The 57,671-nt window shown below is 44.0% G+C and carries 48 protein-coding genes, 1 tRNA gene and 1 riboswitch; of the genes, 24 read left to right on the forward strand and 25 right to left on the reverse strand.

What is annotated here, in order from left to right:
• Position 1 precedes the first annotated feature (1 nt).
• The 3 genes from ACRRSY_RS15765 to ACRRSY_RS15775 all read right to left on the reverse strand — a co-directional run bounded on the left by ACRRSY_RS15765 (position 2) and on the right by ACRRSY_RS15775 (position 4,919).
• The gene (locus ACRRSY_RS15765; RefSeq protein ID WP_432452290.1) at positions 2–307 is read right to left on the reverse strand and encodes a YkgJ family cysteine cluster protein; all 306 of its coding nucleotides are present in this window, start codon (positions 305–307) and stop codon (positions 2–4) included.
• A gap of 130 nt (positions 308–437) precedes the next feature.
• Positions 438–1,394: an MBL fold metallo-hydrolase gene (locus ACRRSY_RS15770; RefSeq protein ID WP_432452289.1), complete on the reverse strand. Its 957-nt coding sequence runs from the start codon at positions 1,392–1,394 to the stop codon at positions 438–440.
• 348 nt (positions 1,395–1,742) lie between these two features.
• Positions 1,743–4,919, reverse strand: a complete 3,177-nt coding sequence (locus ACRRSY_RS15775; RefSeq protein ID WP_432463625.1) for a diguanylate cyclase — start codon at positions 4,917–4,919, stop codon at positions 1,743–1,745.
• A 535-nt stretch (positions 4,920–5,454) separates the two neighbouring features.
• Between ACRRSY_RS15775 and ACRRSY_RS15780 the strand changes: the two genes are divergently transcribed.
• Both ACRRSY_RS15780 and ACRRSY_RS15785 read left to right on the forward strand, forming a co-directional pair.
• The gene (locus tag ACRRSY_RS15780) at positions 5,455–7,395 is read left to right on the forward strand and encodes a TonB-dependent receptor domain-containing protein (RefSeq protein ID WP_432463626.1); all 1,941 of its coding nucleotides are present in this window, start codon (positions 5,455–5,457) and stop codon (positions 7,393–7,395) included.
• Positions 7,396–7,484: 89 nt separating this feature from the next.
• Positions 7,485–9,104 carry an alpha/beta hydrolase gene (locus ACRRSY_RS15785; RefSeq protein ID WP_432452286.1) on the forward strand — a complete coding sequence of 540 codons (1,620 nt, stop codon included), beginning with the start codon at positions 7,485–7,487 and terminating at the stop codon, positions 9,102–9,104.
• 119 nt (positions 9,105–9,223) lie between these two features.
• On the opposite strand, the gene ACRRSY_RS15790 is transcribed toward ACRRSY_RS15785, so the two are convergent.
• The 6 genes from ACRRSY_RS15790 to ACRRSY_RS15815 all read right to left on the reverse strand — a co-directional run bounded on the left by ACRRSY_RS15790 (position 9,224) and on the right by ACRRSY_RS15815 (position 16,404).
• On the reverse strand, positions 9,224–10,552 hold the full coding sequence (locus tag ACRRSY_RS15790) for an anaerobic C4-dicarboxylate transporter (RefSeq protein ID WP_432452285.1): 1,329 nt from the start codon (positions 10,550–10,552) through the stop codon (positions 9,224–9,226).
• Positions 10,553–10,859: 307 nt separating this feature from the next.
• A complete protein-coding gene (gene oppF / locus ACRRSY_RS15795; protein WP_432452284.1) occupies positions 10,860–11,849 on the reverse strand; it encodes a murein tripeptide/oligopeptide ABC transporter ATP binding protein OppF in 990 nt (329 codons plus the stop codon).
• Positions 11,842–12,825, reverse strand: coding sequence for an oligopeptide ABC transporter ATP-binding protein OppD (gene oppD / locus ACRRSY_RS15800; RefSeq protein ID WP_432452283.1), 984 nt, complete (start codon positions 12,823–12,825; stop codon positions 11,842–11,844). The genes oppF and oppD overlap by 8 nt, the downstream gene beginning before the upstream one ends.
• A gap of 15 nt (positions 12,826–12,840) precedes the next feature.
• Positions 12,841–13,749, reverse strand: a complete 909-nt coding sequence (gene oppC / locus ACRRSY_RS15805) for an oligopeptide ABC transporter permease OppC (RefSeq protein WP_432452282.1) — start codon at positions 13,747–13,749, stop codon at positions 12,841–12,843.
• Between the two features lie 9 nt (positions 13,750–13,758).
• A complete protein-coding gene (gene oppB, locus ACRRSY_RS15810) occupies positions 13,759–14,679 on the reverse strand; it encodes an oligopeptide ABC transporter permease OppB (RefSeq protein WP_432452281.1) in 921 nt (306 codons plus the stop codon).
• Between the two features lie 96 nt (positions 14,680–14,775).
• Positions 14,776–16,404, reverse strand: coding sequence for an ABC transporter substrate-binding protein (locus ACRRSY_RS15815; RefSeq protein WP_432452280.1), 1,629 nt, complete (start codon positions 16,402–16,404; stop codon positions 14,776–14,778).
• A 551-nt stretch (positions 16,405–16,955) separates the two neighbouring features.
• Here ACRRSY_RS15815 and adhE point away from each other — a divergent pair.
• Positions 16,956–19,616, forward strand: a complete 2,661-nt coding sequence (adhE, locus tag ACRRSY_RS15820) for a bifunctional acetaldehyde-CoA/alcohol dehydrogenase (RefSeq protein ID WP_432452279.1) — start codon at positions 16,956–16,958, stop codon at positions 19,614–19,616.
• A gap of 293 nt (positions 19,617–19,909) precedes the next feature.
• A complete protein-coding gene (locus ACRRSY_RS15825) occupies positions 19,910–20,641 on the forward strand; it encodes a DUF3108 domain-containing protein (protein ID WP_432452278.1) in 732 nt (243 codons plus the stop codon).
• 24 nt (positions 20,642–20,665) lie between these two features.
• Here ACRRSY_RS15825 and ACRRSY_RS15830 read toward each other — a convergent pair whose 3' ends face one another.
• On the reverse strand, positions 20,666–21,613 hold the full coding sequence (locus ACRRSY_RS15830) for a LysR substrate-binding domain-containing protein (RefSeq protein ID WP_432452277.1): 948 nt from the start codon (positions 21,611–21,613) through the stop codon (positions 20,666–20,668).
• A gap of 96 nt (positions 21,614–21,709) precedes the next feature.
• On the opposite strand from ACRRSY_RS15830, the gene ACRRSY_RS15835 reads away from it, so the two are divergent.
• The 6 genes from ACRRSY_RS15835 to ACRRSY_RS15860 all read left to right on the forward strand — a co-directional run bounded on the left by ACRRSY_RS15835 (position 21,710) and on the right by ACRRSY_RS15860 (position 26,538).
• Positions 21,710–21,949 (forward strand): DUF1127 domain-containing protein, encoded by a 240-nt coding sequence (locus ACRRSY_RS15835; protein ID WP_432452276.1) that lies wholly within the window; start codon positions 21,710–21,712, stop codon positions 21,947–21,949.
• 463 nt (positions 21,950–22,412) lie between these two features.
• The gene (locus ACRRSY_RS15840) at positions 22,413–23,246 is read left to right on the forward strand and encodes an SDR family oxidoreductase (RefSeq protein ID WP_432452275.1); all 834 of its coding nucleotides are present in this window, start codon (positions 22,413–22,415) and stop codon (positions 23,244–23,246) included.
• A 44-nt stretch (positions 23,247–23,290) separates the two neighbouring features.
• On the forward strand, positions 23,291–24,166 hold the full coding sequence (locus tag ACRRSY_RS15845; RefSeq protein ID WP_432463627.1) for a TraB/GumN family protein: 876 nt from the start codon (positions 23,291–23,293) through the stop codon (positions 24,164–24,166).
• A gap of 68 nt (positions 24,167–24,234) precedes the next feature.
• Positions 24,235–24,378: a DUF3149 domain-containing protein gene (locus ACRRSY_RS15850; protein ID WP_432452273.1), complete on the forward strand. Its 144-nt coding sequence runs from the start codon at positions 24,235–24,237 to the stop codon at positions 24,376–24,378.
• 72 nt (positions 24,379–24,450) lie between these two features.
• Positions 24,451–25,026, forward strand: coding sequence for a DNA endonuclease SmrA (smrA, locus tag ACRRSY_RS15855; RefSeq protein ID WP_432452272.1), 576 nt, complete (start codon positions 24,451–24,453; stop codon positions 25,024–25,026).
• A 24-nt stretch (positions 25,027–25,050) separates the two neighbouring features.
• On the forward strand, positions 25,051–26,538 hold the full coding sequence (locus ACRRSY_RS15860; protein WP_432452271.1) for a carboxypeptidase M32: 1,488 nt from the start codon (positions 25,051–25,053) through the stop codon (positions 26,536–26,538).
• Positions 26,539–26,726: 188 nt separating this feature from the next.
• Here the strand turns inward: ACRRSY_RS15860 and ACRRSY_RS15865 are convergent, their stop codons facing one another.
• Positions 26,727–27,056: a hypothetical protein gene (locus ACRRSY_RS15865; protein ID WP_432452270.1), complete on the reverse strand. Its 330-nt coding sequence runs from the start codon at positions 27,054–27,056 to the stop codon at positions 26,727–26,729.
• Between the two features lie 223 nt (positions 27,057–27,279).
• Here ACRRSY_RS15865 and ACRRSY_RS15870 point away from each other — a divergent pair, with 223 nt between their 5' ends.
• On the forward strand, positions 27,280–28,377 hold the full coding sequence (locus ACRRSY_RS15870; RefSeq protein WP_432459832.1) for a ketoacyl-ACP synthase III: 1,098 nt from the start codon (positions 27,280–27,282) through the stop codon (positions 28,375–28,377).
• 157 nt (positions 28,378–28,534) lie between these two features.
• Here the strand turns inward: ACRRSY_RS15870 and cobT are convergent, their stop codons facing one another.
• Positions 28,535–29,575: a nicotinate-nucleotide--dimethylbenzimidazole phosphoribosyltransferase gene (gene cobT, locus ACRRSY_RS15875; RefSeq protein ID WP_432452268.1), complete on the reverse strand. Its 1,041-nt coding sequence runs from the start codon at positions 29,573–29,575 to the stop codon at positions 28,535–28,537.
• Between the two features lie 297 nt (positions 29,576–29,872).
• Here cobT and ACRRSY_RS15880 point away from each other — a divergent pair, with 297 nt between their 5' ends.
• Together ACRRSY_RS15880 and purU are read left to right on the forward strand one after the other, a co-directional pair.
• Entirely contained in the window at positions 29,873–30,334 is a 462-nt protein-coding gene (locus ACRRSY_RS15880; protein ID WP_432452267.1) for a YchJ family protein, read from the forward strand.
• Between the two features lie 28 nt (positions 30,335–30,362).
• Positions 30,363–31,199 (forward strand): formyltetrahydrofolate deformylase, encoded by an 837-nt coding sequence (gene purU, locus ACRRSY_RS15885; RefSeq protein ID WP_432452266.1) that lies wholly within the window; start codon positions 30,363–30,365, stop codon positions 31,197–31,199.
• Here purU and ACRRSY_RS15890 read toward each other — a convergent pair.
• The gene (locus tag ACRRSY_RS15890; protein ID WP_432452265.1) at positions 31,196–31,726 is read right to left on the reverse strand and encodes a VC2046/SO_2500 family protein; all 531 of its coding nucleotides are present in this window, start codon (positions 31,724–31,726) and stop codon (positions 31,196–31,198) included. The genes purU and ACRRSY_RS15890 overlap by 4 nt on opposite strands.
• A 164-nt stretch (positions 31,727–31,890) precedes the next feature.
• Here ACRRSY_RS15890 and ACRRSY_RS15895 point away from each other — a divergent pair.
• The 4 genes from ACRRSY_RS15895 (at position 31,891) to ACRRSY_RS15910 (ending at position 36,042) form a co-directional block, all read left to right on the forward strand.
• Positions 31,891–31,974: transfer RNA gene (locus ACRRSY_RS15895), tRNA-Tyr, on the forward strand.
• A gap of 402 nt (positions 31,975–32,376) precedes the next feature.
• Positions 32,377–32,463: riboswitch (cyclic di-GMP riboswitch) on the reverse strand.
• A 168-nt stretch (positions 32,464–32,631) separates the two neighbouring features.
• Positions 32,632–34,287: a response regulator gene (locus ACRRSY_RS15900; protein ID WP_432452264.1), complete on the forward strand. Its 1,656-nt coding sequence runs from the start codon at positions 32,632–32,634 to the stop codon at positions 34,285–34,287.
• A 141-nt stretch (positions 34,288–34,428) separates the two neighbouring features.
• Positions 34,429–35,409 carry an ion channel gene (locus tag ACRRSY_RS15905; RefSeq protein WP_432452263.1) on the forward strand — a complete coding sequence of 327 codons (981 nt, stop codon included), beginning with the start codon at positions 34,429–34,431 and terminating at the stop codon, positions 35,407–35,409.
• A 156-nt stretch (positions 35,410–35,565) separates the two neighbouring features.
• Positions 35,566–36,042: an FKBP-type peptidyl-prolyl cis-trans isomerase gene (locus tag ACRRSY_RS15910; protein WP_432463628.1), complete on the forward strand. Its 477-nt coding sequence runs from the start codon at positions 35,566–35,568 to the stop codon at positions 36,040–36,042.
• 95 nt (positions 36,043–36,137) lie between these two features.
• Here ACRRSY_RS15910 and ACRRSY_RS15915 read toward each other — a convergent pair whose 3' ends face one another.
• The 5 genes from ACRRSY_RS15915 to ACRRSY_RS15935 form a co-directional block, all read right to left on the reverse strand.
• Positions 36,138–37,373: a cystathionine gamma-synthase family protein gene (locus ACRRSY_RS15915; protein WP_432452261.1), complete on the reverse strand. Its 1,236-nt coding sequence runs from the start codon at positions 37,371–37,373 to the stop codon at positions 36,138–36,140.
• Positions 37,374–38,306: 933 nt separating this feature from the next.
• A complete protein-coding gene (locus tag ACRRSY_RS15920) occupies positions 38,307–39,026 on the reverse strand; it encodes an ABC transporter permease (RefSeq protein WP_432463629.1) in 720 nt (239 codons plus the stop codon).
• A gap of 10 nt (positions 39,027–39,036) precedes the next feature.
• Complete coding sequence (locus ACRRSY_RS15925; protein ID WP_432452259.1) at positions 39,037–39,735, reverse strand: ABC transporter permease; 699 nt, start codon at positions 39,733–39,735, stop codon at positions 39,037–39,039.
• A 55-nt stretch (positions 39,736–39,790) separates the two neighbouring features.
• Entirely contained in the window at positions 39,791–40,555 is a 765-nt protein-coding gene (locus ACRRSY_RS15930) for a transporter substrate-binding domain-containing protein (protein ID WP_432452258.1), read from the reverse strand.
• Positions 40,556–40,610: 55 nt separating this feature from the next.
• Positions 40,611–41,381, reverse strand: a complete 771-nt coding sequence (locus ACRRSY_RS15935) for an ABC transporter ATP-binding protein (protein ID WP_432456158.1) — start codon at positions 41,379–41,381, stop codon at positions 40,611–40,613.
• 851 nt (positions 41,382–42,232) lie between these two features.
• On the opposite strand from ACRRSY_RS15935, the gene ACRRSY_RS15940 reads away from it, so the two are divergent.
• The 4 genes from ACRRSY_RS15940 (at position 42,233) to rlmA (ending at position 47,842) form a co-directional block, all read left to right on the forward strand.
• Complete coding sequence (locus ACRRSY_RS15940) at positions 42,233–43,774, forward strand: DUF3360 family protein (RefSeq protein WP_432452257.1); 1,542 nt, start codon at positions 42,233–42,235, stop codon at positions 43,772–43,774.
• A 127-nt stretch (positions 43,775–43,901) separates the two neighbouring features.
• Positions 43,902–46,184: a formate C-acetyltransferase gene (pflB, locus tag ACRRSY_RS15945; RefSeq protein ID WP_432452256.1), complete on the forward strand. Its 2,283-nt coding sequence runs from the start codon at positions 43,902–43,904 to the stop codon at positions 46,182–46,184.
• A 92-nt stretch (positions 46,185–46,276) separates the two neighbouring features.
• Complete coding sequence (pflA, locus tag ACRRSY_RS15950; protein ID WP_432452255.1) at positions 46,277–47,017, forward strand: pyruvate formate lyase 1-activating protein; 741 nt, start codon at positions 46,277–46,279, stop codon at positions 47,015–47,017.
• Between the two features lie 27 nt (positions 47,018–47,044).
• The gene (rlmA, locus tag ACRRSY_RS15955; protein ID WP_432452254.1) at positions 47,045–47,842 is read left to right on the forward strand and encodes a 23S rRNA (guanine(745)-N(1))-methyltransferase; all 798 of its coding nucleotides are present in this window, start codon (positions 47,045–47,047) and stop codon (positions 47,840–47,842) included.
• On the opposite strand, the gene yfbV is transcribed toward rlmA, so the two are convergent.
• Positions 47,830–48,291 (reverse strand): terminus macrodomain insulation protein YfbV, encoded by a 462-nt coding sequence (yfbV, locus tag ACRRSY_RS15960; RefSeq protein WP_432452253.1) that lies wholly within the window; start codon positions 48,289–48,291, stop codon positions 47,830–47,832. The genes rlmA and yfbV overlap by 13 nt on opposite strands.
• A 304-nt stretch (positions 48,292–48,595) precedes the next feature.
• On the opposite strand from yfbV, the gene ACRRSY_RS15965 reads away from it, so the two are divergent.
• Together ACRRSY_RS15965 and pta are read left to right on the forward strand one after the other, a co-directional pair.
• On the forward strand, positions 48,596–49,795 hold the full coding sequence (locus ACRRSY_RS15965; protein WP_432452252.1) for an acetate kinase: 1,200 nt from the start codon (positions 48,596–48,598) through the stop codon (positions 49,793–49,795).
• Positions 49,796–49,868: 73 nt separating this feature from the next.
• Positions 49,869–52,004 (forward strand): phosphate acetyltransferase, encoded by a 2,136-nt coding sequence (gene pta, locus ACRRSY_RS15970; protein WP_432452251.1) that lies wholly within the window; start codon positions 49,869–49,871, stop codon positions 52,002–52,004.
• A 483-nt stretch (positions 52,005–52,487) separates the two neighbouring features.
• Here pta and ACRRSY_RS15975 read toward each other — a convergent pair whose 3' ends face one another.
• The 5 genes from ACRRSY_RS15975 to ACRRSY_RS15995 all read right to left on the reverse strand — a co-directional run bounded on the left by ACRRSY_RS15975 (position 52,488) and on the right by ACRRSY_RS15995 (position 56,390).
• Complete coding sequence (locus ACRRSY_RS15975) at positions 52,488–52,850, reverse strand: P-II family nitrogen regulator (protein ID WP_432452250.1); 363 nt, start codon at positions 52,848–52,850, stop codon at positions 52,488–52,490.
• A gap of 1 nt (position 52,851) precedes the next feature.
• On the reverse strand, positions 52,852–53,622 hold the full coding sequence (locus ACRRSY_RS15980) for a DUF1538 domain-containing protein (RefSeq protein WP_432452249.1): 771 nt from the start codon (positions 53,620–53,622) through the stop codon (positions 52,852–52,854).
• Positions 53,622–54,356, reverse strand: coding sequence for a DUF1538 family protein (locus ACRRSY_RS15985; RefSeq protein ID WP_432452248.1), 735 nt, complete (start codon positions 54,354–54,356; stop codon positions 53,622–53,624). Before ACRRSY_RS15985 ends, ACRRSY_RS15980 begins: the two co-directional genes overlap by 1 nt.
• A gap of 107 nt (positions 54,357–54,463) precedes the next feature.
• The gene (locus ACRRSY_RS15990) at positions 54,464–55,348 is read right to left on the reverse strand and encodes a class I SAM-dependent methyltransferase (protein WP_432452247.1); all 885 of its coding nucleotides are present in this window, start codon (positions 55,346–55,348) and stop codon (positions 54,464–54,466) included.
• Between the two features lie 7 nt (positions 55,349–55,355).
• Positions 55,356–56,390 carry an AI-2E family transporter gene (locus ACRRSY_RS15995; protein WP_432452246.1) on the reverse strand — a complete coding sequence of 345 codons (1,035 nt, stop codon included), beginning with the start codon at positions 56,388–56,390 and terminating at the stop codon, positions 55,356–55,358.
• A 99-nt stretch (positions 56,391–56,489) separates the two neighbouring features.
• Here ACRRSY_RS15995 and ACRRSY_RS16000 point away from each other — a divergent pair, with 99 nt between their 5' ends.
• A complete protein-coding gene (locus ACRRSY_RS16000) occupies positions 56,490–56,999 on the forward strand; it encodes a 2-amino-4-hydroxy-6-hydroxymethyldihydropteridine diphosphokinase (protein WP_432452245.1) in 510 nt (169 codons plus the stop codon).
• Here the strand turns inward: ACRRSY_RS16000 and ACRRSY_RS16005 are convergent.
• The gene (locus tag ACRRSY_RS16005; protein WP_432463630.1) at positions 56,925–57,638 is read right to left on the reverse strand and encodes an SDR family oxidoreductase; all 714 of its coding nucleotides are present in this window, start codon (positions 57,636–57,638) and stop codon (positions 56,925–56,927) included. The two genes, ACRRSY_RS16000 and ACRRSY_RS16005, sit on opposite strands and share 75 nt — an antisense overlap.
• Positions 57,639–57,671: the final 33 nt, after the last annotated feature.

Genomic DNA, 57,671 nt, shown 5'->3' on the forward strand with positions numbered 1-57,671 from the left:
ATCAAGTGAGCATCGATAGCGCTCTCTCATTTCGACACTGATAGGATCCCATTTCAAATTCGCGACAGATCCAAGGCCGGTTTTCATATATAGAACACAGTAAAGTCTCACGATCCAACGCTGAGCACCAGCCATCATCTAAACGTAGCATGCTTTCACCGCCCCATTCATCAACAACAATATGATGGTCGGGAACCCCTGTGTCGCTAATAATCATAACTTCTAATCGACAACAGCAAGCATGGCAATTAGAACAGCTGACTTCAGTTTCGGATAATATTTTAATATTAATCGCCACATATCTCATCTATTGGAACAGCAGGGGATTTTACCCTAAGAGACGGAAACTCGAAATCAATTTGGATGATTGACTTCGCCCCTCTATAGGGCCACCAGCAGCACACCTAAAATCAAGGCAACAAATCTCGGCAAGCAAATCACTCTCGCTCAAAGACTCGGGTTTCACCAATCGCCATATGGATAAACTGGCTATTATCATCCAATTGCGTTTGAGTCAGTTTATCCAGCAGTTCAGCAGGCTCCATCACTGGTTCGGCAGTCAATGGATAAGTCCCCCAATGCATGCCAATGGATAATTTTGAACGCACATCTTGATGCACTTTTATCGCCTCTGCCACATCAACATGTTGATCTTTCATAAAACCCCTAGGGGAATAGGCCCCAATAGGAATCAAGGCTACGTCAATTTCGCCTGCCCATTGGCCAATCTCTTTAAAATCATAAGGGTTATAACCGGTGTCACCAGCAAACCATAAACGTTTGCCGCCCAGTTCAATTAGCCAACTTGCCCAATGGGTTTTATTTCGATCAAATACCCCCCTTCCAGACCAATGCTGGCTCGGGGTTGCGGTAATACTCGCCGCACCAAAGGTTTGATGGTCCCACCAAGCAAGTTCATTGACTCGCTGAGCATCGATTCCTTGTTTTTCAAACCAGGGTTTTAGGCCTTCAGGCACAAAGTAATTGGTCCGATTCCCCAAATGTTTAATGGTATTTTCATCTAAGTGGTCATAGTGATTATGCGATATCAACACAAAATCAATATTGGGTAGATCTTCTAAATCGAAGGTAAGTGGGACAAGGCGCTTCGGTCCAGCAAAAGACATCGGTGAAACTCGTTCACTAAACACCGGGTCGGTCAAAAAATTCACTCCAGCAACTTGAATCAAAAAACTAGAGTGGCCTAACCAAGTAATTTTGGTCGCCTCATCAACACGATTAATTAATTGGCTATCGACAGACTGGCGCGGTATATCTGCTGCCTGGGCCGCTTGGTCGGCCCACTTGGGTTCACCAAAGTAGCGAACATAGAAGAACTTTAATGGGTTTTTTTCTATCGCTGGAATATGATTATTTTTGAATTGCTTACTCATGCTAACACTACACGCAATGAGCGCTACTGCACCAATTCCAACAAGCAAAGTTTGTACAACTGTCACTGCCACAAGATTCCCTATGTTCAAACACATGAATGGTCGATGACTCACTATCCCCCAAAAGATGAGTAATGACTATCACAAACCTTCATAAAAATAATGAGATAATCAACAGTTTAAAGATGGGCTTAGGCAAATACAAGGTTGGCAGCACCACGCTGTTTGAACAAACTAAGCTTATGTTTCATTTATGGTAAATGAAGCGAGCGATAAGCGACCAATATATTGCCAAACTTTGAGTGGCGTTAGTCCGCAATGAAAGCGTTGCTTATCGCCTAGCCGACTTCATCGACTGATCACTTTCACCCGGCCTTTTCCTTCGGCCTTGGCTTTATACAAAGCTTTATCTGCTTGTTTTAACAACCACGCTTCATTTAAGTCCGTATGCACCATACCACCGCAATCGGTAATCCCGATGGAGCAGGTTAAATCAGGTAGATTCTCCACTAACTCAACGCTGTCGGCCCACTCAATTAATTGTGGTTTTAAATAATGGTGTAATTGTAAGTTATCTAATAAACGCTCTGCGCTTATCTTCGCTTGGCTGTGACTCACATTTGGGAATACCACAACAAACTCATCCCCGCCCCAACGCGCAACAATATCACTGGCTCGCATCGTTTGAATCAGTATTTCGGCAAACGCACAAAGTACGCGATCCCCCACATCGTGACCAAGCAAATCATTCACAAATTTAAAATTGTCTAAATCTATATAGGCTAAAGAGCAATAGTAACTGCCAGATTGCTGCGCACAAATGACTAACTCTTGTTCAAGGCGAGCCAATAGGGCTTGACGATTAAACAAGCCCGTTAAAGGATCGGTGGTCGACATTTTTAACAGATTTTCTCGATGCCTTAGCTGCTGTAATTGACTGCCAAGCTGTCGGCTCACCAATTGCAGGGTATCTTGATCCTGACGATCGAAGTAGCGATTACTATTGACGTTACACAAAGTCATTGCCGCATAAAGGTGCCCATCCACAAAAATAGGTAAACACACCAGCGAGTTATAGGTGGCACGCTTGCCATCTTCTCCCTTAGAGAAGAAACTATTTTCGACCCAAATGTTCTGGTGTTCTTTAATCTTATGAAGATATTGCTGTACCTGAGAGTCTGGCAAACTATGACCCTCGGTCCACGCCTGCCACTGGTCAACGTTTAGGTAATGGATCATGCCTCGCTGTACCGTGAAATTACCACAAACTAATTTCAAGCTTTCGTTGGCTAGATCCTGACTATTGTCAAAGCGCTCTGGAAGAGATTGCATTCGACTAATCAATTGCATCTCTCGCAAACGCTGTTGCACTTGGCGTAACTGCATCCCTTGCTTCGCATTTCGCACCAAGTCTTCGAGATAAAGCTGTACCGGTAATAAACGGACCGCTTTAATCTGTCGAGAATAAAAGACGTTTCGCTGACTGATAACTTGCTGAATATCGATAAAAATTTGGGAAAAATGAGGTAAGTCTAATAACTCACACATCGCTAAGCTTTGGCTTAATAGCCGTTCACAGCCTAGCCAATCCCCCTGACGACTATACACTTCTAGCAATTCACAGCTACATTGCGGCAATAAACGAGTATCCATATCCACTACGTCCCCCAAAATGGCGGGGGCAGCTTCAAATACTTGCCGAGCTTCATCTAAGCGCTCATCTGCCACATATAAAGCGCCTTGTAGCAAGCTCATTAAAAACTCACCCGTGCTAGAGGGTTTAAACGGTAGCCCCTGCATCCGCTCTAGACATTGCTGAGCTCTTGCTAACTCACCTAACTTCGCATGACAAAAACCTTTCAGACTAAATACATCATAGAGGTTACGAAATGGGAAGTGAGTCATTTGCCTAATCCGACACACCCGAACCAACTGCTCAAGCACGTCACTGGCTTGCTGATAATCTCGAGTACAAAAATACAACCAAGCAAAATTGTAAAGAGTTGCCACCAGCTCTGAATAATCGCCACTATGGCGAATAATATTATAGGCGGCCAAATACTGTTGTTGCGCTTCGGGATACTTCTCAAGCAAGGTGTTAAAATAACCAGTCCCATTATACATTCGCACCCGTTCACTGGCCTCCCCCAATGCTTCCCGGATCCGAGAGCTAATCGCAAAACATCGAAAAGTCGCATGATAACGGCCCACATAGGAATAGATGATCCCCTTACTATGATAACTGGCGGCGATACCTTGATGATGGCCAATTTTACGCGCTAAATTAACCGCTTTCTGAGTAAACTCCAGTGCCAGCGTTGCCTCCAGCTCCTCATAAAAACGTAAATAGGTATAGTAATTACGTAGAGCATATAATCGGGAGCAGTTCATCTGATAACGATGCAATGTTTTATCAAGCAGCTCAAACTGCTTTAGCTGTACAGGTGTCGAAGACTTATCATGGGCGTAATAATTCACAAACCAAGATTGAGCCAATAGCCGCCCATGACCCGCCTGCTCTGCGACTTCGATAGCGGCTTCTGAATACTGCATTGCCTCTTCAAAACGCTGCTGTTGGACTAAACTTAGGCTCAGTAAGTTAAGCTGCTTTACCCTATCATCCGTGCGACAGGGAGACGCTTCAGAAACCGATACTAACTCTAATTCCGTCACCGCCTCATTCAATTCTCCCTGATAAAGTAAGGCTTCAGCAAGTTGTAACTGTAACTGTTCAACAGCCGGGCTTGCTACGTCCCCCGCATCGAGCAACACCCTTGCAGCAGCTTCAGCTTCTGGCCACGCCATACTCTGGATATTCTCTGCCACTAATTGCATCGAGACTTCACCCTGTTCCCGATAGTGCCAAATCGGCTTTAATAAGGCTTGACTCGGAGGAACCCGATACAACAAAGTCATATCATCCAACCAATCAAGAAAACCTTCCCATGCTTCGTCATCTTGGCGATGACTAAGTGCATACTGGGTATCCACCTCTATCATCACCATAATTGGATTTTTCAGTTGATGATTGACTAAGCCGATTAAAGTTTGAATCGCGGAAGCAGAAGCGAAATGCCAACCCGTCATCACCAAAATACAAGGTTCATCCAACAGCAATTCGACTAAACGTAAAATAGCCTGCTGTAAAGCTCGCTGCTCAAAATACAAATCATCCATTAACAATAATTCAGTTCGAGGATGAATCTTTCCGGTTAATAGCCCACTTAAGCACTGCTGTAAGGGAACAAAATCAGTTGCAAGCTTCACTAAGTCTGCCACTGAATAATTAGATTGTGGTAACTGATGCATAAACAAGGCAAACAAGGCTCGGTAAGGAGAGTAAATACTTTGCTGATTCAGGCTAATCAGTTTCAACGATAATTGGTGTTGCTCGGCAAATGCAGAAGCACAACGAGCAAGACTCTCTGCGTCGCTACTTTGATAAAAACTAAAACTCGCTTGACGGCACTGGGCTCTCTTCCATTCGGTCTCGATACGTTGTGAAAAATGATCGACTCGGGGCATGTTGTTTAATCGCCTCCTCAGGCTATTCAAGGTTGAAGATGATGATCCCTTCTGCTTGCATGTTTATCCACGGAAGTTTCGGTGCAGTGCGTGATATCTCAAGAACAAGCAATTCAACCAAACTTTACACTCAAAACGGCTTAAGCAATACCGCTGAGGTTAAGCTCAACTTCTATATTCTTTCGAACAAAATGAACCACGAAACATGAAGCGACCCTAGTCTTCTTCACATTTCATTCTCATGCGAATTGTAAAGTAATGACTAAAATAACTATATTGTCAGCGTCACATAAACTCGTTCAGCCGATTTATTTAAACGGTACGATTAAATAAATCTGGCGAAAATGATCTAAAAACTCCTTTTTTAAGATCCACTACAAATATCAAATAAAAATCATTCTTATTTGCATTCAATGTTGATACTATTACAAACACTGAGTAATAGTCTGATTTCATGAATGAATTTTTCAATTGGATGACCTTCCCAAAATCAGCAACAAATTTTAAAACTAAACTTTATGCTACAAGGAGCGTTATGAATAACTCACTTCCCCCGATCCTCTCCCTCACTCAAAGTAAACTGGCATTGCTGGTCGCTGCTGTCTTACTCAATTCTCACAGCAGCATCGCGGCTGATGCCCCGCTTGATAACCCGGTGATGGTGGTGACCGCTTCGTCAACCGAACATACAGTACAAACTGCCCCCGCGTTCACCACCGTAATTACCGCTGAAGATATTAAAGCTTCACCGGTTAACGGTTTACCCGATATCTTGGAAAAATACGCAGGCATTATCAATAACAGCGATAGCAGTGGCCGCAATGCCATTTACATTCGGGGAATGGATCAAGGTTACACCCTTATTTTGGTCAATGGTAAGCGGGTATCCTCTTCTGCTTCACTATGGCGAGGCGGTGATTTTGATTACAGCTCAATCCCCTTAGATGCGATTGCTCAAGTAGAAATTGTTCGTGGCCCGATGTCTGCCCTATATGGCTCCGATGCCATTGGAGGCGTGATCAATATCATCACCAAGGCACCAGGTAAAGTTTGGGGAGGAAGCATTCGTCAAGATAATGTTGTGATGACATCCGGTGACGAGGGCGCTCAGAGCCGAACCAACCTGTACGCTTCAGGACAGCTCAATGATCGGCTCAGCTTATCAATTGCTGGTGAAATCTACGACCGAGATGCTTGGTACTTAGATGAAAATATGGGAACAGAAGCGCCCGCCCTAGAAGCCAAAAATAGCCAAAATATTTACACCACTTTGTATTGGGATATCAATAACCAACAACAAGCAGAATTTGATTTCAACTATAACCATGATGAGCGGCCCTATTCAAGCTATGGCGATATTAGCTCGCTTCGTGCTCAGGTGATTGATCGCATGACCTTTGGCGCAACACACCGCGGGCAATGGGCCTGGGGTAGTTCAACGCTCTACGCAAATTATGAAACCAGTACCATCGATGATTACAACAATCGCTACGACGCCCCGCAACAACGCCAAGTCAAAGAAAATAACTTGCTCATTAACGGCTCTATAAATACCGAGCTCGGCTTCAACAACATCACTGCCGGTGGAGAGTTACAACAGCAGCAGATCAAAGATCCAGTTGGTTACCAACCCAGCGGAGAAGCCAATACCACCATGTATGCAGTCTACCTGCAAGATGAGCTGAGCTTAGGTGATAAATTAACCCTAACTTTGGGCGGACGCTACGATGATCATGAAGTATTTGGTGGTCATTTTACACCTCGTTCCTACCTGGTTTATCAAGCAAGCAATGCCTTAACTCTAAAAGGTGGGGTAAGCAAGGCCTACAAAGCACCACAAACCTATCAAACCAATCCTGAATATCAGATTATTAGCTGTGGTGGTGGTTGTTCAATCTCAGGAGATCCTGACTTAGCAGCCGAAACCAGTGTCAACTATGAATTAGGTTTTGAGTATCTTCAAGCGTCTTGGGATGTCAGCGTGGCACTTTATCGCAGCGAAGTTGAAAACTTAATTGAAGCACAATATGCGGTCATCAATGGTACGCCAAGCAGATGGTGGGACAACGTTGGCGAAGCAACACTACAAGGTGTCGAACTGTCGGGTGCGGTAGATATCACCCAAGATATTAGTTTATTGGGTAACTACACTTATCTAGATGCTGAAGACAACGCAGGCAACCCATTAAGTAATCGCCCTGAACATGTGGCCAATGCCAATCTAAACTGGTGGGTGAGCGAACGACTCAATAGCATCGTTTCAGCGGTATACACCGGCAAACAATATAATTCGGGCTCCGAGCTGCCCGCTTACACCACCGTGGATTTAGGCCTTGCCTTCCAGGCAACCACTGCGCTAAACCTTAAAGCTGGTGTTAAAAATCTGTTTGATCTTCGTTTAGACGAAAAATCGCAAGACTTTAGCGGTCATGAGTTAGGGCGAAATGTCTACTTAAGTGCTAATTACGACTTCTAAATTAACGCACTTTTAGCCATACCAAAGTCAGTCAAAGGCTTCCTGAAAGCCTTGCTGGCTTTGGTATTCCTTGTCAATTTGGAGCCTTTATGCCTCTTTCTCGAAAAAAAACATCCCGAAAACTCGTGAAACAATTGCCCAGCTTATGTTGCTTATTAAGCTTAAAACTCGCCGCGGCCCCCCTTCCCATCGAGCAAACGATTTCCTTAGATGCACATCAATCCCATTCTTGGTCCATCGCACTTCAGTCTGGGGATTATCTCAGCGGTAAGTTTTCGGCCACCAATAAACTCGAACAAGCCACCCTAGATGACCCAAATGGCAAGCGGATAAAGCAATTATTACTCAGCCCGAGTCAAGGACAAAGTCTTCACTTAGTCGCCCAGCAAAGTGGCAATTATCAGTTAACACTCACCAATGCCGCAGTCCCGAATCAGCTGACCCTAAAATTACGTAAACCTGCTTTAGCGATGCAAACCGCTCAAACCACACTCGCCAGCCAAACCCTGCAAGAGCTGATCGCTCAATATGTCAAAGCGGGCAATACCGAATTATTTTGGCAACAGATATCGCACATCGGCAGCCCACTCATCGAAGCCATTGCGCCCCATCGCATCGATGAGCCAAAGGGCAGTTCCTTAGTCACCTTCCTCTGGCGAGGTGCCAAACACAATGTCAAACTGCTCGGCGGACCCGGTCACGAACATCACACCTTCAAGCAAATTGAGGATAGCGACATTTGGTATTTAAGTCTAAGCTTGCCCAACAACAGTCTATTTTCCTATCAAATTGCCCCCGATGTCCCAACCCTTGCTGAAAGTGGCCGAGCACAACGCGTTGCGATTTTAAGTACTGCGCAACGGGACCCCTTCAATCCGAACACTTGGCATTTTTCTGAACGACAAGATAAATATACCAGTAAATCGATATTACGCCTGGCTGCGGCCCCCGCAGAGCCTTGGCTAACACCCGTAGCAACACATCAGGGAACGCTAAGCCAAAGCCAAATAAGCAGCAAAATATTAAACAATAGCCGCGATGTTTATCTATATCGCAGTGCCAATCCCGCTGCTGATTCTAGCCTGCCCTTAGTTATCTTTTTCGATGCCGAGAGTTATCTTCAGCAAGCGCAAACGCCACAACTGCTGGATAACTTAGTCAATGCTAAAAAAATACCGGCGCTGAACGCAGTATTTATCAGTAACCCCAGCGCCCAAAGCCGCGCAACAGAATTAGCCTGCAACCCTCAGTTTTCATCTTTTTTAGCAAAAGAATTACTGCCATGGCTCGCGCAGCAAAACATTACGGCACCTGCAAAACAAACCATTTTAGCAGGTTCTAGCTATGGAGGTTTAACAGCAGCATGCACAGCAACCCTATATCCCGAGTTATTTGGCGGCGTTCTAAGCTTGTCCGGTTCATTTTGGTGGGGGCCAAAGATGGACCCGAGTCGCCAGCATCAACCTGAATGGCTCACTCAACAGCTTGCGCTCAAACCAACCAGCACAGTACGCTGGTATCTTAGTGCTGGCTTGTTTGAAGAAACATGGATATTGCCCCCAAACCGACGTTTAAAAAGCCTGTTAGATGCCAAAGGGTATCAAAGTCAGCTCAGTGAAATAGCTGGCGGTCATGACATGTTGGCTTGGCGAACCCAATTACCGGAAGGACTTATATATTTACTCGACCCGCAACAGCCGCAACGCTAAAAGCGGTATCGTTTGCTTTATCGGGCGACTCATCCCCCAAATAATAGGGAGGCTTAAAGCCTCCCTATTATTTTTGGCTTGAACAAGGGTCACTCAAGATGAGCCCCCCAATCAAACCGCTAACCAATAATAATTTGTCCCAGTACGTATCCCAAGCAGCTCGCACCAATCACGCCAATTAAGCCAACCGACATAAACGAGTGATTGAAATACCACTTGCCAATCTTAGTGGTTCCAGACGTATCAAAATTAACCGTTGCAATATCGGATGGATAATTTGGAATAAAGAAATAACCATATACCGCAGGCATTAAACCAATCAGTAATGCCGGTTCTAAGCCCAGACCCAAGCCAACTGGTAACATCATCCGCGCGGTAGCAGCTTGAGAATTCACCACCACAGACACAATAAAGAGCGCCAATGCAAAGGTCCATGGATAATTAGTCACCATCTCCACAATACCACTTCTAAATTGGGGCATGGCGTATTGGAAATAGGTATCCGACATCCAGGCAATCCCAAAAATAGCAATGGCTGCAACCATGCCCGATTTAAATACCACACCATTAGGAACATCACGTGGGTCAGTCTTGGTTGCGAGTAGAATCACCCCACCAAAAGCCAACATCATCATTTGAATAATCACCGACATTTTAATCGGCTTATCACCATCAACGATGGTGCGGATCTCTGGCACCATGGCGATAATCACAATCGTTACAATCGCAGCTAGAAATAACAGAACGGCATTTCTGGCTTTGCTCGGTAAGACCTCATCTAAAGAAGTCGCTGTGGTATTGAGTATTTTTTCACGCCATACCGGATCCTTTAAGCGCGCTTGGTATTCTTCATCCTGATCTAATTCTTTACCGCGTTTTAAGCTATATAAAGACATCAATAGTGTGCCAAACAAGGTTGCCGGTACGGTCACCATCAAGATAGATAGCAACGTAATATCGGCCCGAAGATCAGCTAGCTGAGCCAAATAATAAACCACTGCAGCAGAAATCGGCGATGCGGTAATCGCGATTTGCGAAGCCACCGATGAAGCCGCCATAGGTCGTTCAGGCCGGATCCCATTTTTTAAAGCCACATCACCAATAATCGGCATGATGGAATACACTGCGTGACCCGTGCCTAAAAGAAAAGTCATCGTATAAGTCACAAAAGGGGCAATAAGAGTCACCCGTTTAGGGTTCTTTCTTAACAATTTCTCGGCCACCTGCAACATATACTTTAAGCCGCCGGCAGCTTCCAAAATTGAAGCGCAGGTCACCACCGCCAAGATGATTAACATCACGGTGACTGGCGGTGAGGTTGGTGGCATCTTGAAGAAGAAGACTTCAATCGCCAAACCAATCCCCGAGACAACCCCTAATCCAATCCCACCGTAACGAGAGCCGGTATAGAGCATGAGCAACAGAAATAGAAACTCAAAATACAGCATCAATAGATCCCTTAAAATGATAGCGTTAGCGCTATTTTCCACTGAGTGTCGATGTGGTTATGCCAAATACTTCACACTCTACTAACACAAAATAAGCAGTGACAAATAGTCAGAGTCAGCTCACGCCACACGCCTAAAAAGTAAATAAACTAAACCTAAAATGTAAGTAGCAAGTTAGCTAAGTTGAACAGCTAAGTTAAATTAATAGCTTGCGCCACTCCCCTATTGAAGAGACAGCTTATGAGGGACCTTATCCAATAAAAAAGCTAGGCTTATTAGCCTAGCTTTTGATACCAACCAAGGCGTTTTACACGCTGGTATGAAGACAACTGACCGAGTGCTGGTCATTGCCAAGCAACTGCGGTTTAGTTTTCGCACACTGTTCCGTCGCAATAGGACAGCGAGTGCGGAAAACACAGCCCGAAGGAGGATGAATTGGCGAAGGTAGATCGCCTTCCAATAGTTGAATTGTTTTACTACGCTCCAACTTCGGATCCGGGATTGGTACTGCTGACATCAGGGCTTTGGTATAAGGATGACTCGGCTTATTAAACAAGGCATCGGAGGTGCCTAGTTCAACCGAATTACCTAAATACATTACCAAAACGCGGTCAGAAATATGTTTAACCACTGATAAGTCATGGGCAATAAAAATAAGGCTCAAGCCCATTTCCGCTTGTAACTCTTTCAGCAAGTTAACCACTTGCGCTTGAATAGAAACGTCCAGCGCCGACACTGGCTCATCACAAATAATCATCTTTGGTTCGAGGATCAGCGCGCGCGCAATTCCAATTCGTTGACATTGTCCGCCAGAAAATTCATGTGGATAACGGTTAATCACGTTAGGCAACAAGCCGACCTTCATCATCATTTTTTGAACCCGCTGCTTGACTTCTTGCTTGTTCAATTTGGGATAAAAGGTTTCTAATGGCTCGGCGATGATGTCGCCAATCGTCATCCGCGGGTTAAGCGAGGCCAATGGATCTTGGAAGATCATCTGAATTTCTTTGCGTTTCTCACGCAGCTCTTTATGTGGCAAGCGAGTTAAATCCTGGCCTAACCACACCACTTTGCCTGCTTCGGCCGGAACCAAACCAATCACCGCTCGAGCAAAAGTCGATTTACCACAGCCCGATTCTCCAACCACCCCTAAGGTTTCACCCTGATAGAGTTTTAATGACACACCATCAACCGCTTTCAAGGCAGCTGCGGGAGTCCAAGGCAATGCTTTTGCATCTTTAATGCGGAAGTATACTTTCAAGTCTACGACATCAAGCAACAAGTTTTTTTCACTCATGCGATTGTCCTCCCGATAAATGAAAATCGTTATGACAAGCACGCTGACGTTGTCCACCAAAATGAGTCAGGATCGGACTTTCATCTAAACAGCGTTGACTAACACGATGACAACGCTCTTGGAAAGGACAACCTTGCGGTAAGCGAAGTAAGTTAGGCGGATTCCCAGGAATGGTCGGTAAAATTTCGCCCTCTGTATCTAAACGAGGGATCGCTTTTAGCAGACCTTCGGTATAAGGGTGGCTTGGGCGATAAAATACTTCTTCTGCAGTGCCATATTCCATGGTACGACCGGCATACATCACCAGTACTTTCTCGCATAGGCCAGCCACAACCCCTAAATCATGGGTAATCATAATAATGGCGGTATTAAATTCACTTTTCAGCTCATTCAGTAAGGTCATGATTTGCGCCTGCACTGTCACATCTAAGGCGGTGGTAGGTTCATCGGCAATCAATAACTGTGGTCGACAAAGTAGTGCCATTGCAATCATCACCCGTTGACGCATCCCACCAGAAAACTCATGGGGATACATCGCCATACGCTTTTCAGCCTCGGGCATTTTAACCGCATCTAACATTCTCAGCGCTTCAACATGCGCTTCTTTATTATTCATCCCTTTATGCAGGCGTAATACTTCTTTAAGCTGCTCCCCCACCTTCATGTAAGGATTAAGAGAAGTCATCGGATCTTGGAAAATCATCGCGATTTTCTCTGCCCGGATGGCATTCAGCTTTTTCTCTGGCAAGTTCAAAATTTGCTGGCCATTAAATAGCGCTTCACCAGTAATGATGCCATTTTTCGCCAACAACCCCATTAAAGCAAAAGCGGTTTGGCTTTTACCCGAGCCTGACTCACCGACAATCCCTAAGGTCTGCCCTGCTTCCAGTGAAAAGGTTAAATCGTTCACCGCGGTTACACTGCCTTCTGGAGTTGAGAACTCCACCCGAAGGTCTTTCACATCTAATAAACTCATTGTTCTACCCTTGCCTTAACGATCTTTAGGATCTAAGGCATCACGTAAACCGTCGCCTACATAGTTAAAACTAAATAAAGTCACTACCATGAATCCAGCTGGATAAAGCAGCTGCCAAATAGCGATTTCCATGGTTTGTGAACCATCTTGTAATAAGGCGCCCCAAGAAGTCATCGGCTCTTGTACCCCTAAACCAAGGAAGCTTAAAAATGACTCGGTTAAAATCATCTGTGGTACCAATAAAGTGGCGTAAACCGCAACGATACCCAATACATTAGGAACAATGTGGCGAGTAATAATTTTCCACTTAGAGACACCGCAAACTTCAGCAGCTTCGATAAACTCTTTATTTTTTAAACTCAGCGTCTGACCTCGAACAATCCGCGCCATGTCTAACCATGACACCGCACCGATCGCCACAAATACTAAGAAAATATTGCGGCCAAAAAAGGTCACCAGTAAAATCACAAAAAACATGAAGGGGATGCCATAAAGAATTTCCAGCAACCGCATCATGACTCGGTCAACCGTGCCGCCCAAAAAGCCGGAGGTTGCACCATATAAAGTGCCAATTAACACCGCAACAAAAGCGCCCATCACCCCGACTAACAGCGATATTTGCCCCCCAAGTAAAGTCCGAACAAACATGTCTCGACCCAAGGCATCGGTGCCAAAGTAATGGCCGCTTTCAATCGAAGGTCCTTGGTGCATCGCCCCCCAGTCGGTGTCATCAAACACAAAGTCACTGAGGTGAGAGCCAAAAATAACCAATAAGGTAATTACAACTAATATGGTTAAACTAACCATCGCAGCGCGGTTGCGCATAAAGCGTATCCGGGCATCTTGCCATAGGCTACGACCTTCAATTTCCAAATTTTGAGCAAACTCGCTAATTGCGTCGCTATTTTGTTTATTGTCTAACATAACAGCCTCTTAGTAGCGAATTTTAGGATCGATAAAGGCATACAGGATGTCTACGATCGCATTAAATAAAATGGTAAAAGTACCAATCATAATGGTTAAGCCTAATACCAAAGAGTAATCACGATTCAGTGCACCATTTACAAACAACTTGCCAAAACCAGGCAAACCAAAAATGGTCTCAATCACCACCGATCCGGTGATAATTCCCACAAAAGCGGGCCCCATGAAAGAGACCACAGGCAGCAAAGCGGGGCGCAGCGCATGCCGTAATACGATATAACGAAATGGTAAACCCTTCGCTTTGGCGGTACGAATAAAGTTAGAGCTCAAGACTTCAATCATGCTACCGCGCATAATTCGGGCAAAAGATGCCACATACAACAACGACATCCCCAACATTGGTAAAATGATGTACTGGATCGCCCCTCCATTCCAGCCCCCTGCAGGTAACCACTGTAATTTAATTGCAAAGATATAAACTAGGGTTGGCGCAAGCACAAATGAAGGCATCACCACCCCCGCCATTGCGGTGGACATGATACTAAAATCCATCCAGGTATTCTGTTTGAGAGCAGCCAGTGTGCCAACCGACACGCCCATCAACACCGTAAAAACAAAGGCGATGGAACCAATCTTGGCAGAGACAGGCAAAGCTTGTGCAACCAGCTCATTCACTGAGTAATCTTTGTATTTGAATGATGGGCCAAGATCGCCTTGAACTAAATTACCGAGGTAAGTCAAATATTGCTCTAACACCGGTTTATCTAAACCGTACTTCGCCTCAATATTGGCTAAGACTTCAGGCGGGAGTGAGCGCTCACCAGAGAAAGGACTTCCTGGAGCAAAACGCATCATGAAAAAGGTAACGGTGATCAATACCAACAAAGTTGGTATTGATTCTAATATTCTTTTAAAGATGAACTTAATCATACTATTTCCAACTATTAAACTCTGTTGTCGCGACTAAGTTCTAGCCACAACAAAATAAGGCACCTTAAGAAAAGGTGCCTTATTATTAATCATCAATTACTGAGCAATGATGTATAGGTCTTTGCTGTACACTTTGTCTTCTGCGTTGTTCATCGGGTAACCACCAACAGTCGGTTTAACCAAACGCGCATTCACGTAGTGATAGATAGGAGCTAAAGGCATATCTTTTGCCAATTGCGCTTCAGCTTGACGGTAGTTGTCACTCCGTACGGCAGGATCAACCGCTACCATTGCCGCATTCATGAAACCATCATAGGCAGGACTATTATAAAACTGGTCGTTATTACCATTGTTACTTTGCATCAACGACAAGAAAGTAGACGCTTCATTGTAATCACCACACCAACCCGCACGAGTCACGTCGTAATTACCGTTGCGACGGTTATCCAAGAAAGTTTTCCACTCTTGGTTTTCTAAGTTAACTTTTACTCCGAGGGTTTTCTTCCACATCGACGCGACTGCAATTGCAATCTTCTTATGGTTATCACTGGTGTTATATAACAAGCTAAACTCTAAAGGTTTGTCTTTGGTGTAACCCACTTCTTCCAACAAGGCTTTAGCTTTCGCATTGCGCTCTTTTTGAGTCCAGGTTGCATATTCTGGTTTGTCGAAATGTAGGCCAGCGACTTTCTGGTGGGCGAAATTGTAAGCGGGCAGTTCACCCTTACCGACGATATATTTTGCAACCGCGTCCCGGTCAATGGCGTAAGACAACGCTTTACGAACACGAACATCATCAAATGGTGCTTTCTTGTTATTAAAACCATAGTAGTAAGAACAGAGGTAAGGCGTCACCTTCAAGGATTCAGGTTGTTCTTTTTGCATCCGTTTAAAGTGTTCGTTAGCCATCTCGTAAGTCATGTCGATTTCACCCGCTAAGAAACGGTTCATATCGGTTACTTGGCTTTCGATAGGTAAATAAGTCACTTTGTTAATCACGGTATGCGCGTTGTCCCAGTAATTTTCATTACGGACCATCACGATTTTTTCGTTCACCACCCACTCAGATACTTTGTAAGCCCCATTACCAACGAAGTTCGCAGGTAGTGTCCATTTATCCCCGTATTTTTCAACAGTCGCTTGATGGACTGGCTTCATGGTGGTGTGTGAGGTCATTGCCACAAAATAAGGCAATGCTTCCGTCAGCTGGATCTGTAAAGTGTAATCATCAAGTGCTTTTACTCCTAACTCAGAAGCCGGTTTTTTACCGTCAATGATGTCTGCAGCGTTAACCATAGTGGTCATTTCTAAAAACCACGAATAAGGTGCAGCTGTTTTAGGATCAACTGCACGTTTGAAGCTATATTCAAAATCGTGAGCTGTCACTGGGTCACCATTTGACCACTTAGCATTGTGACGCAAATGAAACACAAATGTTTTGTTGTCTTTTGTTTCCCATGACTCCGCTGCACCTGGCACCAGATTACCCTGACCATCTTGGTTAACTAAACCTTCTAAAAGCTCACGGATCACATTCGATTCAGGGACGCCTTCGGTTTTGTGGGGGTCAAGAGACGCTGGTTCTGAACCATTGCCACGTACTAACTCTTGTACAGGTGCCAATTTTACACCAGCAGGAACATTGGCAGCATAAGTAGTCATGGCGAATGAGCCGAATATGGCCGCGCCAATTAAGCTACCAATAAGGGTTTTAGCAGTTTTCATTTTAATCTCCATCTCCACACGGTGAGCTACAATGAGCCTAACCATGTAATTTCCATTCACTTTTCATGAATATTAAATCAGTATAATGTTCTGAAAAAACGTACAATCACGCAAGATGCTACACCCGAAGAAACAAAACAACAAATAATAAGTTGATTTTTGTGATTGGCTCAAACTAACTATTTACATAATATGTATGAATTAGTTTATCGCTCCAAGCCTAAGAATTAAGGTGGTACCGAATCAATTCAACATGAAAGCATAACTGAAAGACAAACAGAACAAATGAGATGAAAACAGTAAATAAATTACATTATTTGTATTAAATAATACAAATAGGCCACTATATAGGTAAATAAAACGTTATTTATTTACATTTGTAACTTAGTAACACATGATCTGGATCAAGCTAAAGCAACGAATGGCTATTATAATCGCTGGTGAAAGTTAATTACTAAACCACTCAAGCGTCTATTTAGGGTCTATAATGTGGCAGTTTATTTGACCATTTCGGTTTACTAATTAATTTTAGTTTAAATGAGGAGAACAGGATGCCTGTAGGTAATATAGATGAGTTAAACGCAATGGTTGCTCGAGTGAAGGCAGCGCAAGCTATTTTCGCAACATACAGCCAAGAGCAAGTGGATAAAATTTTCCGCGCCGCGTCACTCGCAGCTTCTACAGCCCGTATTGAACTCGCTCGCATGGCCGCTGAAGAGTCTGGCATGGGCATTATGGAAGACAAAGTGATTAAAAACCACTTCGCTTCTGAGTTCATCTACAACAAATATAAAGATACTTTAACTTGTGGTGTCATTGAACGTAATGAAGAAGGTGGTACCATTACCATCGCTGAACCAGTAGGGATCGTTTGTGCTATCGTACCGACTACCAACCCAACCTCTACGGCAATCTTCAAAGCTTTAATCAGCTTGAAAACCCGCAACGGTTGTATTTTCTCTCCACACCCTCGCGCTAAAAACTCAACCAACTTTGCCGCACAGCTGGTACTAGATGCAGCAATTAAAGCTGGTGCACCTAAGGATATCATTGGCTGGATTGATCAACCTTCTGTTGAATTGTCTAACGCACTAATGAAGCACGATGACATCTCTTTAATTCTTGCTACTGGTGGTCCAGGCATGGTTAAAGCAGCTTACTCTTCAGGTAAGCCAGCAATCGGTGTTGGCGCGGGTAATACACCGGTAGTGATCGATGAAACAGCTGACGTGAAGCGTGCTGTTTCTTCAATTCTGATGTCTAAAACCTTTGATAACGGCGTAATCTGTGCCTCTGAGCAAGCAGCAATCATCGTTGAATCAAAGTACGACGAAGTATTGGCGCGGTTCGCTAAATATGGCGCAGCAGTACTGAGCAAGTCAGACGCAGACAAAGTCCGTAAAGTACTAATGATTAACGGCGCTCTTAACGCAAAAATTGTTGGTCAACCTGCTTATAAAATTGCTGAATTAGCCGGTGTAACCGTACCTAAGTCAACTAAAATTCTAATCGGCGAAGGCTTAGAAGCTTCTTTCGATGATGAGTTCGCCCACGAGAAACTATCTCCGACTTTAGGTGTGTTCAAAGCGAAAGACTTTGAAGATGCGGTTCGCCAAGCGGGTATCGTGTTAGATATTGGCGGTGTAGGCCATACTTCTGTTCTTTATACCGACCAAGATGCAAATGCCGAGCGTATTGCTTACTTTGGCGACAAAATGAAGACGGCACGTATTTTAATTAATACCCCTTCTTCACACGGTGGTATTGGTGACCTTTACAACTTTGAACTTGCACCTTCATTGACTCTTGGTTGTGGTTCATGGGGTGGTAACGCGATTTCTGAAAACGTGGGTCCAAAACACCTAATTAATAAGAAAATTGTTGCTAAGCGAGCTGAGAATATGTTGTGGCATAAACTTCCTAAATCAATCTACTTCCGCCGCGGTTCATTACCTGTTGCCATGGACGATTTAGATGGCAAAAAACGCGCAATGATCGTGACTGACAAATTCTTGTTCAACCACGGTTACATCGACGATCTACGCTCAATCCTTAAAGAAAAAGGTATGGAAGTAGAAATATTCCATGACGTAGAAGCAGATCCAACATTAACCATCGTGAAAAAAGGTGCTCAAGCCTGTCACAGCTATCAACCAGATGTAATCTTAGCGGTTGGTGGTGGTTCACCAATGGATGCTGCGAAAATCATGTGGGTAATGTACGAGCACCCAGAAACTGATTTCGAAGATCTATCAATGCGCTTTATGGACATCCGTAAACGTATTTATAAGTTCCCTAAAATGGGGTCAAAAGCTGAACTTGTCTGTATCACTACAACTTCAGGTACTGGTTCAGAAGTCACACCTTTCGCAGTGGTAACCGACGATGCAACGGGTCAAAAATATCCATTAGCTGATTACGAGTTAACACCGAACATGGCTGTAATCGATGCTAACTTAGTGATGGATATGCCTAAGTCACTCTGTGCCTTTGGTGGTTACGATGCGGTAACGCACGCCATGGAAGCTTATGTTTCTGTTTTAGCGAACGAATACTCAGACGGTCAAGCTCTGCAAGCACTTAAGATGCTGAAAGAATACCTACCAAGCTCTTACAAAAATGGTAAGTCTGACCCTATCGCTCGTGAAAAAGTACACAATGCTGCAACCATCGCTGGTATCGCGTTTGCGAACTCTTTCCTAGGTGTGTGTCACTCAATGGCTCACAAATTGGGTGCAGAATTCCACGTACCGCACGGTTTGGCAAATGCTTTGTTGCTTACCAATACCATTCGTTACAATGCAACCAATACACCAACCAAACAAACCGCATTTTCACAATACGACCGTCCGAAAGCACGGGCTCGTTATGCTGAAGTTGCTGAGCACTTGGGCTTCCGCGAAGGGAATACTGAAGACAAGCTTAATGCATTGTTAACTTGGTTAGACGAACTTAAAGTTGAAATCAATATCCCATTATCAATTCAAGCTGCGGGTGTTCCTGAAGCAGAGTTCCTTGCTAAAGTTGACGAGTTAGCGGTTGACGCGTTTGATGACCAATGTACTGGTGCAAACCCACGTTACCCATTAATCGCTGAATTAAAACAAGTGCTACTTGATTCGTACTACGGTCGTCCTTACGTAGAAACCGAAGAACGTGAAGCAGCTGAAAAAAAAGCGCCCGCTAAAAAAGCAAGCAAAGCAAAAGCTTAATTTTATTAAGTTAATTTCAAAGTGATCATAAAGCCCCGCTGATGCGGGGCTTTTTATTTTTGGTTTCACTCGAAGCTTTGTCATACTTAGCTCAGTATAATACCAATTTGATTCATTATATGATCAACCTATTGCGCAGAATAAATCTGCCGATAACTAGGCATGAAGTGCAGTAACGAATGACTCTGATGACACGATACATAACGCAGTTAGCGCAGATTTAGCCCAGCAAGAATCAACAGATAATGAGTTAGATAGGTATAATAAGCATGTCACCCTTTGGATGAATTGTTATGTCGTTATTAAAAACCGTAAGCTTTGCAAGTTTGTTATTGAGTACCACCACCGTGGCACAGATCCTTCCCTTTGAAGCTGAATATGCAGCAAGCTTTAAAGGGATCCCAATCGCTACTGGCTACCGACAGCTCATAAAACTCAATCACAATGTGTTTCAAATAAAAAGCCGTGCCAGTGCTTTAGGCGGGGGATTTTCCTACGATGATACCTCGCGCTTTTCCTATCAACAGGAGCAGGTGCAAACCTTAGGTTTTGTTCATAAGCAAAAAAGTTTATTTAGTCACTTACAAGCAATTGGTCACCCAGACCGTAAAGGTGGATTAATCGTTGAAATTAATGGCAAGAGTCATCACTTTGAAGCGCCCGAAGACGTAAAACAATTAATGGATACCGCTGGCTTTTCGGTGCAACTACAAAATGACCTAAAAAATGGCCTCACCGATATGAATTATCATTACAACGCCATTGATGAAATTGAAAACTACCGCTTCAATGTCATCGGAAAAGAAACGATCAACACCGAACTAGGTGAATTCAAAACGCTTAAGCTTGAACAAAAAAAGCGGGAAGGCCGCAAAACTTGGTTATGGCTTGCACCAGCGCTTGATTATCAACTGGTGAAAGCAGAGATTATTCGTAATGACAAAAGCTGGGCAACCTTAGAAGCCACTCGAATTACGATTGAACAAAGTTCACCACCAGAGCAGCAAACGGCAAAATCGCTGTAAACAATCGAGCACCTCAACGACGAACTAACAGCACTCTTTGGCTTGTACCAGCTTTATATCAGTAGATTTAGCTTGGCTGTCAAACCAAAAACTTTCCACTTCAGCACTGATCCAATGGCTGAATTGGCGCACCTTTTCTCGCTTTAAATAGGGCTCTGGAGCGACTAAGAAATAGCTATAACTGGAACGCACCGCAATATTCCCTAATTGAACTAAAGTCCCCTGCTGAATGTATTTCCAAGCCAGACTATGTCTCACTAAAGCTATCCCTTGCACAGATAAAGCTCCTTCTAACACCACGTGGGCGCCTTGATAGATTAAGTTGGCTTTGGTAGGACTTTGTTTATAACCCGCCAATTGTAACCAATACTGCCAGTTCATATCTGGGCGAGCATCATCTATCACCGTATGTCCACTTAAGTCATCAAGGGATAAACCCGGGTGTTGCTCAAAGTAAAGCGGATGACAAACTGGATAAATATGGTCATCCATTAGCTTTTCGGATGCTAAACCAGGGTATTCCCCCAACCCGTAACGCACACATAGGTCCACAGGCTCTTGGCGAAAATCAATCAAGGTATCTTTCGGCATCAACATCACCGACAAGTCGGGATGTTGCTGACTAAAATCACCCAAGCGTGGCACTAACCAGTGTTGAGCAAATGAAGGTAGTACCGAAATCGATAAAGTATTTGGGTTAGGATCTTGACTCAGCTGCCTAACTCCATCCTGTAAACTCACAAAGGCTTGTTTCGCATAGTTATATAAAGTGACCCCTTCAGCGGTTAACACGACCTTACGATGCTGCCGCTCGAATAACTTAACCTCAAGTCGCTCTTCCAACTGGCGGATCTGTTGACTCATCGCCGCAGCCGTTACATATAGCCTAGCCGCAGCTTGCTTAAAGCTGCCTAATTCAGCCGCCATATAGAAGCAATATAGCCCTTGCAAAGGGGGCAAACGCTCACTCACTTAAGCTCTCCTTAACTCACAGTCTGTTTAAGTCGTTTGTCAGCCTAACCTAAAATCAAATAATGTTTAAGTGCAAACAGCATAGGAGCATCAAAAATGAATAGACACAGTGGAACACATCAGCAAATGAGTCAGTTTAGAGTTAAACCAGACTTACTTTTAATCCAGCGACTCTGGTTTAGCATCAAGTATTTTGCGGCACACTACGAACAGTGTATTGAGCGCGCCAAGCTGCGTAGACAGCTAGCTAGCCTGCCCGATTACCTACTCAGAGACATTGGTGTCAGTCGTAGGCAAGCCAACATTGAAGCGAGTAAATCCTTTTGGAAAAAATAATTTTGCGTCAAAACGCTATAAGGACAAGGTTTGATTTGTAAAGTTCAGGCCTTGTCCACTGAACAAAGTGTTTTTCACCTACATATTCGGTTAAACTCCGACTGTAAGTGAGCATTTCTATGGGTAAATTTGACATTATCTCTAGCGCGATAAATTTGAGCAAAAGATTGCCCCCATCAAGTCAAACGTATCCTCGAAGGCAATCCCTATCGGATTGATTTAAGCCTTATCATGGCCTCTTGGAAATACACAAACCTTACTGAATCTGCCTTTACACCAAGATAAGCCTTACCTATATGTACAAATGAGTAAGCTTCGGTTTGACTCCAAACATGATTTAAAAGCCGACCGAAAGACATTTCATCTCTAGTAGGCGACCAATTGCTCCAAAGCCAAGCAGCCAAGGATCTGCCAATTGTATATCTATCCAAGCGTAAATCTTTCAACAATAAGCAGGCAAGACATGAAACCAGAGCAAGCAAGCATTTTGATTACCGGCTGTAGTAGTGGCATTGGTTTATATTGCGCTCAACAACTACCAAAGCATAACTATCACGTCATCGCATCTTGTCGCTATTTATCCGATGTTATACGGCTCCAAGAGATGGGCTTAAACTGTATACAATTAGATTTAGCCTGTCAGCAATCCATCGAACAAGGCTGGCAACAAGCCTTGAAAATGGCTAACGGAAAGATAAGCTACCTGTTTAACAATGGCGCCTACGGACAACCCGGAGCGCTAGAAGATCTGCCCACTGAAGCACTGCGCCAGCAGTTTGAAATCAATTTGTTTGGTTGGCATCATCTGAGCCGCTTAGTGATTGCTCATATGCTTGAGCGACAACAAGGACGAATTATCCAGAATAGCTCGGTGCTAGGGCTCGTAGCAATGAAGTATCGTGGCGCTTACAACGCCAGTAAATTCGCCCTAGAAGGGTACACAGATACCCTGCGCCTAGAATTAGCCGATACGCCAATTAAGATAAGCCTGATCGAACCAGGACCGATTATCAGTTCATTTAGAAAAAATGCCAAAATTGCCTTCGAGCAATCAATCAAACTAGAGCAAAGTCGCCACCAAGCAGCTTACCAACATACCTTAAAACGTCTCGGCCAAGAAGGTGCTAGCTCTCGCTTTACCTTACCTGCTAGCGCTGTATTTAACGCACTACTGCATGCCCTAGAAGCGCCAAGCCCGAAAGTTCGCTACTATGTGACCTCCCCCACTCATCTGTTTGCTTTATTGCGTCGTTGTTTACCAGTCACTTGGCTCGATGCAATACTCAGAAAAAGTTAAGTACGCATGATAAAATGGCTTACCTTTTCAATAACGGATTTATTATGTCAACTTGGATAAAGCGTTTAGGTTCGCTGTTACTAATCCTTTCGAGTACTCAGCTGGCTGCTGAGCCTTCACTCTGGGTGGCCAGTAAAGCACAACAACGCCTCTATTTGTTCGGCTCGATCCATTTAGGTAGCGAGCAGTTTTATCCACTACCTGCAGCATTTATCGATGCCTTTAAGCACAGCCAACAACTGATCATCGAAACTGATATCACAAAGCTAAGCGCGAGTGATCAGCAAATGCTGAACACCAGAACACAGCAACCGGCTAATCGCAGCCTCAACGATGATTTAAGCCCTCATTATCAGCAACTGTTAAAGCAACGTAGCCAACAACTAGGTATTTCCGAAACACTATTTAGCAATATGCGAGCTTGGTATGCCGCCATTGTACTCAGCCAATTGCAAATGCAAGCCTTAGGTTTTAAACCTGAGCTTGGACTTGATCTTCACTTCATCGAACAAGCAAAACAACGATACAAGCCAATTATCGCACTTGAGACTTTTGAACAACAATTGGAAGCTTTAAGCAGCCTTGAGAGTATTCAAATTCCTCTCTTACAGCAAACTCTCGATGAATTCGAACAGGTTCCTCAGATGTTCAATCAACTCGTGGAATACTGGAACAAAGGGGATAACCAACAACTATTTGCGCTGCTTGGTGAAGATCCAATGTTCCAACAAGAAGCCGAAATGGTGATCAATAAATTACTCTACCAGCGAAACCAGCAATGGCTGCAACAACTCACCGAACTCAATAACACCAGTTTTGTCGTCGTTGGGGCCATGCATCTATATGGCGAACAAGGCTTACTCAGTAATTTAGAACAACAAGGTTATGTAATTCGTGAAGTTGATCCAAACACAGATTGATCACTATCAATTTGGCTAATATTCAACCAAGTTATGCTCAGGTGACCTCATAAGAAGGAATCTTTAGCATGGATCTTTGGTTAGACTTACTGTTTGGTAATAGCATTGGTTTAATGTCTATTTCGGTGATCGCGATTACAATTGGTTTGATGATTTTTTATACTTATTATTTCCTAAAAAAAATCAGCCAAAGCGAACCACCACAAAAATAAGCGAACGCAGCGGTTGCGCCGCTGCATGCTCTCATCTATAAAGAAGGGACTTCGTTGTTCAGGAGTTCTTTTATGTCTGAAGAATTTGATCTATTTCAGCAAGAAGTTGCTGGAATCAAGCCCTTAAAGCAAGACGCCATCATCGGCAGTAGTGCAACTTTAGATTCCGCCGCAAAGCAGGCTCGTCAATTAGCAGCCCAACAACAGGCAGCGAGTCATCAAGATTACCTTTCACTGGAACAGGTTAAACTATTACGCCCCGACGATCCCGTCAGTTACAAAAAATCTGGACTACAGCAAGGTGTATTCAAGAAGCTCCGTTTGGGCAAATATGAAATCCAAGCCAAGTTAGATTTACACAAACTTCGCCTTGAGCAAGCGCGTAACGAAATTATAAGTTTCATCAAACAGTGCCAGCAATTAAACATTCGTAGCGCATTAATCATTACCGGCAAAGGCGCAAATAGCCAACCACCAGCATTACTAAAAAGCTACGTGAGTGGCTGGCTACCGCAAATTGAATCGGTATTAGCGATACATAGTGCTCAGGCCATACATGGTGGCAGCGGTGCCATCTACGTACTGCTGAAAAAAAGTGAATTACAAAAACTCGATAACCGCGAACGTCATGCTCGCCGAATCCGTTAAATTCGCATCGACCAAGGAATAATTATGACAAAGCCCAACGCTTACCAACAACTCTGCCAGCACTTTCAACATCTATCTAAGCTCGCGCATTTAAATGCTATCTGTAGCTGGGATCAAGCGACAATGATGCCTAATGGTGGAAATCAAGCCCGTGCCGAAGCACTGGCAGAACTCGCCGTATTAATCCATCAAAAGTCCACCCATTCAGCAATGCCAGAATGGCTAGAACAAGCCAAACAACTAAACCTAAATCCGCAACAACAGGCCTCGTTACGAGAAATGAAACGTCATTGGCAACAGCAAACTGCCCTCCCCAGCGATCTCGTCAAAGCAAAATCTTTGGCAACCGCACATTGCGAACACGCTTGGCGTGAACAGCGTGGCAACAACGACTGGAAGGCCTTTCAGATTAACCTACAAGCGGTGATGCAATTAGCCATTGAAGAAGCGCAGATCAGAGCCGATAAAACTGGGTTAAGCCCTTATGATGCGATGCTTGATCTCTACGAACCCGGCATGCAAATGCAGCGTTTGGATAAAATATTTGGTGAGTTACACGCCTGGCTCCCCCAACTGATCCAACAGGTCGTCGAACAACAAAAAAGTTGGCCCGCGCTTCAGCTCAATGCGCCCTTTGCCAGTGATAAACAAAAGCAACTCGGCTTAGCAGTGATGAAGAAGCTGCAATTCGATTTTAATCATGGTCGCCTCGATGTGAGTACTCACCCCTTCTGTGGTGGAGTCCCTCAGGATGTTCGAATTACCACCCGTTACGAAGAACAAGACTTTACTCGCTCGCTGATGGGAATAGTGCATGAGACGGGTCATGCTCGCTATGAGCAAAATCTACCTTTAGATTTCCTCGATCTACCAGTGGGTCAGGCCCGCTCAATGGGCATTCATGAAAGCCAAAGCCTATTCTTTGAAATGCAATTGGGTCGCAGTCAGGCATTTATTGAACAACTACTCCCCTTAGTCAATCAGCATTTGTGCCATCAGCAGCCAATGCGCTTAAGCGAGCTCAAACAACACTACCTTAAGGTACAGCCCGGTTATATTCGAGTTGACGCCGATGAAGTGACCTATCCTGCACACATCATGTTGCGCTACGAATTAGAACGAGACCTGATTACCCAAAAAATTACCGTGGCTGATATCCCGGAATTATGGGATCTCAAAATGCAACAGTATTTAGGACTATCTACACAAGGCAATTACCAAGATGGCTGCATGCAAGACGTGCATTGGCCTGCTGGTTTAATCGGCTATTTTCCGTCCTACTCACTCGGTGCAATGTATGCAGCACAATTTCACACAGCGCTGGTGAAACAACATCCGGAGGTACCCGCGCAAGTTCAAACCGGTAATTACGATACGGTCTTTGCCTGGTTACAAAAAAACATCTGGTCACAAGCCAGTTTCTACCCAAGCGATGAACTAGTCAGCCGCGCCACTGGCGAAAACTTAAATAGCCAGTATTTTAAACAACACCTTCAAGCTCGTTATTTATAATAGTTGTGACGGCAGCTCGACAATACGGTTCACTGCAAGCTTAATAAATGCAAGCAAGCGATTGTTTACGTGAATGAAATTATTAATAAAACAAAAGCTTGCGAGCATTAACAAGACGACTAGTCGCTCACCATAAGTCGCATCAAGCATATTTATCGTGAGCGTTCCCCCAAACTAGGGCTGAACACTCATGAGTGTCCTACCTCATCCGCATCGAGTAATAACCATTCCTCGCTCCTTAAGGGAACTGGGGCTCTCACTTCGCAAATGTCACTCAATGGCCAAATAAACATCTCAGCGAAAAACACGGCTATATCATCCAGCTCACCATTTACCGCGACTTTTTTAAGTAGCGGCAAGGCCGCTATCTGTTCAGAAGCAAAAGCGAGCCGAGTCAAGGGATCGGCGCAGATATCAATGCTTAGTTCAAAATAGCGAGTAAGGTGATTAAAGCGCGAGCATTCAATTTTATCGTCGTTTGGGAATGCTGACGCGAATTGTTGACCTGTCACCGTCATATAAGACCTCAATCTAGTTATACCAGAGCTTATAAGCTATCCATGAGCCCAAACCAAGCAGTCAATTTGCCTACACTTAAGTCTGAAAAAATAGACTCAAACTGGGATATCTAGCTTAAGTCATAAAACCAACCAGTCAAGCTCAAGAATCAGACAATTTGGCTATTTAGCATGCATCAGGCATAATCCTTGGCACATTATAGTATGAGAGTTTCTAGCCTTTATGTATCACGCCGAAATTACCGGATGGGGCAAATGTATGCCTCCTGCACGTCTATCTAACCACGATTTAAGTACTTTTATCGACACATCCGATGAGTGGATAAGTAGCCGAACAGGTATTAAAGAGCGTTGTATATCGCATGTGGATATCGCCGAACTAGCTGCCAATGCAGGTTTGCAAGCTCTCGCTGCGGCAAACTTAGATGCAGCACAACTCGATGCAATTATCTTGTGTACCTGCACAGCTGGAACAACAGTGCCAAACAGTGCCAGTCGCGTGCAACAGCTACTACATGCCGATCAAGCGGCCGTGTTTGACATGAATGCTGCTTGTAGCGGTTTTGTTTACGGCCTACAAACTGCGGCGGCCTTAATTCAAACAGGAGCAATGCAAAGAATATTGTTAATTGGTGCCGAGCGCCTCAGTCAATTGCTCGATTGGACCAAGCGCGATACTGCTGTGTTATTCGGTGATGGTGCCGGAGCGGTGATCATCGAAGCCAATGATGATCCAGAAAAAGTTGGATTTTTAGCCGCTAAGTTAGGTTGTGACAGTGAAAAACGGGAAATTTTATCAATTGCGGATTTTGGTACCAACCGCAAACGTTTTAGCGGTGTAGATACCCTGTACAACTTCCAGTTTGAAGGGCCCGAAATCTTTAAACGTGCCGTAAAAGGTATGGGAGAAGCTGCCAGCAATGTCTTGGCTCAGGCACAAGTTGCTAATCATGAACTTAACTTCATCGTGCCTCATCAAGCCAATCTACGGATCATCGACGCTCTCGCCAAACGAATTGGCGCCCCCGATGAAAACATCATGATCAACATTGAAAAATACGGAAACACCTCAGCAGCAACGGTTCCTGTCGCCTTATGTGAAGCCTTAGAGCAAGGTCGAATTAAGCCCGGTGACAATGTCTTATTAGCAGCTTTTGGCGCAGGACTCACCTGGGGAGCGGCCGTTATTCGCTGGGGAAAACGAGTGACGCCAATCAAACAATCCACCGCCAGCCTGCCCGCTTGTAATCAAAGCGCCTTAGAACTGCTGGCCCCTGCCATCGAAGGTTGCCAACAGGCAAGGAAAGCACAACTCACTTAACTCAGCGCTTCCAGTGTTGCGGTCGAGCCAAGCCATATCAAGTCGACCGAGGATTGCTTTTCAATATTAACGACTTGCAGCAATGGCCATCGATTGATTTAAACCGATGGCCTAGATGTTCTCTGCATGCAAAATCAAGAATAGCCTTGGACCTTAGCTAGCCCTGCTGTTGGCTCACCCCTGCCGATTCAAATGAGGCCATTTGATTGAGAAAGGCGACAGCGGAACAAACCAAGGGATAAGCTAATACTGCGCCGCTCCCTTCACCTAAACGTAAGGACAATTCTAACAAGGCATGAGCATCCATCGCCTTCAATAAACGCTGATGTGCCTGTTCCGCGCTTTGGTGGCAAAACACCATATATTGTTTCACCAGAGGATTGATTTGATAAGCAACCAACGCTGCAGCTGAACAGATAAAACCATCCACCAAAATCACCATCCGCCGACTCGCGGCTTCAAGCATCGCCCCCACAATGGCCGCTATTTCTAAACCGCCAACCTTCGCCAACCATTGTTCGGCCGTATAATCTCCGCGATGATGGTTCATTGCTTGCTCTAATACCGCAACTTTATGTGCCAAACCTTGGTCATCTAAACCAGTGCCTCGTCCAACACAATCGCTAACCGGGAGTCCCAAACAACCAGCCATCAACGCGGCTGCACTGGCTGTGTTGGCGATCCCCATTTCACCGAAAGCCAATAAATTAGATCCCTCTAAGGCCGCTTGACGAACTCTAGCCACTCCAACCTCCATCGCCTGCTCCGATTGCGCTTGGGTCATCGCGTCTGAACTTAAAAAACTTTTTGTTCCAGCTGCCACTTTACAACACGCAACCCCCTCTTCTGAAAGTAATTGGCTAACACCAACATCAACAATCTCAAAAGCAAAACCGTGCTGGCGACAAAATACATTAACCGCCGCGCCCCCTTCCACAAAGTTTTGCACCATTTGCGCCGTCACAGCTTGTGGATAAGCACTCACCCCAGCTAAAGCAATCCCATGGTCGGCGGCAAATACAATCATTTTTGCGCGCTGGATCACTGGTTCAAGGGTCGACTGTATCAGGCCTAACTGACAAGCTAATGACTCCAATTGGCCCAAAGAACCTTGTGGCTTGGTCTTCAAATCAATCTTATTTTGCAGAGCCTCTGCCAAACCAAGCTGCAAAGGCTCAATTACAAATTTAGTACGCAAATTCAGTTCCCTAGCAATAATAATACCTCGTTTAAGCTTAACTCGTTTAAGCCTTAGCTTTAACCAAAACATGTATTTATCAAAGATTAACTTGTCCCTAAGCAAGCCAGCCATAGATCGCAGATGAAGGCTTAAAAAAAAACGATTTACAATACAAGTTTTCACTTTCTATTGCTCGACATCTCAAAGTCACCGCCTAAAAGAAAGCCGCTAACGAACGAACTCTAAGCAATTTTCAGCTGTGTTATTGCCAACTTCTTGCTACACTTCGCCCTCAGTCAAATTAGAGGTTCCAGAGTGTTAGTTTGCCCTTGCGGTAGCGGCTTGAACTTTGTTCAATGTTGTCAACCCTATATCAGCGGCTTATCAAGCCCGACTCATTGTGAGCAACTAATGCGTTCCCGCTATAGTGCCTATACTCTGGGTGATGCGAACTACTTATGGCAAAGCCATCATCCGGACTTTCGTCCAAGTGAGCAGCCCTTAGCACTCAACGCCGAGGAAGCGACACAATGGGAGAAACTCGAAATTTTATTTAGTTGCGACCGACTCGATGGCAACAGCGGAATTGTGGAGTTTAAAGCTCATTTTCGCGAGCAAGGCCAACTTAATATTTTGCATGAACGCTCTAATTTCACAAAAATTGCTGAACATTGGTTTTATACCGATGGTGTATTTTCTCCTTCACCCTTGGCTCGCAATGCTGCGTGCCCCTGCGGGAGCGGGAAGAAACTGAAACAGTGCTGTAAAAAATCTTAACTTTAAAGCTGAATAAATCGAAAACACCATGGAAAGAAAAATTCTTTTAACCGAATGCCCAGATGCCAAAGGTTTAATCTCAACCATTACCAACATCTGTGCCAAGCATCAACTCAACATTATTAAAAATAACGAATTTGTCGATAATGAAGTGGGACGTTTCTTCATGCGTACCGAGTTAGAAGGCTATTTTAACGACCAAACGTTGCTCGCTGATTTAGACAATGCACTACCTATTGGCAGCGCCCGTCGTTTAGTCGGGGCCGGACGCAAGCGCATCGTGATCATGGTCACCAAAGAAGCACATTGCTTAGGCGATTTACTCATGAAAGCCGTATACGGTGATATGAATGTTGAAATTGCCGCAGTTGTAGGCAACTACGATATCCTACAAGCGCTCACTGAGAAATTTGACATCCCCTTCCATTACATTAGTCATGAAGGATTAAAACGTGAGCAACATGAACAGCTGATCATTGAAACTGTCCAACAATATCAACCCGACTATGTGGTACTCGCTAAATACATGCGGATCCTCACACCAACATTTGTCGAGGCGTTCAGCAATAAGATCTTAAACATTCATCACTCGTTCTTGCCAGCTTTCATTGGTGCTAAACCTTATAAACAAGCCTACGATAGAGGGGTTAAAATCATTGGCGCTACCGCTCACTTCGTGAATAACGATCTAGATGAAGGTCCTATCGTAGAGCAACACGTGATTCATATTGACCATACCTACAGCGCGCAAGAAATGGCAAAAGCTGGGCGAGATGTAGAAAAGTCGGTATTAAGTCGCGCCATGCAACAAGTGCTCGATGAGAAAGTATTTGTTTACGGGAATCGAACTGTAGTTTTTCGCTAATTATAATATTTAACTTTAAGCGGCTTCGAATAATCGAAGTTGCTTAGTACTTGATAAATTTCACTACCTTTTACTTCTACATCGGGTATGACTTGCAGTGGTTTACTAGCCGCGCCATGTTTTAACCGCGTCAGTAGACTCACGTTATTCATGACCTCTTCACGAACTCCATCGAGCGTATCGTCCGCGCAGGCGGCATAACCATTTAAGGCTTGCTCCAAACGAATCGTATCAATTGAGCCCTTTTGTAAATGCTGACTCCAATTCGCCTGCACTTCGAACTCATCAGCCTGAGCAATTAGAGGGCGAGCTTCACGAAGCTGCAATTGAGCTCGCAGATCTTGCTGTACTTGTTCGGCCGCAGGTTTTTGCATGGAAAATTGAGCCTGATCGCAAACGTTTTGGCTCAACATACTCAATAGCAGATGAAAATGAGCAAGATCACCCTGCTGAGAGCAACGATTAAGCGTATCGCCTAACTGCAACTCATCACACAAACTATGATTTCTTATCTGCTCAACTAACATTGCGCCCCCTTCTACTGATTACCTTTATCGGTAGAAAGACACAAAACTTTAGTTCACATTCACGAAATGAACAGATATTAAGCAAACAGTATTAAGCTATAAAATTTATCGCCTTTTTTACTTTACAGCTTAACAAGTTCTGGTAATATGCCGCTCCACAAGCAGGAGGGGTTCCCGAGTGGCCAAAGGGAACAGATTGTAAATCTGTCGCGAAAGCTTCGGTGGTTCGAATCCACCTCCCTCCACCATCTTGATAAAAAAAGACACTTTAGGTGTCTTTTTTTATGTCTTAAATTTAGCATCATGCTTGATAACCTCTCAGTAATGCCGAGCAAGTAATATGCTCACTAAGTTATGGCGATGCTGCACAACAATCAGGTTAACCTTCATTTTAACCGAACCCAAGTAAACCGCTCATGAATAGATTTTAAAATAAGACAGAAAATCAGTAGTTAGATTTGCAACAGAAGATAGAAGATAGAAGATAGAAGATAGAAGATAGAACGAGAAAATATTTAGGACTAAGCGCCAAACAAATACGCCAAGCTAACTTAGCTTGGCGTTCCAACCAAATACGGAAAGTAATAAACGGTAAATAGACTAACTCACTGAGAGGTTAAACAACAATGTTGTAAATAAAACCACTCAACTAAGGCGGTCCAGCCATCTTAAGAATATAATTCTCAAGATCTGTAACTTTCCGACCTTGGATCACTCCAAGTTTGGCTTTGACTCAGTGTTGACAAGCTAAAAAACTCATCAACGCCTTAATAGTAAATCAAGCACTGCTAGTTTGGCAAGGTTTTATAAATGATAAGCTTAAGCAGCTAGGCCGCTATACTTACACAGCTTCAACCTTGGCAAAGTTGTGCTAGGATATCGAAAAAGGATTAGATAACACGGTAATGGCAACGCAATACAACTATAGCGGAAAAAAAATACTCATCGTTGATGACCAGCGCGCTTTTCAAGTGATGCTTAAAGCCATGCTACAAAACTTTGGAGCAAGCGATGTCTATTTTGCGACAACTGGAGAAGCGGCCGTTAAAGCTTGCCGAAAACGAAAGTTCGACATTCTATTGGTGGATTATAATCTAGGTACAGGTAAAAACGGCGGACAATTACTAGAAGAGTTACGCGTCAGCAAACTACTCGAAGTGGATGCATTATTTTTTATTATTAGTGGTGATAATAATAAGAGTATGGTGCTCAGCGCACTTGAAATGGAACCTGACGAATTTATTACCAAACCATTTTCACAGTTTCAATTACACAATCGCTTAGCCAGAGCCCACCTGAAAAGACAGTCCTTACGTGATATTTATCACGCACTGGCCGATAAAAACTATAGCAAAGTAATTGAGCTATGTGACCAACAAATCGAGAAAGAGAGTCGTTACAGCAACTACTGTAAAAACTTAAAGGTAGAAGCACAAATTGCTTTAGGGGAATATGAAAACGCCAAACTAGCGTTAGAGGCGATCCTAAAAGAGCGAAAACAAACTTGGGCCAAAGCGACCTTAGGCCGGGTATATCTGCTACTCGATGAAAATAAAAAAGCAATTGATACGCTCAGCCGCTCCATCGCAGAAAGCCCACTGTTACTCACCGCATATGACTGGTTAGCTCGAGCCTACCGCGCTGAGGGAAATATCGAAAAAGCCCTGGAAACCGTGCTAAAAGCTTCTAAATTAGCCGTAAACAGCCTTGAACGCCAACAACTATTGGCCTCGCTAGCGATTGATGCTGGAGAACTGAGTTTAGCGAAAGAAACATTCTCAACTATTTTGCAATTGGCACGCCGCTCTATTCATCGGGGGCCACATCATTTATGTAACTATGTACGAAGTTTAATTGATGAAGCCCAAGGCGAAGAAGACCTATACCGTAAAAACCGCTTACTACAAGAAGTAAATTCAGTGCTGTTTCATGCCAGACGAGAAGAAGGCAAAGACGAAGACTTTAATTTCGATGCTTTCGAAGGGATCAGTCAAGCAAGAGTACACGCGACCAAAGGCGAATTAAACAAAGCTAAAAGACTCTTGTTTAGCAGCAATGATGGCCTACTCGACTCTCCGGAAAAAGTTGCGGTTGAGTTACTACCCGATACCTTCCTCACCTTAAATTCAGTGGGAGAGTTTGAATATGCAATGCCCTTTGCTGAAGAGTTAGAAAAACGCGATAATATTGATCCAATATCGCTATCCTCAGCACATAAAGTTTTAAAAGATGAGGACTTTGAACAGAAACTTGGGCTGTTTCGCGAATACAACAAAATGGGCATTGATGCCTACGAAGAACAACGTTATGACGAAGCGACAAGCCACTTTGACAAGGCCCTGCAGGTCGCACCGGGAAACACCGGGGCTATTCTCAATAAAATCCAAGCGATTTTGAAACAAATCAATCTCTCAGATAAGGGCGTCAGTGGGCAATTGCTAAACGATTGTAAAGTTACCATCAAATTACTCGATGGCTTGAAGCTCAACGAAAATCACGCCGAGCGTTACTCAACGCTAAAGAACGAATTTCAGCAGTTTGGTAGTAAAAACAAAAGTTAATATATTGTTTTTATTGAACAACTTTAGCATTTTCTATCAAGGTAGATCTCACAGCTCTAATTTTTGGCTTACACTTAAATAAGCAACCAACACTGGCTTGCTCACGACCTCAGAGCAAACATATCAAAGAAGGCGAATCAGATGGTTCGAAATAACCAATGTTCGTATCAAGATGACTCAGGGCTCCCTTGCCATGAAAAGGCCTTGAGCAATGGATTGTGTTTTTGGCACGATCCCAATGAAAATAAAACTGGCCCCGAAATTAAAGAACAACTAGAACGCTACGCCCAAAATGGCGGATTAATGCGTGGAATATGCCTTAAAAAAGCCCAACTATGCGATATCAATCTAGTCAAATACAACAGTAAACAAGGCTATGATATGACTGGTGCCGATCTTTATCGCTGTAACCTCAAAGCCGCCCACTTGTTTAATATTAACCTTCAGGGTGGCAGTTTAATGAAGGCAGACCTTCGCGACGCTAACCTTAATCACGCAAACCTAACTCAAACCAACCTGCTGGGTGCAAAAATGGAAGGTTGTAAGTGTGATAGCCTTAAGGTTGGAGCGCGTGTCATGCAAGAAAAGTTGGCCCTAACAGCGGAACAAAAGCAAGATATCGAGTTAATGAATGACTATTACCAGCAAGCAGAAGAAGTCTATCGAAGTTTACGTAAAAGTGCTGAGGCTGAAGGGCTGTTTACCACCGCAGGACATTTCTTACGTAAAGAACTCACCATGCGCCGTTATCAAATGCCTAAGTATTCCTATCCAAGAGCCATTTCAAAGCTAGTCGACTTAGTCTGCGGCTATGGTGAATTACCGATGCGAGTTATTTTTACTTCTCTGGCGATTATTTTTAGTAGTGCTCTGGTCTATCTGTTTACCGGCATCCATTTCAACGGCAATATTGTTACCTTTGATCTTAATCAAACAGCAACTCAAAACATGGTCGCCTTCTTTGAATGTTTGTATTACAGCGTCGTGACCTTCACGACTCTAGGTTATGGGGATTTTACCCCTGTAGGATTATCTCGTGTTTTTGCAGCAATAGAAGCCTTTAGCGGTAGCTTTATCATCGCCTTATTTGTTGTAGTATTTGTGAAGAAAATGACTCGCTAGCTCGCCATGAGCAGCATTATTTTCGGTGACTCGTGATGTATTTTAATCAACACTTCAGTTAAAGTTGAAGATTCACCTCAGCGCTATAGCCGTAGGCAGTATCTTTAAACTGGTCGCTATTGCGAACCGCCCCCCTTGATAGAAAAGGATAGTTTTTTGAAATTTATTGTATTAGCAATACTCGCTATTTTGATTGTTGTGTTTTATATTCGCCAGCAGAATCATGCAAAAATAATTAAAAGTAATCAATTACTTGGTCAAGATTTTTTGGCTAATAATGCTCAACAACAAGGCGTTGTAAGTACCAGCTCCGGCTTACAATATCTAATTCTTGAAAACAGAGGCAAGTCAGCGAAACCTTCAGCAAGCAGCACCGTGACCGTGCATTACCACGGGAGCCTACTCAATGGCCTAGTATTTGATAGCTCTGTTGAGCGAGCGCAACCGGCGCAATTTCCTTTAGGGCAAGTCATTAGAGGCTGGACCGAAGGCTTACAACTGATGCATGAGGGTGACAAATATCGCTTTTTTATCCCTAGCCACTTAGCCTATGGAGAACGCAGCATCGCCTCAATTCCAGCGGGATCGACCCTTATTTTTGAAGTGGAGTTACTTTCTATTGATACCCCTTAAGCATTCGGCATCTCAAGCCAAATAGATCTAGAAATAACTCATAAAAAGCCCGAGCAACAGTTGCCAAGGCTTTTTAAACACGGTGCTAGCACCATCTAAAACTGCAATAAGGCCTGCTCAAAATCAGTCACTAGGTCGAGCGTATCTTCGATGCCAATCGAACAACGGATCATCGTCTCGCTAATCCCTGAAGCTTGACGTGCTGCTAAACCCATTTCGTAATAAATAGTTTGAGCGACTGGCAGCGCTAAAGTTCGATTGTCGCCCAAATGAGTCGCATTAATCACGATCTGAAGCCTATCTAAAAAGGCAACGCAATCAATCCCTTCAATCAAGTCGAAACTAACTAATGCACCAAAGTGTTTAAACAAACTTTTCGCGCGTTGATGCTGAGGATGGCTCTCCAAGCCGGGATAATACACTTTAGCCACTTTAGGGTGTTTGGTTAATAAACGTGCTAAAGCCATTGCATTGGCACACTGGCGCTCCATCCGTAAGGCCATCGTTTCTGAGCCCACCGATAATAGATGAGCAGCCTGTGAACTTAAGGCACCACCAAAATCACGAAGTCCTTTTTTCTTAATCTGATTAATCCCCCACATTTTAGGATCGCCACTACGGTAGGCCTCAAAAATATTAGGAAACTTCGACCAATCAAATAACCCCGTGTCACTCACCGAGCCACCAAGCGCATTGCCATGACCGCCCACATACTTAGACAAGGAAGTGACAATAAGACTTGCGCCCACGGAAGCTGGCTGAAACAAATAGGAAGAAGTTAAGGTATTATCGACAACATAAACTAATCCGCGCTGCTGACATAACTCACCAATCCCTTGTAAATCGACAATTTGGGTGGCCGGATTAGCAATCGTTTCAACAAACACCATCTTGGTATTGACTTGACAAGCCGCGGCGACCGCTTCTCGATCCGTGGCATCAACCAAGCTTACCTCAATACCATAACCCTTGAGCGTACCAAAAATGCTACTGGTATTACCAAATAGAAAACGGCTCGCGACGATATGATCACCAGCCTTAAGCAAGCTTAGAAATACCGTACCAATTGCAGCCATGCCACTGGCAAACACCAAACTGGCGATGCTTTGGTCAAGCATCGCAATTCGGCCTTGCAAATAATCTAAGGTAGGAGTGGATTGGCGGGCATAAGCGTGGCCGACTTGCTTCCCTTGAAATACATCAAGTAGATCTTGAGTGGCTGCATATCCATAAGGCACCGAGTTGTGGATCGGCGCGTGCACCGCTCCCTCCTCGATCCCAGCTAGGCGGTCACAATGAACCAGCTGAGTCGTAAATCCTTTAAACGTCATAGGGCTACTTCTACTAAAAACCAAGTGACACTATTATGCACTAGGCCTCAATGAAAAACGAGCCAGCAAAATCATCGGCGACAAATAGATTTCCCTTCCCCGACGACCTGCAGATGTCTGAACGATCGCGAGCGAACACAACTAAATCGGCAACATCGCTCCACCCATCGCCCTTTATCTAATAAAACCTGTATCTTGCGATATGTTCACTCATCAGCAAAAGCGCTATCTCCACCAAAGGCTCATCCTCCTTGAGTTCCACACCACACTTGGCTAATAAAAACGAATCAATTCACCACACGATATCTTAATCAACTCTCCTTATGCATTAAACTCAGAGTAAGCTTACATTGGTTCCGTTCCAAAACTGACTTGTTGCCAATCTAAACCGCTATTCAAAATAATCCCTAGAGCCTTAGCGCTGCAGACTTCTCCCTGCGCGATAAATCGCGGGCTGATACTCGCCACGAGATCGATGGTACCGCCCTCATTAAGAAATACATATTCGGACAAAGCTTAATGGCAATGGGGAAGAGAAAGCTGAATAATCGCTAGATCTAAATGCTCCTTGTCGGAAACGGCAATGTACCTTTATAAGCAGCGACTGAGTGGAAAATTGAGCTTGCGTCATTACAACACGTAAGGGGGACAAATGATGGCCAGTCTAGGAGCGTTCACCCGAATAACTAGACTGATAGGTATGCCTATTCGTCAGGTCACTAGATAAAGTAAGCGAAGAACTCGGGATAACTGCATCCAGCCCATGGAACAAGTAACAACGCCTGCCAAAGAGCTGTGACGTGTAAATCTGAGCATTTTTTAGCAATGTAATCATTCACTGTCCATCCTATAAAGTGGCCAACAGTAGAAGGTTAAAGATTAACAATGAAAAAAGGGGCAAAGCCCCTTGCTATCGTATGATTAAAACAGGGCTTAACTCAATGGGCGCAAGTGTCTGTGCCAACGCTTTTCCCACTGCTTAAAACCATAGACCAACATAAAAGTAAGCGAAAGATATATCGCAGCTACAAAAGTAAATGCTTCAAATGGTGCATAGTACTTTGCATAAACGTCCCGCGCAGCGCCAGTGAGGTCGATAATAGTGACCACACTCGCAATAGAGCTGGCATGCAACATGAAGATCACTTCATTACTGTACGCTGGTAATGCTCTGCGCAAAGCACTTGGTAAAATAATACGACGCATCGCGCCTAAATCAGACATCCCGTAGGCCTTAGCGGCTTCTATTTCGCCTCGAGGGGTTGCCACGATGGCACCACGAAATATTTCGGTAGTATAAGCAGCTGTATTCAATACAAAAGCTAATAAACAAGGATAAAATGCTTCACGCACAATCGGCCAGAACATTGAGTCTTGAATGCCCTCGATGTAGGTGACGCCATAATAAATAATATATAACTGAATCAGTAAAGGTGTTCCGCGGAAAAAATATGTAAATATCCATACACTACGGCTTACAAAAAAATTATCAGAAGCCCGCAGTACCGCGAGTGGTATAGCCAACAAAAGGCCGATAATTAGAGACATAAAGGTTAATTGAACAGTCATCACCAGACCATCCCAATAAGTGAGAACGGTGCTTAAGGTGAAGATCTCATTACTCGCCAGTAAGTTCTCGATCATTTCATACATAGTTAAGACCTTACCTGTCGGTACCCACACTAAAACGAATTTCTAAACGCTTTAAGAATATTTCAGAAACACTGGTTAAGGCTAAATAAACGAAAGCCACAGGAATAAAGAATATAAATGGTTCATGCACCGCACCCGCAGCTTCCTTGGCAAGACGAACCATATCGGCCAAACCAATAACCGAAACTAAAGCGGTCGTTTTCACCATGACTAACCAATTATTACCGATCCCAGGGATCGCATGACGCATCATTTGTGGCACCGTAATTCTACGAAATATTTGTAACGCAGTCATACCATAAGCCTTACCCGCTTCAATTTGACCATTATCGACCGCCAAAAATGCGCCACGAAAAGTTTCAGCCATGTAAGCACCAAAAATAAATCCAATGGTGGTCACACCAGCTACAAATTCATTAATGTTGATGTAATATTCAATATCAAAGCGATCGTATACCCAGTCAGAAACAGAATTAACCATGATCTGTGCCCCGAAAAATATTAACAACATCAATACTAAATCGGGTACCCCGCGGATCACCGTGGTATAAATAGTAGCAACAGCATTGGCCAGCCAATGTTTAGATAGACGGGCTACTGCCGCCAACAAACCAAGCACTAAGGCAACCGCCAAAGACAAGAAAGCCACTTCGATGGTGACAATTGCGCCCATAAAAATAGAGGGGCCGTAACCATATAGGTCAAGCATAATCAATCTCTTAAAAATTAACCCGAGTCATACTCGGGTTAATGGTCAGGCAAAGCTACATTTTAATACTGTAATCAAAGTACTTATCGTTGATTTTATCGTAGGTTCCATTGCTCTTGACCGTAGCAAGCGCCTTGTTAAACATCTCGATAAGCGCTTTATCGCGTTTACGAGCAGCAACACCAACGCCATTACCAAGCGGAATAGGCTCACCCACTGACATAAATTTTTTGTCTGCATCGACATCTAAAATCGAGCTTACGCCTACCGGATAATCAATCACCACAAGGTCAATACGTCCGCCTTGAAGATCAACCACTAAATCATCACCAGTGGTATAACGTTTAATATCCGCAACCTTCGAGTAATGCTCAGTTGCGTAGGTATCTTGAATCGTTCCTCGCTGTACCCCTACTCTAAGACCTTTCAATGTTTCAGGCTTAGCAGGATCAACGGTACTTGCTTTAGGACCAAAAAAACCAGTTGGGGTGATATAGTAAGGTTCAGAGAATAGTACTTTCTTCGCACGCTCTTCATTGATAGACATTGAAGAAAAAATCGCATCGTACTTACGCGCAAGTAAACCAGGAATAATGCCATCCCAAGCCTGCACAACCCACTCGCACTTCACCTTCATTTCAGCACAAACCGCATTCCCTAAATCAACTTCAAAACCAGTTAGCGAGCCGTCTGGCGCTTTGTACTCAAAAGGTTCGTAAGGCACATCTACCGCCAAACGCACTACTTTCCAATCTTTGGCCATTAATGGCGTGCTTGCGAGCGCCAAAACACCCATCATCGCGATTACTGTTTTTTTCATTTTAATACTCCATAATGTTTGCATTATCAGCGAATTAACGCCTGTCTTCCATAAACTAATAGTTGGGCGCGAGGAATTGACGCATCCGCTCAGAATCGGGATTTTCGAAAACTTTTTGCGGAGAGCCTTTCTCTTCAACCACGCCTTGATGTAAAAATAGGACTTGGTTTGAAACGTCACGAGCAAAAGCCATTTCGTGAGTAACCACCAGCATAGTGCGGCCTTCTTCCGCCAAACTGCGCATCACCTTAAGTACTTCACCCACTAATTCAGGGTCAAGCGCAGAAGTGGGTTCGTCAAACAACATGACTGCAGGATTCATCGCTAATGCTCGAGCAATCGCAGCGCGCTGTTGCTGACCACCAGACATATGAGCAGGATAATAATCTTTACGATCATGTAAGCCGACTCGCTCCAGCAATGCTTCCGCCTGCTCAGTCGCTTCTTTTCTTGGTACCCCTAAGACGTGAATAGGTGCTTCCACAATATTTTCCAATACGGTCATATGTGACCATAAGTTAAACCCTTGGAATACCATCGATAGGCGGGAGCGAACAAGCTCAACTTGCTTACTGTTTGCAGGGATTCGTTCCCCATTACGCAAATGCTTAAACGCAATTTGCTCGCCATGAACCAAAATCTCCCCTTGAGTAGGGGTTTCTAACAAGTTCATGCAACGTAAAAAGGTACTTTTACCTGAGCCCGAAGAGCCGATGATAGAAATAACATCGCCTTTTCTAGCCGTTAAATCGATCCCTTTAAGAACCTCATTATCCCCAAATACTTTATGGATATTAGAGACATCTAATGCAGCCGCATCATTCATATTATTGTTATTTACCTTGTTAATGGCTGTCAAAACAACCAAGCCCTTATCCCGAGGCACGCATTATTGTTAAATAAATTGTTACACGTTCAACTCAACAAAAAGTATCACCCCAAAAGACAAAACTCAACATTTTATGGGGCGATATCTATTAATGTGATTACAAAACACCCTAAAGCTATATTTTCACAGCATGTTTATATTCACGAAAACTGCATGTCTAAGCTGATAGAAATAAATAACCCGAATTATTTCTCAATACCTAGAATGATAACTCAGTTTTTTGTAAACACTAGCTAATATATTCCATCGCAAAAACAGCCCACTTTAAATGTTAAATCAGTGTAAAATCCTTAGTCTATTAAGATTCAAATAAGGTGAGCTAGATCTCAGTCTAAAGCCCATACTTTTAGTAAGTAAATTACAGAATACCCCATTGACAATCTATTAATTAGCAGAGCGAGCCCCTAAAAAGGTAATAAAATTACAGAAATTATGGCCTTTATTGACTTGGATCAAGTTCTAAATCCAGCTTGCTTTGCTACAATTTTGCTAAGAAAAATATGAGGTAATATGTTGTGAGAGTTAACAACAAAACTGTCGGTTTTTACCCAGATAAATATTTATCTTTAACCGCCTGATTTTTGTTAAATATACGCAATTATCCAATACGAATATCCTCTAAATTTCTTAAACACAAAGCTTGGAGTTATTTCAATAGCTACACTCACAGTCCTTTATGTTGTTCGTCTAGATGAGACGATTATCGCGAGTGAGAGGGAACTCAAGCGAAATACGCTTTTATGAGCACCTGCGATTAACCGATTTACATTTTGTTATTTGAGGAAACTATGTCCAGTAACAACCATCAGTCTCAAGACGAAGAGCTGAGCTACTCAGAAGCACACCGCCCTGCATCTGAATTTGAAACTCGTTCTGACTATTTAGACCATGAACTTCAGATCATGAAGCCACGTCGTTATAGTTTAAATTTACCCGGTCGTGACTTTCGCTTTGAACTGGAAGATTTAGTCCCAGCAATTGCTGGCACCATCGGTATTATCGCAATGTACTCTGCAGTGATGATGGCTTGGGCAGCAGGTCTCTCTGATAAATGGGAGCATGTCAATTTAGGCGTAGAGTTCGCTATTGAAGTTTCACGTGTAGAAATGATCATTCCCGCATTTCTATTCTGTATTTTAGCCTCTGGTTTTGTAAACCCAAGAGCTAACTTGGCCGGTAACCACGGGCCAATGATTCCTATGATTTTCATGATTGCCATGGCTGGGGCTCATCCATTAGCGTTGGCTATTTTAATTGGCGTCTTTGGCTTGATATTGAGCGCAGTTAAAGGCGGTTCCCGTCTGGTTAACTTAACCAGTGAAGGCGTTGCAGGTGGACTATTGGTGTTTTTGGGCTTTACCGGTTCAATAAGCCAAATCAACTCTTTAATTGGCTGGGCCAATGGACTTAGCAGTCAAACCGAAGGCGTAGCAGCAGGCGACATGGGCTATATTGCCTTGATTGTACTAGCAATTACTGTTGTTGTTTACGCCGTATTAGCCAAGCTTGGTAAACGCTGGTTAGCGATCCCTTTATGTGCTGTCACCGGATTTGTGGTGGCCATGCTCGCTGGTGCAGGGTTTGATTTAACCTTTACGACCGAGCCAGGTTTACCAAACTTAAATCCTGCATACTGGTGGGGCTCCACTGAAGAAGGATGGATGTTAGGCTTACCAAACATTGAGCACTTTATTGCTTCATTACCTTTTGCCATCTTAGCGGTCGCGATGTGGTCACCCGACTTCTTAGGTCATCGCATTTTCCAAGAACTGAACTACCCGAAAAAAACTGACAAAGTATTGATGGACGTTGATGACACCATGACCATGTGTTCGATTCGTCAAATGGTTGGTACCGCGGTCGGTGGTGGTAACATCACTTCCAGCTGGGGGACTTATATGATCCCTGCAGCAATTGCCAAGCGTCCAATCCCCGGCGGCGCAATCCTCCTCGGTTCTTTAGTGATGATCATTGCTATTGTTGGCTACCCAATGGATGCCGCTGTATGGCCACCGGTAATGCGTATCGCGTTATTGGTTGGTGTTTCATTGCCGTTGTTAGAAGCTGGCATGCAAATGATTAAAGATTCTAAAGACTCTCAGTCTGCAGGTATTTGTGTGTTTGCTGCGATGGTAACCAACCCGGTATTAGCATGGGCATTAACTATGCTGTTAGACAATAATGGCCTCATTGGCGATAAAGAACGTCCGAAAAAACTAAGTAAATTGGACCGTATCATTATTCCAACTGTCGTCCTAATTGTCTGCGCCGCTGCAATGCTGGCAGTAGGGATGTTGGAAGGGAAATATGGCATTCCAGCATTATTATAGTGAGAAAGACTTTATCGCTTAGAACAAACGCTATACTAGTTCTAGGCTAAAAGGAGTAGCGCTTTGCGCGCTACTTTATACAACGTAATTTATTCATTTGTATACCAACTTATAGGTGGAACAAGAAATGACAGAGAAGAACGAAGTTTTTGCTGAATCATGGGCAGGTTTTAAAACTGGCGAATGGCAAAATGAAGTTAACGTTCGTGACTTTATTCAAACTAACTATACCCCATATGAAGGCGATGAAAGCTTTTTAGCAGGGTCAACCGAAGCAACGGATAAGCTTTGGGCAAAAGTTATGGAAGGCATTAAAGAGGAAAACCGCACTCACTCGCCGGTAGACTTCGATACTTCAGTTATCTCAACCATCACCTCACATGATGCTGGTTACATCAATCAAGATTTAGAAACTATTGTTGGCTTGCAAACTGAAGCACCGTTGAAACGTGCGATCATCCCAAATGGCGGCATTCGGATGATCGAGGGTTCTTGTAAAGCTTACGATCGTGAATTAGACCCTGCGGTTAGCAAGATCTACTCAGAGTACCGTAAAACCCATAACCAAGGTGTATTCGACGTATACACTGGCGCGATCATGAAATGTCGTAAATCAGGCGTATTAACTGGTTTACCTGATGCTTATGGCCGTGGACGTATCATTGGTGACTACCGTCGCGTTGCCTTATACGGCATTGATTTCTTAATGGCCGATAAAGTAAAACAGCATCGTTCGTTAGAAAAAGATCTCATTAAAGGTGACACCTTAGAAGCAACGATTCGCCTTCGTGAAGAAATCAACGAACAGTATCGTGCTTTAGCTCAAATTAAAGAAATGGCAGCCAAATACGGTTGTGATATTTCAGTGCCAGCTAAAACTGCAAAAGAAGCCGTTCAGTGGACTTACTTTGGTTACTTGGCCGCCGTTAAGTCACAAAATGGCGCGGCAATGTCATTTGGCCGTACCACAACTTTCTTAGACGTTTACATCGAGCGCGACATGGCTGCTGGCCTGATCACTGAAAGTGAAGCGCAAGAACTGGTTGACCACTTGGTCATGAAGTTACGTATGGTTCGTTTCCTACGTACTCCTGAGTATGATGACTTGTTCTCTGGTGACCCAATTTGGGCAACTGAGTCAATGGGTGGTATGGGTGTTGATGGTCGAACCCTAGTAAGCCGTACTGCGTTCCGTTTCTTGAACACCCTATACACTATGGGTCCTTCTCCAGAGCCAAACATTACCGTATTATGGTCAGAGAAATTACCGCTTAACTTCAAAAAATACTGTGCCAAAGTATCTATCGATACTTCATCAATTCAATACGAAAATGATGATTTAATGCGCACTGATTTTGATAACGACGATTACGCCATCGCATGTTGTGTATCACCAATGGTTGTTGGTAAACAAATGCAGTTCTTTGGTGCTCGCGCGAACTTAGCAAAAACCCTGCTGTACTCCATGAATGGCGGTATGGATGAGAAACTAAAAATCCAAGTAGGTCCTGTTGGCGAAAAAGTAACCGATGAAGTATTAAATTACGACGACATCATGGCTCGCTTAGACACCTTCATGGATTGGTTAGCAGAGCAATATGTCACCGCTCTAAACTGCATTCACTATATGCATGACAAGTACAGCTACGAAGCATCGTTGATGGCACTTCATGATCGTGACGTATACCGTACCATGGCTTGTGGTATTGCTGGATTATCAGTTGCTGCAGACTCACTATCAGCGATTAAATATGCTGAAGTGAAGCCAATTCGTGACGAAGATGGCATTGCTGTAGATTTTGAAATCAACGGTGATTACCCTAAATTTGGTAACAACGATGATCGTGTAGATAGCATCGCAGTTGACTTGGTTGAGCGCTTCATGAACAAAATCCGTAAGCTTAAAACTTACCGTGATGCTGTTCCGACTCAATCTGTACTTACCATCACTTCTAACGTGGTCTATGGTAAGAAAACAGGTACCACACCAGATGGGCGTAAAGCCGGCGCTCCATTTGCACCGGGAGCAAACCCAATGCATGGTCGTGACGAAAAAGGTGCTGTAGCATCATTAACTTCGGTCGCTAAACTACCATTTGCTAACGCACAAGACGGTATTTCTTATACTTTCTCTATCGTGCCAAACGCTCTAGGTAAAGATGACGATACTCAAAAAACCAACCTGGCTGGTTTGATGGACGGTTACTTCTACCACAACACTGATGTGGAAGGTGGCCAACACCTCAACGTGAACGTGATGAACCGTGAAATGTTAGTTGACGCGATGGAAAATCCTGAGAAATACCCTCAGTTAACCATCCGTGTATCGGGTTACGCAGTGCGTTTTAACTCACTAACAGCTGAGCAGCAACAAGACGTAATCACTCGTACTTTTACGCAAAGCATCTAATCTTAGCTTTAGTAGTTTCTGCTTAGCAGAAACTCCGGTTATAATTGACCTTGCCCTCATTGTTGGGCAAGGTTTTTTTTTGGGAGAAACAAATGTCTAGAATTGGGCGAATTCATTCAACAGAATCGTGCGGTACCGTCGATGGACCAGGGATCAGGTTTATCGTATTTATGCAAGGCTGTTTAATGCGCTGCCAATATTGTCATAATCGCGATACTTGGGACTTACATGACGGTAAAGAAATTTCTGTAGACGATTTAATGAATGACTTAACTCCCTATCGCCGTTTCATGAATGCTAGTGGTGGTGGTGTAACCGCCAGTGGTGGCGAAGCCATCCTACAAGCGGAGTTTGTTCGAGACTTATTTCGAGCCTGTCAGGCTCAAGGGATCCATACCTGCCTCGATACTAATGGTTACGTTCGTAAACATACGGAAGTGATTGACGAACTACTTGATGCTTCCGATCTGGTGATGCTCGACATTAAACAAATCCACGATGAAGTACACCAAGAATTGGTTGGTGTCAGTAATAAACGAACGCTGGATTTTGCTCGTTATCTACACAAAGTAGGCCAAACCACTTGGATCCGCTATGTTGTGGTTCCTGGTTTCACCGATGATGAACAATCGGCTCATGACTTAGGTCAGTTTCTCGCACCTTTCGACAACGTAGAAAAAATTGAATTACTCCCCTACCACGAGCTCGGAAAACACAAATGGACCGCCATGGGAGAAGATTACCCACTCGCTGGCGTAAAACCGCCGAGCAAAGAAACGATGGAAACCATTAAAGGGATCTTGCAACAATACCACAGCAAGGTTATCTACTAGTTTCACGCGATTAAGGCTTATTTTTTGATGATGATATGCCCCATTTGCCAGCTTCGGCTAAGCAAAGTAAACAAACAGTGGTCTTGTGCTAAAGGCCATTGTTTCGACCAAGCAAAAGAAGGCTACACCAACCTACTGGCCGTGCAACATAAGAATTCGAAGCAGCCAGGAGATAGCAAAGCGATGCTGCAAGCACGCCAACATTTTCTCAATCAAGGTCATTTTAATTTCTTAGCGGATGCTATCAATCAACTACTTTCGCTTCACCAAGCAAAATGCATTCTTGATTTAGGCTGTGGAGAAGGTTACTACACGGCAGCCATCCGTCAGGAGCAGGCACAAGCAGACGCAGTGATAGGTGTAGATATAGCAAAAGATGGGATCAGAATGGCAGCTAAACGTCACAAAAGTTGCCAATTTTTTGTGGCTAGTAACCACCGATTACCAATTGCCGATAACAGCATTGATTTTATCGTTCGTGTATTTGCCCCCAGCGATAATCAGGAGTTACTGCGTATCTCACATAACCATAGCTTTTTACTCAAAGTCGTCCCAGGAGCCAGGCATTTACAGCAATTACGACGTTTGATTTACAAGGAGTTGCAAGCGCATCAAGAACAAGCTGAAGAATTAGCTGGCTGGCGACTCACTGAGCAACAAAAAATAAGTCAGTTAGCCATATTAAATCAAGAAGATATGTCTGCCTTAACTAAAATGACGCCATTTGCTTGGAAAAATACCAAACTGCTAGAACAACAGCAATTAGCGCAATCACAATTCGAAATTGACTTTGAATTTGTATTACAATTATATCAACGAGGGTAATCAGTAAAGTCTTCAGCTAACACAAAGCTTTTATCAAAACGCTTGAAGGCTTTCCGCAACAAATCTGCTAATTCTTTATAACGAGGTTTCACCGCCAGAGGTGAAATACGCTCACCAGCCTCGGCCAATTTTTGATGTAGATCACGATACCAGTTAGCTAAGCTGGGCGGTAATAACTGATTTGCTCGACGTCCCAACCAATATAAACCATGTAAAGGCATTAAAAATATCACCGTCGCCATCATCACTGATTGTGGTAATATTTCAGTCAAATTAGCCATATACGGCAGCATAACTGTGACAACCGCTATCGCTGGCATCGTTTTCATCGCTAAAGAAGTCGCAAAAATAACTCGATTCTCAGGAAAAATGGGTGACAGCACACGCTGATTTGGCCAGCGTTTCATATAGTTATGTCCATCATTTAACATTTCAGAGAATTTACCCATGGACACCTCGCGACCAAAAATTGACCTAAACCAATAAATTAGTAATTTTTTTACAAATTCACTTAGTTATTAGTATGACATATATGATTAAAAATCCGTTTCAGGTATCATTGGCAGACAGCCGGTTTCATATAAATCACCTTAATATATTAAGTGTAGCTTGAATGGGACCTTGGCACTAGGTCAAATCAATTTTTGGCGGCGCTTAAGATTGGTTTTCCGGTTCAAACAACGGGTCTTCTAATACTCTACGTTTTTGAGCCACTGTCTATAATTGAACAAATTCAACAACAGGTGTCTATAAATGAGCAATAAGCTGGTACTCGTTCTTAATTGCGGTAGCTCTTCATTAAAATTTGCAGTGCTAAACGCTGTTAGCGGTGACGAGATTCTTTCTGGTTTGGCAGAATGCTTTAACTTAGAAGATGCACGTATCAAATGGAAGTTAAATGGCGAAAAAGGGGATTCAAAGCTAGGTGCCAATGCCGCACACCATGAAGCTATCGAATTTATTGTAAGCAACCTCTTAGAAAAAAATCCTGAAATTTTGAACGATATTGTGGCCGTTGGTCACCGCGTCGTTCATGGCGGAGAAAAGTTCACTCAATCAGCGATTATTGACGAAGCTGTCTTGGCTGGTATCGAAGACTGCGCTAGCTTAGCGCCACTGCATAATCCAGCTGCATTAATCGGCATTCGAGCGGCTCAAGATTGTTTTCCTCAGCAACCACACGTTGCAGTATTTGATACCGCCTTCCACCAAACCATGCCAGAAAGCGCGTTTCTTTATGCCTTACCTTATAAGCTATATAGCGAAAAAGGCATTCGCCGTTATGGTATGCATGGCACGAGTCACCTATTTGTATCTCGTGAAGCATCGGCAACCTTGGGTTTGCCTGTAGAAGAGACCAATGTGATCACCGCTCACCTAGGTAATGGCGCCTCACTCTGTGCCGTGAAGAACGGTAAAAGTGTTGATACCAGCATGGGGCTCACGCCGCTCGAAGGTTTGGTAATGGGCACTCGTTCTGGTGATATCGACCCTGCGATTATTTTCCATTTAGTCGACAATGAAGGCTATACATTAGAGCAAGTCAACAACATGCTTACCAAAGAGTCTGGTTTGATGGGCCTCACGGAAGAAAGCAGTGACTGTCGTTTTGTCGAAGAAGGCTACCAAAAAGGCAGCGACGCCGGGCTTCGTGCGATGAACGTATTCACTTACCGTTTAGCCAAAGCCATTATGTCTTACGCTGCAGCAATGGACGGTAAGCTAGATGCTCTCGTCTTTACTGGTGGCATTGGTGAAAATTCAGCTTTAGTTCGTCAATTAACCGTTGAAAAACTAGCGCTACTTGGTTTTAGTCTAGATGAGCAAGCAAACTTAGCTGCACGTTTTGGTAACTCTGGCAATATCGCCACTAGTACTAGCCGCCCAATTTTAGTGATTCCAACAAATGAAGAAATGGTTATTGCTCAAGATGCTGTCGCATTAACTCAGTAATAAAACATACTTTGTATCTAAGGTTAGATTTTAGTCTAGCCTTATTCTTTCACCTAACTTAAGAGGTACAGCCGTGGCTCGTACAATTATGTTAATCCCTGTTGGCGTTGGTGTTGGTGTAACATCCGTCAGTTTGGGAATGGTTCGCGCGATGGAGCGCAATGGCGTCAACGTTAATTTCTTTAAACCCATTGCCCAACCGAAAAGTCGCGAAAAAGGCGCTGAACGTTCTACAGCGATCATTCGCCAAGCATCAAATATTATTCCCCCAGAACCTTTTACCCAAGCCTATGCAGAAAACCTTATCAGCGCCAATCAAATTGATGATTTGCTTGAAGGCATTGTGGCTCGTTTTAATTCTGGAACATCTGGCGCAGAGATTGTTGTGGTAGAAGGCCTAGTCCCGACCTCTGAATCTCCTTACGCAACCAATGTTAACTATGGTATTGCCAAAGCTTTAGATGCCGATATGGTATTTGTTACCAACCCAGGTAACGATACTTCGCAACAGTTAAAAGAGCGCATGGAAATTGCGTGTAATAACTTTGGCGGTCTAAAAAACAAACGTATTATTGGTTGTATTATCAATAAAGTTGGTGCGCCTATCGACGAGCATGAAATTACTCGTCCAGACCTCACCGAAATGTTTGATAATAAATCAGACCATTCGACTAATCTTGAAGTGCTGCAGATGTTTGGCAAAAGCCCACTGCGTATTTTAGGCTGTATTCCTTGGAATGCGCCGCTGGTTTCACCACGTGCGCGAGATCTGGCGAATCACCTCAATGCTCGAGTGATTAACGAAGGTGACATGGATACTCGTTTAGGACGAGTGACTTTCTGTGCTCGCAGCATCCATAACATGGTCGAACATTTTAATGCGGGTAGCCTGTTAGTGACCTCTGGCGATCGCTCCGATGTGATTGTTTCAGCCTGCTTAGCAGCCATGAACGGTGTTAGAATTGGAGCCTTATTGCTGACTGGTGGTTATCAACCAGAACCTCAAGTTTTAAAACTATGTGAAGGTGCATTTGCCACTGGTTTACCAGTGATGTTGATTGAGTCAAACACTTGGCAAACTTCGTTAGCCTTACAAAGCTTCAATGCTGAAATCCCCGTTGACGATGCCTCACGGATCGAATTGGTACAGGACTACGTTGCTGGCCACATCGACAAACATTGGATAGAGTCATTAACGGCTATTTCTGCCCGTGCGCGTCGCTTGTCGCCACCCGCTTTCCGTTACCAGCTCACCGAAATGGCTCGCAGTGCCAATAAACGTATTGTATTACCAGAAGGTGAAGAACCGCGTACTATTGCAGCAGCTGCTATTTGTGCTGAACGTGGCATCGCTAAACCGGTATTACTTGGCAATCCTGAAGTAATTCATCGTATCGCTGGTCAACAAGGTGTCACTCTGGGTGACAATATTGAAATTTTCAACCCAGTTGAAATTCAAAATAAATATGTTGCGCCAATGGTAGAGTTACGCAAGGGTAAAGGCCTCACCGAAGTCGTTGCCAAAGAGCAACTTGAAGACAACGTGGTTCTGGGAACCATGATGCTAGCCAACGACGAAGTTGACGGCTTGGTTTCTGGTGCGGTCAATACCACAGCGAACACTATTCGCCCACCGCTTCAGTTGATTAAAACGGCACCAGGTTACAACCTAGTTAGCTCGATCTTCTTCATGCTGTTACCGGATCAAGTATTGGTTTATGGTGACTGTGCGATCAATCCAGATCCAAGCGCTGAACAACTTGCAGATATTGCAATTCAATCTGCAGAATCAGCGGTTGCCTTCGGAATTGAACCTCGGGTCGCAATGATCAGTTACTCAACGGGTAGTTCAGGCTCAGGCTCTGACGTTGAGAAAGTACGTGAAGCCACAAAAATTGCCAAGGAACGTCGTCCCGATCTGATCATCGACGGTCCATTGCAATATGATGCGGCTATCATGGAAAACGTTGCCAAGAGTAAAGCACCGAATAGCCCTGTGGCAGGTAAAGCAACGGTATTCATCTTCCCTGATTTGAATACTGGTAATACCACTTACAAAGCAGTACAACGTAGTGCCGACCTAATCAGTATCGGGCCAATGCTACAAGGTATGGCTAAACCAGTGAATGATTTGTCACGTGGTGCTTTAGTTGACGACATCGTCTACACGATCGCTTTAACAGCGATCCAAGCGAGCCAAAGAAAGTAAGCTAAGCGTTTTGCTTTGCAAAAATACCGCTCAATTAAATTGAGCGGTATTTTTATTTATACCGATCGCCAAATAAGCATAAGCGCTAACAATAAAACGCTTCAATCTTGTGCACCTACCTTCACGAACGAATACTGTTTAACCAATGAGTGGCCAAGGAAAAACAGCAAATACCTTTAAAATCGATCTCTTAAAGCAGCACTTGCTAACTTCAAGGGTTTTAAAGCTCTTGTTCTACGTCAACTTAAGTTTAAAAGTCATCTCTGTTTGGCTGATAAACCCACAGCCCCAGCTCGTATCTTAACAATCATAAGTGAACGAATCATTTTTAATCAAACCCAAAAAACCTTAAAAAACATAAATATAGAATCAAAAAACCACTTCATTCACATATTAATCCACAGATTATGTGGATAAGAATTATATAAAGTGAGAGTTATACACAGCTCCCGGTATTTATTTGACATAATTCACTATATTTATTCACAACCCACTTAAATCATCATCAGGACCACGATGCGTGAGCGCGTGAATTTGATGTGCAACGCCAACCACGTCTTCCACATCCAGCAGCACCGCAATGCCTTGACCTTCTTCTTGATCAAAATCAGCCACAGCACTAATCGTATTTAAGATAGGTTTCGCCAAATGACTTTCTACCACAAACAATAAGACGTCGCGCTGCGACTCGAGATTCAAACCAAAGAACGTTTTTTTACGATGCACTCCCTCCCCCCGCGCATTGTTAATCACAGTCGCACCTGTCGCGCCAGCAGCGCGAGCCGAGTCTAATACCAAACTGGTTTTTTGATCGTCAACAAAAGCTAGAATCAACTTAAATTTCATCTTATTCTCCAGATAAATCAGAATGGGCTAAATAATGAGTAATTTGTGCATAAGCTAATACCGAGATAATTGGAAACAAACTAGCAAAAGCAATCAGACCAAAACCGTCCAAGAGTGGACTACGCCCAGGCACAGCATCAGCCAAACCTAATCCCAATGCAGTCACTAAAGGCACGGTCACTGTCGAAGTGGTCACTCCACCACTATCATAGGCCAAGGGAATGATCGCTTTCGGAGCAAACAAGGTTTGTATTCCAACCAATACGTAACCAAAAATAATGTAATACTGTAGCGGGTCACCTACCACAATTCGGTAAGAACCTAGGGCGAGACCGAAAGCGACACCTAAAGCAACCGAAACACGTAAACCACCAATCGAAACCACTCCCCCAGAAACGGCATTCGCTTTAATCGCCACGGCTAATAACGACGGTTCTGCAATCGTGGTGCTAAAACCGATCGCTGCAGAGAATATGTAAACCCATAGGTAGGCCTGCCAATGACTCCCTGGGGCATCACTCAGCGACACAAAACCTAGATGGGTTAATTGGATCGCCATAGTTTGCCCCAAAGGGAATAAAGCCTGCTCAAGACCCAATAAGAACAATACCATCCCCAGCACCACAAAAAATATCCCCATTAATAACTGACGAGGCTGATGAAGCGGCTTTTTAATAACCAGATATTGAAAGACTAGAATTGTGAGTACAATCGGAAAAATATCGCCTAGCGTGGAAAACAAGGTCTCGAAAAACTCTAGCCACCAGCGCATCAATAAATAATCCCGTAAAGCATCACAAAAATCATCGGCGTTAACGAGGCTAGAGCAATCAAACCAAACCCATCTAATAAGGGATTTCTTCCCTCAATTGAAGCCGCTAAACCGATCCCAAGTGCAGTAACTAAGGGGACGGTGATTGTCGAGGTGGTGACACCTCCAGAATCATAGGCGATACCGATAATTTCTTCGGGAGCAAATATGGTAAGTATCACAATCAAGCCATAACCCGCGATGATCATCAGATAAAGCGGCCACCCTTGAATAATACGGATCACCCCAATCACAATGGCTAAGCCAACCGCAAAGGCAACACTTAAACGCAAGCCTGCGGCATATTCATCCATGCTCCCCTTATCCGATGCAATATGCTGCGCTTGGGCTGCAACCTCAGCCGCTTCCCTGGTAACAGCGATCAGGGCAGGTTCAGCAATGGTTGTCCCAAATCCCAAACAGAATGCAAAAGCCAATAGCGCAGCCAAGCTTCCCTTATTGGCAAAAGCATGCGCCAGTTGTTCGCCAATCGGAAATAAACCAAGCTCCAAGCCCATCACAAAACAACTTAAACCCACCACGACCATCACCGTACCGCCGAGGATCTGTAGAACATTTGGCAATGAACTGTCTAATACAAACCATTGAAAAAACAGGATCACGAATACAATCGGCGAAATGTCCCGAATACTTTTAAGCAGAGATGAAAAAAAATGTGAGAACCGAAACCCCATACCACGCCTTTGAGCTGAAATAAGCCCTATATCAAGCGTAGCAGAGCAAAATCCAGCTCGAGACAATGACCATAAGCTATCACTCGAACTGTGAGGGCGGTGGTCGTTTAAACTGGATTATTTTTAAAAATGAGTACTTTTAGGCCGTCATCCTCTGACTTCTCCAATACCCTTTCGGGACGTTCAAGCGTCGTCAGCAACGACAGTTGGGGGCACTCACTTTCAACAACATCAATGAGAAACTGACAACCAAGCCAGGGGGCGTTCAAGCAAAGCATCGCCAAGCCCTCCTCCGCTAATAAACTCGGGAGTTGACGAATTATCCGAGGGTAATCTTTTTCGACTAAAAAACTACCTTTTTGCATTGATGGTGGATCAGCGATCACCAAATCATAGGGACCATGTTTACGCAACTTGCCCCAAGATTTAAACAAATCATGACCAAAGAAACGGGCTTTCTTATCATCAAGTTGATTGAGTCTTAGGTTATCCCGGCCAACACTTAGCGCAGCCTTACTCATATCAATATTCACCACCGCTTGCGCACCACCAGCCAACGCAGCAACGGCAAACCCACAGGTGTAAGAAAACAGGTTAAGAACTCGCTTATTATTGGCCTGCTCTCTGACCCAGCGTCGGCCACTGGCCATATCAAGAAATAACCCAAAGTTTTGATGTCGTCCCAGTTCAACCTTATAACGTAAACCCTGCTCCATCACCTCAACAGGTGTCTGTTCACAGCCCCACAAATGGCGAACCGGAGCCATCGGCTGATCTCGCTGTTGTAAAAAAACGCCTTCTACTAAGGACGGTTCACTGAGTTGAGCAACCAATTCGGCTAACGGCTCATCAGCCAATGGCGCGTAAGCAACGATCAGCATCACTGGCGGAAGCCATTCAATATTAAATGCCTCGGCACCAGCGATACAATGCCCTCTACCATGCAGCACTCGCAAGGCTTGCCCATCGAGTGTGGGTAATTCTACTCTCATCTACTACTTAACTCTCTTTTAGGTCGTCTGGGTGGCTTAAGATCCGTGAAAACCAATGGCCGCTATTACTCGACTCAAGGCCAATTTTTACGATCATGGTTAGCGGCACCGATAGTAACATTCCAACACTACCAAATAACCATCCCCAAAAAATCAATGATAACACTACGACCAAGGAGGACAGACCTAAACCTTTACCCATGATACGTGGCTCCACGATATTACCCATCACCAGATTAACCGTTACATATAGCCCAGCCACCGCCAAAGCCTGACTCGGCCCTAACTGAAGTAGCGCTAATAGCACAGCGGGTACGGCAGCAATCAGCGAGCCAACGTTAGGAATATAATTGAGTAAAAAAGCCAAAATGCCCCATAACACGGCATAATCCAGATCGAGCAAACTCAAGACAATGGTGATGGGGATGGCCGTGCCAAGGCTAATCATGGTCTTAACCGCAATATAACTATTGACCGACTTGAGAAATTTGTTCACCTGCGACATGCGAACATCGGGATTATGAATCGCATCATGTACCCGCTGCGGCATCGTATCGGCCTCTAACAACATGAATATCGTCACCAATAAAATGATAAAAATATTAGCAGCTGCACCACTTAAACCAGTTAAGGTATTGGCGAATACCCCCAATATCACCCCAGGATCGAAATAATCAGTGACCACACTCATCGATAGATCAATATCAAACCTTGCGGCGAAGGTAATCAACTTCGCGAGATGAACCAGTAGCTGCTCTCGGTAGGCTGGAATAGACGATCTAAAATCACTAATAGAGCTCCCCACTACACCAGCCAATAACAAAATAACGCTCACGATCAACAGTAACACTGCCATCACAGCAAGTACCCGCGGGATACGAATACGCGTCAAAAAACTCACCACCGGACTGGCAATAATGGCGATGAATAGAGATAACAAAAAAGGGATCAGCACTGGGGTTGCAGCTTTTAATCCAGCCAATACCACAATCAGGGCAGCTGCGGTCACCAAACCATGGCGTATCGAAGTTGGTTGATTCACCGAACACTCCTAAAATATTATTTGATGCTCAGCAGTTTAGCTTGCATCAGCGCTGGCGAAAAGGCTAAATAAAAACCTATCAATCATCTGGGGTCACCAATGTATTACCTTTGTAGTCTGGGGAGCAATATTCAACCGCTGCAACACATACCGCAGGCAGTAAAGCAGCTCTGTATTCGTTTGCACCCCATCACCTTTAGTGCCTTTATACAAACCGCACCTTCACAACTGCAATCAAAACATGATTTCATCAATGGCTTGGCCTGGTTTCATTCCCATCAATCAGCCCCCACGCTAAAACGTTTTTTCAATCAACTAGAAGATTTTCATGGCCGCAATCGCAAAGATCCCCTCTCCAGTGACAAAGACCGCCCCTTAGATATTGATTTAATCGGCGCAGCTAAGCAGCCTCAATTGTTAAGCCTGTTACATCCAGATGAATTTTTGATCCCACTACATCAACAGTTATTTGGTCAAAACGTCGAGCTACAGCAAGTCGTAGAGTTTGAGTTATGCATTGATCATCAGCCAGGTTTACCATTGGGCCAAGGACCGACCACCATCAACTTTGATAGAACAACCGGTCAAATAGTCGTTTTCAATCAATAAAATCATGGTTTGCCAGATGGGTGTGAAGCCCCCCTCTTTCGCCAAAGGCGTCTGTGCCAATACCTGCTGGCGATGCGCCTTGGTATGTTCAGTTAGGAATTGCATCGGCCCCGGTTCAATCGCATTCACTCGAACCGCAGGCGCCCAATGGGTCGCATAAGACCGCATTAAATTCGCTAAACCTGCTTTCGACGCACAGTAACTACGAAATGCCGAGTGGGGTTGTTCAGCATAAATATCGGTTAACATCACTACACTGCCCTTTGCCCTAACTAAAGCCGGATGCAAGGCTTCATTCAACAATTTAGGAGCCAACATATGCACGGCATACATCGCGTCAAAAAAATCGGCTTGTTGTTCAAGGCTATGTTGTTGCTCATCTTGGAGAAACAATGAAGCATTATGGACCAGCACATCTAAACGAGTACATTGCTGAGTCACCGCTTGAATAAAGGCCAACAAGGACGAACGTTGACTGAAATCGGCTTGGAATAGACTCACGCCACGTGCGCGTAACTCATCTAACCCGCTTCGCTCACTGCGATATTGGCCTATAACCTGATAACCCAAGTCAAGAAATTGATGTGCAAGAAAAAAACCCAAACGGCGGCCAACCCCGGTGATTAAAACAGTCGTCATGCTCTACCCTTCCTATAAAACTCTGCTATTGTT

The sequence above is a fragment of the Agarivorans sp. QJM3NY_33 genome (genome assembly GCF_050870865.2).
In the GTDB taxonomy this organism is placed as follows: domain Bacteria; phylum Pseudomonadota; class Gammaproteobacteria; order Enterobacterales; family Celerinatantimonadaceae; genus Agarivorans.

Coding starts and splice junctions, on each gene's coding strand:
- ACRRSY_RS15765 (WP_432452290.1), bottom strand. CDS start 307: ATGAGATATGTGGCGATTAATATTAAAATATTATCCGAAACTGAAGTC.
- ACRRSY_RS15770 (WP_432452289.1), bottom strand. CDS start 1,394: ATGAGTAAGCAATTCAAAAATAATCATATTCCAGCGATAGAAAAAAAC.
- ACRRSY_RS15775 (WP_432463625.1), bottom strand. CDS start 4,919: ATGCCCCGAGTCGATCATTTTTCACAACGTATCGAGACCGAATGGAAG.
- ACRRSY_RS15780 (WP_432463626.1), top strand. CDS start 5,455: ATGAATAACTCACTTCCCCCGATCCTCTCCCTCACTCAAAGTAAACTG.
- ACRRSY_RS15785 (WP_432452286.1), top strand. CDS start 7,485: ATGCCTCTTTCTCGAAAAAAAACATCCCGAAAACTCGTGAAACAATTG.
- ACRRSY_RS15790 (WP_432452285.1), bottom strand. CDS start 10,552: ATGCTGTATTTTGAGTTTCTATTTCTGTTGCTCATGCTCTATACCGGC.
- oppF (WP_432452284.1), bottom strand. CDS start 11,849: ATGAGTGAAAAAAACTTGTTGCTTGATGTCGTAGACTTGAAAGTATAC.
- oppD (WP_432452283.1), bottom strand. CDS start 12,825: ATGAGTTTATTAGATGTGAAAGACCTTCGGGTGGAGTTCTCAACTCCA.
- oppC (WP_432452282.1), bottom strand. CDS start 13,749: ATGTTAGACAATAAACAAAATAGCGACGCAATTAGCGAGTTTGCTCAA.
- oppB (WP_432452281.1), bottom strand. CDS start 14,679: ATGATTAAGTTCATCTTTAAAAGAATATTAGAATCAATACCAACTTTG.
- ACRRSY_RS15815 (WP_432452280.1), bottom strand. CDS start 16,404: ATGAAAACTGCTAAAACCCTTATTGGTAGCTTAATTGGCGCGGCCATA.
- adhE (WP_432452279.1), top strand. CDS start 16,956: ATGCCTGTAGGTAATATAGATGAGTTAAACGCAATGGTTGCTCGAGTG.
- ACRRSY_RS15825 (WP_432452278.1), top strand. CDS start 19,910: ATGTCGTTATTAAAAACCGTAAGCTTTGCAAGTTTGTTATTGAGTACC.
- ACRRSY_RS15835 (WP_432452276.1), top strand. CDS start 21,710: ATGAATAGACACAGTGGAACACATCAGCAAATGAGTCAGTTTAGAGTT.
- ACRRSY_RS15840 (WP_432452275.1), top strand. CDS start 22,413: ATGAAACCAGAGCAAGCAAGCATTTTGATTACCGGCTGTAGTAGTGGC.
- ACRRSY_RS15845 (WP_432463627.1), top strand. CDS start 23,291: ATGTCAACTTGGATAAAGCGTTTAGGTTCGCTGTTACTAATCCTTTCG.
- ACRRSY_RS15850 (WP_432452273.1), top strand. CDS start 24,235: ATGGATCTTTGGTTAGACTTACTGTTTGGTAATAGCATTGGTTTAATG.
- smrA (WP_432452272.1), top strand. CDS start 24,451: ATGTCTGAAGAATTTGATCTATTTCAGCAAGAAGTTGCTGGAATCAAG.
- ACRRSY_RS15860 (WP_432452271.1), top strand. CDS start 25,051: ATGACAAAGCCCAACGCTTACCAACAACTCTGCCAGCACTTTCAACAT.
- ACRRSY_RS15865 (WP_432452270.1), bottom strand. CDS start 27,056: ATGACGGTGACAGGTCAACAATTCGCGTCAGCATTCCCAAACGACGAT.
- ACRRSY_RS15870 (WP_432459832.1), top strand. CDS start 27,280: ATGTATCACGCCGAAATTACCGGATGGGGCAAATGTATGCCTCCTGCA.
- purU (WP_432452266.1), top strand. CDS start 30,363: ATGGAAAGAAAAATTCTTTTAACCGAATGCCCAGATGCCAAAGGTTTA.
- ACRRSY_RS15890 (WP_432452265.1), bottom strand. CDS start 31,726: ATGTTAGTTGAGCAGATAAGAAATCATAGTTTGTGTGATGAGTTGCAG.
- ACRRSY_RS15900 (WP_432452264.1), top strand. CDS start 32,632: ATGGCAACGCAATACAACTATAGCGGAAAAAAAATACTCATCGTTGAT.
- ACRRSY_RS15905 (WP_432452263.1), top strand. CDS start 34,429: ATGGTTCGAAATAACCAATGTTCGTATCAAGATGACTCAGGGCTCCCT.
- ACRRSY_RS15915 (WP_432452261.1), bottom strand. CDS start 37,373: ATGACGTTTAAAGGATTTACGACTCAGCTGGTTCATTGTGACCGCCTA.
- ACRRSY_RS15920 (WP_432463629.1), bottom strand. CDS start 39,026: ATGTATGAAATGATCGAGAACTTACTGGCGAGTAATGAGATCTTCACC.
- ACRRSY_RS15925 (WP_432452259.1), bottom strand. CDS start 39,735: ATGCTTGACCTATATGGTTACGGCCCCTCTATTTTTATGGGCGCAATT.
- ACRRSY_RS15930 (WP_432452258.1), bottom strand. CDS start 40,555: ATGAAAAAAACAGTAATCGCGATGATGGGTGTTTTGGCGCTCGCAAGC.
- ACRRSY_RS15935 (WP_432456158.1), bottom strand. CDS start 41,381: ATGAATGATGCGGCTGCATTAGATGTCTCTAATATCCATAAAGTATTT.
- ACRRSY_RS15940 (WP_432452257.1), top strand. CDS start 42,233: ATGTCCAGTAACAACCATCAGTCTCAAGACGAAGAGCTGAGCTACTCA.
- pflB (WP_432452256.1), top strand. CDS start 43,902: ATGACAGAGAAGAACGAAGTTTTTGCTGAATCATGGGCAGGTTTTAAA.
- pflA (WP_432452255.1), top strand. CDS start 46,277: ATGTCTAGAATTGGGCGAATTCATTCAACAGAATCGTGCGGTACCGTC.
- rlmA (WP_432452254.1), top strand. CDS start 47,045: ATGATGATATGCCCCATTTGCCAGCTTCGGCTAAGCAAAGTAAACAAA.
- yfbV (WP_432452253.1), bottom strand. CDS start 48,291: ATGGGTAAATTCTCTGAAATGTTAAATGATGGACATAACTATATGAAA.
- ACRRSY_RS15965 (WP_432452252.1), top strand. CDS start 48,596: ATGAGCAATAAGCTGGTACTCGTTCTTAATTGCGGTAGCTCTTCATTA.
- ACRRSY_RS15975 (WP_432452250.1), bottom strand. CDS start 52,850: ATGAAATTTAAGTTGATTCTAGCTTTTGTTGACGATCAAAAAACCAGT.
- ACRRSY_RS15980 (WP_432452249.1), bottom strand. CDS start 53,622: ATGCGCTGGTGGCTAGAGTTTTTCGAGACCTTGTTTTCCACGCTAGGC.
- ACRRSY_RS15985 (WP_432452248.1), bottom strand. CDS start 54,356: ATGGGGTTTCGGTTCTCACATTTTTTTTCATCTCTGCTTAAAAGTATT.
- ACRRSY_RS15990 (WP_432452247.1), bottom strand. CDS start 55,348: ATGAGAGTAGAATTACCCACACTCGATGGGCAAGCCTTGCGAGTGCTG.
- ACRRSY_RS16000 (WP_432452245.1), top strand. CDS start 56,490: ATGTATTACCTTTGTAGTCTGGGGAGCAATATTCAACCGCTGCAACAC.
- ACRRSY_RS16005 (WP_432463630.1), bottom strand. CDS start 57,638: ATGACGACTGTTTTAATCACCGGGGTTGGCCGCCGTTTGGGTTTTTTT.